At 40.1% G+C, this 54,038-nt stretch carries 50 protein-coding genes, 2 tRNA genes and 1 pseudogene; 39 read left to right on the top strand and 14 right to left on the bottom strand.

Translation table 11 applies throughout. The annotated features are described in order from the left end of the window. Window positions 1–153: 153 nt before the first annotated feature. From ABEV15_RS09960 to dnaA, 7 genes are all read right to left on the bottom strand, one after another. Window positions 154–1,239, bottom strand: a complete 1,086-nt coding sequence (locus tag ABEV15_RS09960; RefSeq protein ID WP_498853100.1) for an HD-GYP domain-containing protein — start codon at window positions 1,237–1,239, stop codon at window positions 154–156. A gap of 46 nt (window positions 1,240–1,285) precedes the next feature. Further along, window positions 1,286–3,736: a DNA gyrase subunit A gene (gyrA, locus tag ABEV15_RS09955; RefSeq protein ID WP_429632771.1), complete on the bottom strand. Its 2,451-nt coding sequence runs from the start codon at window positions 3,734–3,736 to the stop codon at window positions 1,286–1,288. A 72-nt stretch (window positions 3,737–3,808) separates the two neighbouring features. Continuing rightward, window positions 3,809–5,725, bottom strand: a complete 1,917-nt coding sequence (gene gyrB, locus ABEV15_RS09950) for a DNA topoisomerase (ATP-hydrolyzing) subunit B (protein WP_498853101.1) — start codon at window positions 5,723–5,725, stop codon at window positions 3,809–3,811. Window positions 5,726–5,785: 60 nt separating this feature from the next. Further along, window positions 5,786–6,901 (bottom strand): DNA replication/repair protein RecF, encoded by a 1,116-nt coding sequence (gene recF / locus ABEV15_RS09945; RefSeq protein ID WP_498853099.1) that lies wholly within the window; start codon window positions 6,899–6,901, stop codon window positions 5,786–5,788. 15 nt (window positions 6,902–6,916) lie between these two features. Continuing rightward, window positions 6,917–7,129 (bottom strand): S4 domain-containing protein YaaA, encoded by a 213-nt coding sequence (gene yaaA / locus ABEV15_RS09940; protein WP_429632767.1) that lies wholly within the window; start codon window positions 7,127–7,129, stop codon window positions 6,917–6,919. A 97-nt stretch (window positions 7,130–7,226) separates the two neighbouring features. Further along, window positions 7,227–8,363 carry a DNA polymerase III subunit beta gene (gene dnaN, locus ABEV15_RS09935; RefSeq protein ID WP_429632765.1) on the bottom strand — a complete coding sequence of 379 codons (1,137 nt, stop codon included), beginning with the start codon at window positions 8,361–8,363 and terminating at the stop codon, window positions 7,227–7,229. A gap of 157 nt (window positions 8,364–8,520) precedes the next feature. Then, window positions 8,521–9,864, bottom strand: coding sequence for a chromosomal replication initiator protein DnaA (dnaA, locus tag ABEV15_RS09930; protein ID WP_429632763.1), 1,344 nt, complete (start codon window positions 9,862–9,864; stop codon window positions 8,521–8,523). A 467-nt stretch (window positions 9,865–10,331) separates the two neighbouring features. Here dnaA and rpmH point away from each other — a divergent pair, with 467 nt between their 5' ends. The 11 genes from rpmH to ABEV15_RS09875 all read left to right on the top strand — a co-directional run bounded on the left by rpmH (window position 10,332) and on the right by ABEV15_RS09875 (window position 19,833). Continuing rightward, complete coding sequence (gene rpmH / locus ABEV15_RS09925) at window positions 10,332–10,466, top strand: 50S ribosomal protein L34 (RefSeq protein WP_003397591.1); 135 nt, start codon at window positions 10,332–10,334, stop codon at window positions 10,464–10,466. A 65-nt stretch (window positions 10,467–10,531) separates the two neighbouring features. Then, window positions 10,532–10,870, top strand: a complete 339-nt coding sequence (gene rnpA / locus ABEV15_RS09920) for a ribonuclease P protein component (RefSeq protein ID WP_498853098.1) — start codon at window positions 10,532–10,534, stop codon at window positions 10,868–10,870. Between the two features lie 64 nt (window positions 10,871–10,934). Next, window positions 10,935–11,702 (top strand): YidC family membrane integrase SpoIIIJ, encoded by a 768-nt coding sequence (gene spoIIIJ / locus ABEV15_RS09915; protein ID WP_498853097.1) that lies wholly within the window; start codon window positions 10,935–10,937, stop codon window positions 11,700–11,702. Then, window positions 11,699–12,316, top strand: a complete 618-nt coding sequence (jag, locus tag ABEV15_RS09910; protein ID WP_498853096.1) for an RNA-binding cell elongation regulator Jag/EloR — start codon at window positions 11,699–11,701, stop codon at window positions 12,314–12,316. Before spoIIIJ ends, jag begins: the two co-directional genes overlap by 4 nt. A 168-nt stretch (window positions 12,317–12,484) precedes the next feature. Beyond that, window positions 12,485–13,870: a tRNA uridine-5-carboxymethylaminomethyl(34) synthesis GTPase MnmE gene (gene mnmE / locus ABEV15_RS09905; protein WP_429632756.1), complete on the top strand. Its 1,386-nt coding sequence runs from the start codon at window positions 12,485–12,487 to the stop codon at window positions 13,868–13,870. A gap of 11 nt (window positions 13,871–13,881) precedes the next feature. Beyond that, window positions 13,882–15,771, top strand: a complete 1,890-nt coding sequence (mnmG, locus tag ABEV15_RS09900) for a tRNA uridine-5-carboxymethylaminomethyl(34) synthesis enzyme MnmG (RefSeq protein WP_021094413.1) — start codon at window positions 13,882–13,884, stop codon at window positions 15,769–15,771. A gap of 13 nt (window positions 15,772–15,784) precedes the next feature. Then, window positions 15,785–16,498: a 16S rRNA (guanine(527)-N(7))-methyltransferase RsmG gene (gene rsmG, locus ABEV15_RS09895; protein ID WP_498853095.1), complete on the top strand. Its 714-nt coding sequence runs from the start codon at window positions 15,785–15,787 to the stop codon at window positions 16,496–16,498. A 35-nt stretch (window positions 16,499–16,533) separates the two neighbouring features. After that, entirely contained in the window at window positions 16,534–17,385 is an 852-nt protein-coding gene (noc, locus tag ABEV15_RS09890) for a nucleoid occlusion protein (protein WP_429632750.1), read from the top strand. A gap of 101 nt (window positions 17,386–17,486) precedes the next feature. Further along, window positions 17,487–18,248, top strand: coding sequence for a ParA family protein (locus tag ABEV15_RS09885; RefSeq protein ID WP_429632748.1), 762 nt, complete (start codon window positions 17,487–17,489; stop codon window positions 18,246–18,248). Continuing rightward, window positions 18,241–19,104 carry a ParB/RepB/Spo0J family partition protein gene (locus tag ABEV15_RS09880; protein WP_498853094.1) on the top strand — a complete coding sequence of 288 codons (864 nt, stop codon included), beginning with the start codon at window positions 18,241–18,243 and terminating at the stop codon, window positions 19,102–19,104. The genes ABEV15_RS09885 and ABEV15_RS09880 overlap by 8 nt, the downstream gene beginning before the upstream one ends. A gap of 24 nt (window positions 19,105–19,128) precedes the next feature. Next, complete coding sequence (locus tag ABEV15_RS09875) at window positions 19,129–19,833, top strand: DUF554 domain-containing protein (RefSeq protein ID WP_429632745.1); 705 nt, start codon at window positions 19,129–19,131, stop codon at window positions 19,831–19,833. Here the strand turns inward: ABEV15_RS09875 and yyaC are convergent. Next, window positions 19,825–20,415, bottom strand: coding sequence for a spore protease YyaC (gene yyaC, locus ABEV15_RS09870; RefSeq protein ID WP_429634980.1), 591 nt, complete (start codon window positions 20,413–20,415; stop codon window positions 19,825–19,827). The genes ABEV15_RS09875 and yyaC overlap by 9 nt on opposite strands. A 98-nt stretch (window positions 20,416–20,513) precedes the next feature. On the opposite strand from yyaC, the gene ABEV15_RS09865 reads away from it, so the two are divergent. The 25 genes from ABEV15_RS09865 (at window position 20,514) to cstA (ending at window position 43,621) form a co-directional block, all read left to right on the top strand. After that, window positions 20,514–20,837 carry a hypothetical protein gene (locus tag ABEV15_RS09865; protein WP_429632741.1) on the top strand — a complete coding sequence of 108 codons (324 nt, stop codon included), beginning with the start codon at window positions 20,514–20,516 and terminating at the stop codon, window positions 20,835–20,837. A gap of 223 nt (window positions 20,838–21,060) precedes the next feature. Further along, window positions 21,061–21,936, top strand: a complete 876-nt coding sequence (locus tag ABEV15_RS09860) for a mechanosensitive ion channel family protein (RefSeq protein WP_498853093.1) — start codon at window positions 21,061–21,063, stop codon at window positions 21,934–21,936. 41 nt (window positions 21,937–21,977) lie between these two features. After that, the gene (locus tag ABEV15_RS09855) at window positions 21,978–22,154 is read left to right on the top strand and encodes a DUF951 domain-containing protein (protein WP_198525516.1); all 177 of its coding nucleotides are present in this window, start codon (window positions 21,978–21,980) and stop codon (window positions 22,152–22,154) included. Window positions 22,155–22,174: 20 nt separating this feature from the next. Next, window positions 22,175–23,275: a redox-regulated ATPase YchF gene (gene ychF, locus ABEV15_RS09850; protein WP_429632737.1), complete on the top strand. Its 1,101-nt coding sequence runs from the start codon at window positions 22,175–22,177 to the stop codon at window positions 23,273–23,275. A 109-nt stretch (window positions 23,276–23,384) separates the two neighbouring features. Further along, window positions 23,385–23,672 (top strand): 30S ribosomal protein S6, encoded by a 288-nt coding sequence (rpsF, locus tag ABEV15_RS09845; protein ID WP_004893235.1) that lies wholly within the window; start codon window positions 23,385–23,387, stop codon window positions 23,670–23,672. A gap of 26 nt (window positions 23,673–23,698) precedes the next feature. Beyond that, complete coding sequence (gene ssb, locus ABEV15_RS09840; protein WP_429632735.1) at window positions 23,699–24,190, top strand: single-stranded DNA-binding protein; 492 nt, start codon at window positions 23,699–23,701, stop codon at window positions 24,188–24,190. A 32-nt stretch (window positions 24,191–24,222) separates the two neighbouring features. Then, the gene (gene rpsR, locus ABEV15_RS09835; RefSeq protein ID WP_003397568.1) at window positions 24,223–24,459 is read left to right on the top strand and encodes a 30S ribosomal protein S18; all 237 of its coding nucleotides are present in this window, start codon (window positions 24,223–24,225) and stop codon (window positions 24,457–24,459) included. Window positions 24,460–24,520: 61 nt separating this feature from the next. Next, window positions 24,521–25,453: a YybS family protein gene (locus tag ABEV15_RS09830; protein ID WP_498853092.1), complete on the top strand. Its 933-nt coding sequence runs from the start codon at window positions 24,521–24,523 to the stop codon at window positions 25,451–25,453. Window positions 25,454–25,474: 21 nt separating this feature from the next. Continuing rightward, the gene (locus ABEV15_RS09825; protein ID WP_429632731.1) at window positions 25,475–27,448 is read left to right on the top strand and encodes a DHH family phosphoesterase; all 1,974 of its coding nucleotides are present in this window, start codon (window positions 25,475–25,477) and stop codon (window positions 27,446–27,448) included. Further along, the gene (rplI, locus tag ABEV15_RS09820; RefSeq protein ID WP_429632729.1) at window positions 27,445–27,894 is read left to right on the top strand and encodes a 50S ribosomal protein L9; all 450 of its coding nucleotides are present in this window, start codon (window positions 27,445–27,447) and stop codon (window positions 27,892–27,894) included. The genes ABEV15_RS09825 and rplI overlap by 4 nt, the downstream gene beginning before the upstream one ends. A gap of 76 nt (window positions 27,895–27,970) precedes the next feature. After that, window positions 27,971–29,335: a replicative DNA helicase gene (gene dnaB, locus ABEV15_RS09815; protein WP_429632727.1), complete on the top strand. Its 1,365-nt coding sequence runs from the start codon at window positions 27,971–27,973 to the stop codon at window positions 29,333–29,335. A gap of 115 nt (window positions 29,336–29,450) precedes the next feature. After that, window positions 29,451–30,737 carry an adenylosuccinate synthase gene (locus ABEV15_RS09810; protein ID WP_429632725.1) on the top strand — a complete coding sequence of 429 codons (1,287 nt, stop codon included), beginning with the start codon at window positions 29,451–29,453 and terminating at the stop codon, window positions 30,735–30,737. Window positions 30,738–30,833: 96 nt separating this feature from the next. Next, window positions 30,834–30,909 (top strand) — tRNA-Asp (locus tag ABEV15_RS09805). Window positions 30,910–31,195: 286 nt separating this feature from the next. Beyond that, a tRNA-Phe gene (locus ABEV15_RS09800) sits at window positions 31,196–31,268 on the top strand. A 100-nt stretch (window positions 31,269–31,368) separates the two neighbouring features. Further along, window positions 31,369–32,073 carry a response regulator YycF gene (gene yycF / locus ABEV15_RS09795; RefSeq protein ID WP_429632723.1) on the top strand — a complete coding sequence of 235 codons (705 nt, stop codon included), beginning with the start codon at window positions 31,369–31,371 and terminating at the stop codon, window positions 32,071–32,073. Between the two features lie 4 nt (window positions 32,074–32,077). After that, window positions 32,078–33,892 (top strand): cell wall metabolism sensor histidine kinase WalK, encoded by a 1,815-nt coding sequence (gene walK, locus ABEV15_RS09790; RefSeq protein WP_498853091.1) that lies wholly within the window; start codon window positions 32,078–32,080, stop codon window positions 33,890–33,892. 5 nt (window positions 33,893–33,897) lie between these two features. Beyond that, window positions 33,898–35,226, top strand: coding sequence for a YycH family regulatory protein (locus ABEV15_RS09785; protein ID WP_498853090.1), 1,329 nt, complete (start codon window positions 33,898–33,900; stop codon window positions 35,224–35,226). Beyond that, a complete protein-coding gene (locus ABEV15_RS09780; protein ID WP_429632717.1) occupies window positions 35,213–35,998 on the top strand; it encodes a two-component system regulatory protein YycI in 786 nt (261 codons plus the stop codon). Before ABEV15_RS09785 ends, ABEV15_RS09780 begins: the two co-directional genes overlap by 14 nt. A gap of 5 nt (window positions 35,999–36,003) precedes the next feature. After that, window positions 36,004–36,792, top strand: a complete 789-nt coding sequence (locus ABEV15_RS09775) for an exodeoxyribonuclease YycJ (protein ID WP_429632715.1) — start codon at window positions 36,004–36,006, stop codon at window positions 36,790–36,792. Between the two features lie 117 nt (window positions 36,793–36,909). Next, the gene (locus ABEV15_RS09770; RefSeq protein WP_498853089.1) at window positions 36,910–38,118 is read left to right on the top strand and encodes a S1C family serine protease; all 1,209 of its coding nucleotides are present in this window, start codon (window positions 36,910–36,912) and stop codon (window positions 38,116–38,118) included. A gap of 54 nt (window positions 38,119–38,172) precedes the next feature. Then, window positions 38,173–38,328, top strand: a complete 156-nt coding sequence (locus ABEV15_RS09765) for a CxxH/CxxC protein (RefSeq protein WP_004893206.1) — start codon at window positions 38,173–38,175, stop codon at window positions 38,326–38,328. 83 nt (window positions 38,329–38,411) lie between these two features. Continuing rightward, the gene (gene rlmH, locus ABEV15_RS09760) at window positions 38,412–38,891 is read left to right on the top strand and encodes a 23S rRNA (pseudouridine(1915)-N(3))-methyltransferase RlmH (RefSeq protein WP_192949113.1); all 480 of its coding nucleotides are present in this window, start codon (window positions 38,412–38,414) and stop codon (window positions 38,889–38,891) included. 259 nt (window positions 38,892–39,150) lie between these two features. Further along, entirely contained in the window at window positions 39,151–40,896 is a 1,746-nt protein-coding gene (locus ABEV15_RS09755) for a LytS/YhcK type 5TM receptor domain-containing protein (RefSeq protein WP_498853088.1), read from the top strand. 17 nt (window positions 40,897–40,913) lie between these two features. After that, the gene (locus ABEV15_RS09750) at window positions 40,914–41,657 is read left to right on the top strand and encodes a LytR/AlgR family response regulator transcription factor (protein ID WP_498853087.1); all 744 of its coding nucleotides are present in this window, start codon (window positions 40,914–40,916) and stop codon (window positions 41,655–41,657) included. A 146-nt stretch (window positions 41,658–41,803) separates the two neighbouring features. After that, complete coding sequence (cstA, locus tag ABEV15_RS09745; RefSeq protein ID WP_498853086.1) at window positions 41,804–43,621, top strand: carbon starvation protein CstA; 1,818 nt, start codon at window positions 41,804–41,806, stop codon at window positions 43,619–43,621. A gap of 171 nt (window positions 43,622–43,792) precedes the next feature. Here the strand turns inward: cstA and ABEV15_RS09740 are convergent, their stop codons facing one another. The 6 genes and pseudogenes from ABEV15_RS09740 to ABEV15_RS09715 all read right to left on the bottom strand — a co-directional run bounded on the left by ABEV15_RS09740 (window position 43,793) and on the right by ABEV15_RS09715 (window position 49,316). Next, a complete protein-coding gene (locus tag ABEV15_RS09740; RefSeq protein WP_498853085.1) occupies window positions 43,793–44,866 on the bottom strand; it encodes an ABC transporter substrate-binding protein in 1,074 nt (357 codons plus the stop codon). After that, on the bottom strand, window positions 44,863–45,642 hold the full coding sequence (locus ABEV15_RS09735; protein ID WP_498853084.1) for an ABC transporter permease: 780 nt from the start codon (window positions 45,640–45,642) through the stop codon (window positions 44,863–44,865). Before ABEV15_RS09735 ends, ABEV15_RS09740 begins: the two co-directional genes overlap by 4 nt. Beyond that, entirely contained in the window at window positions 45,639–46,436 is a 798-nt protein-coding gene (locus tag ABEV15_RS09730; RefSeq protein ID WP_429632706.1) for an ABC transporter permease, read from the bottom strand. The genes ABEV15_RS09735 and ABEV15_RS09730 overlap by 4 nt, the downstream gene beginning before the upstream one ends. 1 nt (window position 46,437) lies before the next feature. After that, entirely contained in the window at window positions 46,438–47,493 is a 1,056-nt protein-coding gene (locus ABEV15_RS09725) for an ABC transporter ATP-binding protein (RefSeq protein ID WP_498853083.1), read from the bottom strand. Window positions 47,494–47,573: 80 nt separating this feature from the next. After that, a pseudogene (locus ABEV15_RS09720) lies at window positions 47,574–47,783 on the bottom strand (Ger(x)C family spore germination C-terminal domain-containing protein); the annotation flags it as partial. Between the two features lie 18 nt (window positions 47,784–47,801). Further along, window positions 47,802–49,316 (bottom strand): FAD-dependent oxidoreductase, encoded by a 1,515-nt coding sequence (locus ABEV15_RS09715; RefSeq protein ID WP_498853082.1) that lies wholly within the window; start codon window positions 49,314–49,316, stop codon window positions 47,802–47,804. Window positions 49,317–49,456: 140 nt separating this feature from the next. Between ABEV15_RS09715 and ABEV15_RS09710 the strand changes: the two genes are divergently transcribed. The 3 genes from ABEV15_RS09710 (at window position 49,457) to adhE (ending at window position 53,842) form a co-directional block, all read left to right on the top strand. Then, the gene (locus ABEV15_RS09710) at window positions 49,457–50,749 is read left to right on the top strand and encodes a DUF8451 domain-containing protein (protein ID WP_498853081.1); all 1,293 of its coding nucleotides are present in this window, start codon (window positions 49,457–49,459) and stop codon (window positions 50,747–50,749) included. An 81-nt stretch (window positions 50,750–50,830) separates the two neighbouring features. Continuing rightward, entirely contained in the window at window positions 50,831–51,058 is a 228-nt protein-coding gene (locus tag ABEV15_RS09705; protein WP_429634988.1) for a hypothetical protein, read from the top strand. 180 nt (window positions 51,059–51,238) lie between these two features. Further along, window positions 51,239–53,842, top strand: coding sequence for a bifunctional acetaldehyde-CoA/alcohol dehydrogenase (gene adhE / locus ABEV15_RS09700; protein ID WP_498853080.1), 2,604 nt, complete (start codon window positions 51,239–51,241; stop codon window positions 53,840–53,842). The last annotated feature ends 196 nt before the right edge of the window (window positions 53,843–54,038 follow it).

Below are 54,038 nucleotides of genomic sequence, written 5' to 3'. Positions count from 1 at the left end.
AGAAAAGTTATCCTTAGCTTCACGCTGCTGTTTTGTTCAGTTTTCAAGGAACATCAAGCACAAGATATATCATACAAGAGCACTTTCTTATTGTCAACACTTTTTTCTGTTATTTTTATAAAAAAAACAAAATGACAATGATGATCGCCACTGTCATTTTATAATTTCTTCAATAAATAAATCTTTTTCGTCTTTCAGTGAAACAATTTCGTCCGTTTCGATCATCTTAATCATCGGACAGGACGGTGAATCTTGTTCAAAAAGGATGATTTCACCAACCTGTTCGTTTGATAACTTCACTCTTGCCCCAATAGAAAGAGTCATTAAAAGAGAAGCCAGCGCTTGAACAACAGAAAGATCGAATTTTCCGAAACAATCTTTATGAATTTGTTCAAACACTTTAAAAGGAGATTGCTTATTACGATAAGGTCGCTCAGAAATCATCGCATGATACACATCAGCAACAGCGACAATTTTACTATAAGGGTGAATTTTATCTTCTTGCACACTAAGCAAATATCCGCTTCCATCATTTCGCTCATGATGTTGCAAAACAGCGAGCTTGACCCCTTCTTGTAGCGCGGTAATTTTTTGAACCATTTTATACCCGTAAACGGTATGTTGACGCATGTCTTTATATTCCATTGGAGTCAGGGCAGTACTTTTATGAAGTATTTTTGGATCAACTTTCGCCATACCACAATCACTTAACAAACCAGCAATTGCTACTTGGCAATAGTCCCCTTTTGCGTATTGCAATTTTTTCGCTAATACACCTGAAAGAAGACCAACTGTTACTGCATGATGGAATAAATACTCTGATTTTGTAGAGTAGTGGTGTAAAAAGAGCAATTCTTTTTCTGATTCTAGCACTTTTTCAAATAAAGGCATAAACATGTTGCGAACTTTGCCAATATCAATAGGCAAACCTGACTGCCAACTTTGGAACATTTTTTTATACTGCTGAACAGCTTCTAAATATAACGTCAATATATCTTTATGATCTCTTGCTTTCGGCTTTGGCACATCTTCTTGAATAATTTCACTCGGGCGAAATGCACTGCCATCAACAAGAACTGACTGTACGCGCACTTGAGTAACAAGAAACTTTTGCAATACAGTTAATAGTTTCGCATTTAATACCGTATTTTTTGGCACAATGACATGATTTGATTTCCCGATAATATCTTCGGCTAAAATACATCCTTCTTGCAATTGAGCTGTTTTTACTACCAACACGTCTTTCTCCCCTCCTTTGTAGAACGTAGAGGGGAAAATGCCCCCTCTACTCTTCTTGCAATTGTTCTTTTTCTTCTTTCGGCACCTTCGCTACTGTTGCAACATATTCTTGCTCGTTTTCTTCATCAAGACGAATCAGCTTGACGCCTTGTGTGTTTCGTCCCATGACAGAAATATCGCTAACTGCCATACGAATCATCACGCCGCTCGCAGTCATTAACATGACATCTTCCTCGCCAGTGACCGTTTTCACCGCTACAACATCGCCGTTCTTTTCTGTGATATTACACGTTTTAATGCCTTTTCCTCCACGGCTTTGAATGCGATACTCTGAGGCTGGCGTTCGCTTTCCATACCCGTTTCTCGTCACAATTAAAATTTCCTCGTCTCCGTTTAAACTTTCCATGCCAACAACTTCGTCACCGGGACATAACGTAATCGCTTTTACGCCTGCAGCTGTTCGTCCCATTGAGCGAACATCTGTCTCTGGAAAACGAATTAACATTCCATTTTTTGTGCCTACAATAATATGTTTATGACCATCTGTAAGTTTTACAGATATTAATTCATCCCCTTCATGCAAATGAATAGCAATTAAACCGTGATTACGAATGTTAGCGAACGACGATAACGGTGATCGTTTAGCAATTCCTTGCTTTGTTGTAAAAAATAAAAATGCATCTTCATGGAATTGCTCAATTGCAATAACTGTATTAATAACTTCGTCTTTTTCAATGTTTAATAAATTAACAATTGGAATACCTTTTGCCGTCCGACTAAACTCCGGAATTTCGTATCCTTTTGCTTTATATACTTTCCCTTTGTTTGTAAAAAACAGAACAATATCATGTGTCGATGTAATAACTAAATGCTCGACAAAATCGTCCTCGTTCGTATTCATTCCTTGAATGCCACGGCCGCCGCGCCGCTGGCTTCGATATGTTGAAACAGGAAGACGTTTAATGTAACCTCTGTGCGTCAATGTAACAACGATATGCTCACGAGTAATTAAATCTTCATCATCTATCGCTTCTAAACCACCATTTACAATTTCTGTACGACGATGATCGTTGAACTTTTCTTTAATTTCAAGTAATTCATCGCGGATGATTTGTAAAACTTTCTGTTCATCAGCTAAAATGGCTTGCAAACGTGCGATAATCTCCAATAATTCCGCATATTCTTGCTCAATTTTTTCGCGCTCTAATCCGGTTAAACGTTGTAGACGCATATCTAAAATGGCTTGCGCTTGTTTTTCGCTCAACTGAAACTTTGTCATTAATCCTTCTTTTGCTACGTCTACCGTTGCAGATTGACGAATGAGTTCAATCACTTCGTCTAAGTGATCAAGTGCAATGCGTAAACCTTCTAAAATATGGGCGCGTGCTTCTGCCTTGTTCAACTCAAATTGCGTACGACGACGAATAACAACCTTTTGATGTTCTAAATAATGCTGTAAACATTGTTTCAAATTCAATACTTTTGGTTGGCCGTCAACAAGAGCAAGCATATTAATGCCAAAGCTCGTTTGTAAAGCCGTTTGTTTGTATAAATTGTTTAACACAACATGGGCGCTTACATCTCTTCTCACTTCAATAACGATACGCATGCCGCTACGATCGGATTCATCACGCAAGTCTGTAATGCCATCGATTTTCTTTTCACGTACAAGCTCAGCAATTTTTTCAATTAACTTTGCCTTATTCACTTGATAAGGTAATTCGCGGACGATAATCATTTCTTTTCCATTTTCTTTTTGTTCAATTTCCGCTTTGGCACGTAACGTAATCGAACCTCGACCTGTTTCATACGCTTTTCGGATGCCGCTTCTTCCAATAATTTGAGCACCTGTTGGAAAGTCTGGACCTGGTAAATACTCCATCAGTTCAGCAACTGTCATGTCCGGATCTTTCATGAGCTCTAATAAAGCATCAATGACTTCTCCAAGTTGATGCGGCGGAATGTTTGTTGCCATACCAACCGCAATACCTGACGATCCGTTTACAAGTAAATTTGGAAAACGGGCAGGCAAGACGATGGGTTCACGTTCTGAACCGTCGTAGTTATCTTGGTAATCAATTGTATCTTTGTTAATATCGCGCAACAGCTCCATCGAAATTTTCGACATTCTCGCTTCTGTATAACGCATAGCTGCTGCGGCATCTCCGTCAATCGATCCAAAGTTTCCGTGACCATCAACAAGCATATAGCGATAGTTAAAATCTTGCGCCATTCGTACCATTGTGTCATAAACAGCTGCATCACCGTGTGGATGGTATTTCCCGATGACTTCACCAACGATACGCGCCGACTTTTTGTAAGGCTTGTCCGCCGTCATCCCTAAATCGTGCATTGCGTATAAAATGCGGCGATGTACCGGCTTCAGTCCGTCACGCACATCAGGAAGCGCACGTGATACAATGACACTCATTGCATAGTCGAGAAACGATGCGCGCATTTCTTGACTAATACTTACTTCTTTTACCCGTTCAGACATACAACAACGAACCTCCCTTACTTCACAAATTAATCAAACGAGGGGAGGGTGACCAAACACTCTCCAACATGTTTAAATATCCAGATTTTTTACGTATTTCGCGTTTTCCTCGATAAACTGTCTACGCGGTTCCACTTTATCTCCCATTAAAATTTCGAACGTTTCATCCGCTTCCATCGCATCTTGCAAACTCACTTTTAACAACGTTCTCGTTTCTGGGTTCATCGTTGTTTCCCAAAGTTGTTCCGGATTCATTTCTCCAAGACCTTTGTAACGTTGAATAATCGGTTTTGGTTGTTCTGGTAAACGCGCTAGTATTTCTTCAAGTTGTCGATCACTATATGCATACTCAATTCGTTTCCCTTGCTGAATTTTATATAAAGGTGGCTGAGCGATGTAAACATAACCTTGTTCGATCACCTCGCGCATATAGCGATAAAAAAACGTCAACAACAATGTACGAATATGCGCCCCATCGACATCAGCGTCTGTCATAATAATGATTTTATGGTAACGAGCTTTTGTAATATCGAAATCTTCACCAATTCCCGTACCGAGAGCCGTAATAATCGCACGAACTTCATTGTTTGATAAAATTTTATCTAATCTCGATTTTTCAACGTTTATAATCTTTCCACGCAACGGTAAAATCGCTTGGAAATGACGGTCACGCCCTTGTTTTGCAGAACCACCAGCTGAATCTCCCTCAACGACATACAGCTCGCATATTGACGGGTCTTTCGAAGAACAATCTGCTAATTTCCCAGGCAAACTTGATACTTCAAGAGCATTTTTTCTTCTCGTTAATTCCCTCGCTCGCTTAGCTGCGAGACGCGCGCGCGAAGCTAAAATTCCTTTTTCAACAATTTTCTTAGCAACAGATGGGTTTTCAAGTAAAAACTTCTCGAATTGCTCAGCAAAAATAGATTCTGTCGCTGTTCGGGCATCGCTATTTCCGAGTTTTGTCTTCGTCTGCCCCTCGAATTGCGGCGCCGGATGTTTCACAGAAATGATTGCAGTTAATCCTTCACGCACATCTTCGCCCGTTAAATTGGCATCTTGTTCTTTAAACACATTGTTTTTCCGTCCATAATCATTAATAATTCGCGTTAAAGCCGTTTTAAAGCCTAACTCATGCGTGCCGCCTTCGTGCGTATGAATGTTGTTAGCAAAGGAATAAATATTGCTTGTATAGCCATCGTTATATTGTAGAGCGATTTCGACTTGGATGCCGTCTTTTTCTCCTTCAATGTAAATCGGCTCTTCATGAAGCGTTTCTTTTGTCCGATTTAAATGCTTAACGTATGAAGAGATTCCACCTTCGTAATAATATTCGTTGCGTCGCTTTTCTTCACGTCGATCTTCAAGCGTAATACGAATACCTTTGTTTAAAAAAGCAAGCTCTCGCAATCGATGTGCGAGCGTGTCATAATCGTATTCAGTCGTTTCTGTAAAAATTTCTGGGTCTGGTTTGAAGTGAACTGTTGTACCTGTCCGATCTGTCTCGCCTATAACTTGCAAATCTGCACAAGGCACGCCACGCTTATATTTTTGATAGTGAATTTGTCCGTCGCGATGTACGTATACTTCTAATTCTTCTGACAACGCATTAACAACAGATGCACCAACTCCATGCAAACCGCCAGACACTTTATATCCACCGCCACCGAATTTTCCACCGGCGTGCAAAACCGTCATAATTACTTCAACAGCTGGCCTTCCCATTTTTTCATGAATACCAACAGGAATTCCACGGCCGTTATCAATCACTGTAATGCTGTTATCTTCTTCAATAATGACGTTAATTTCTGTACAAAATCCCGCTAATGCTTCGTCAATACTGTTATCAACAATTTCCCAAACGAGATGATGTAATCCTTTTGAACCGGTTGATCCAATATACATTCCCGGTCTTTTACGTACCGCTTCTAACCCTTCAAGAACTTGAATTTGACTTTCATCATAAACGACTTGTTCTTTTTGTTCCATCGTCACTATTGATCACCTACGCTTTCCTTTTCGAACAATGCGTTCGAGGTTTATAAAGAACTATCGTCTCCTCATTTGCCCTGAGACAACTTCATACACATCCGCATCGTGAATGACGCGATGTTCAATTCCATCTATGCTCGTTGTTGTCACAAATGTTTGCACTTTACCTTGTATCGCATCTAACAAATGCGTTTGGCGAAAATCATCAAGTTCTGACAGCACATCATCAAGCAACAAGATCGGGTACTCACCAATTGCTGAAAAAATTAAATCAATTTCAGCTAGTTTTAATGAAAGGGCTGTCGTTCGTTGTTGACCTTGTGAACCGAACGTTTGCACATCTTTCCCATTAATCGTAAACGATAAATCATCCCGATGCGGACCAATGAGCGTTGTACCTCGTTCTATTTCTTTTTGTTTTATTTTCGCAAACTTGTCGTTATACACTTCTACTATTCTCGACAATTGTTGTTTGTCTAATACATCAATAGAAGGACAATAATGAATGGCTAATTGTTCGTTTCCACGGCTAATTTCCGCATGGATCGGTGCCGCCCATGTTTGTAATAATTCGATAAATTCGTATCTTTTTAGAGTGATTTTAGCAGCGAGTTCCACAAGTTGTTCGGTAAGCACATCAAGAAACGTTTCATCCGTCTGTTTTTTCGATTGAAGTAACTTTAAATATTGATTTCTTTGTTGCAACACTTTTTGATACTGTGCGAGCTCGTGCATATAAACGGGCGATACTTGGCCGATTTCCATGTCGATAAAACGCCTACGTATTTGTGGGCTCCCTTTTACAAGGTTTAAATCTTCTGGGGCGAACATAACAACGTTCATGTGTCCAACATAACTGCTCAATTTCGGTTGTTCGATATAGTTTAGTTTGGCTTTTTTTCCTTTTCTCGATATGATTAACTGCAAAAAAATTGGACCGTTTTTCTTTCCTACTTTACCTTCTATTTTAGCATAATCTTCGTCCCAACGAATGAAATCTTTATCATTCGTTGTCCGATGTGATTTCGCCATGGATAAGACGTAAATTGACTCCATAATGTTTGTCTTCCCTTGGGCGTTTTCTCCTAAAATGACGTTTACTTTATTTTGAAATTGCCAATATCCTTGCTCGTAATTACGATAATTTTTTAAAGTTAATTCTTCTAAAAACAAAGGTGCCCCCCACCTTTACGAACGAATCATAAATGTGCCAATTGTTTGGATATCAACAACATCGCCTACTTTTAACTTACGGCCGCGGCGTTGTTCCCGTTCACCATTAACGAATACATCGTTCGTTTGTAAAAACCATTTCGCCATTCCGCCTGTGGAAATAACGTTTGCTAGCTTTAAAAATTGACCTAGTGTAATGGTTTCTGTTGAAATTTTTACTTCTTTCATCCATTATCCGCTCACTTTCTATAAAAAGTGTCCATTCTTTCATTGTACTAAAAAAGAGGAATGAAGAAAAGGAAAGCTGCTAGTTTCTCTAGCAGCTTTAATATGTGCGTACGGGCAAAATTAATTGAAGCATGGAATTATCATGCAGCGGGCGAATTAAAAACGGGCGCATCGCACCAGTAAAACTAATTTTAATTTCAGCCCCTTCTAACGCTTTCAATGCGTCCATCATATATTTTGCGCTGAATGAAATTTTTAATTCTTCGCCTTCTACTTGTTCACATTGTACTTCTTCCACAACTTTTCCGATTTCAGGTGAATTTGAAGAAATTTCGACGAATTTGTCAGACAACGTCGCTAAGCGAACAACATTGTTTCTTCCCTCGCGTGCTAGCAACGATGCTCGGTCAATGGCTTGTAAAAATTCTTTCGTTTTAACAATCATATCCGTTTGACTTTCTGTTGGAATAAGCCGCGATGTGTCTGGGTAGTTCCCGTCTAGTAGCCGCGAGAAAAACAATAAATGTTTTGTTTTGAATAGTACTTGATTTTCAGTCACAACAATTTGAACGAGTTCGTTCGACTCTTCGAGAATTTTGTTTAGTTCATTTAAGCTCTTTCCTGGGATGACGATGTTGTAATCCGCCTCTGATCCCGTTTCTATTTTTGCTTTTCGCATAGCTAGTCGATGACTATCTGTTGCAATACACGTTAACTCATTGTTTTCAATGCGCCAGTTTACACCTGTTAAGATCGGGCGTGTTTCTGAGGTGGACACAGCAAATACCGTTTGGCGAATGACATGTTTTAATAAATCCGCCGATATTTTAAACATATTTTCCTCTTGAATTTGTGGTAGACGCGGATATTCTTCCGGATCTAATCCGTTTAAATGGAACTCTGATTTCCCTGAACGAATCGTTGTAACGAACTGCTCTTTGACTTCAATCTCTACTGTTTCTTTTGGTAACTTGCGGACAATTTCACTGAAAAACCGTGCTTGTAGAACCACGCTTCCTTGTTTAACAATCTCAACAATGACCCGATCTTCTTCTTCAGCTGGAATAAAAGATTCGATGGAAATGTCTGAATCGCTTCCTGTCAACGTTACACCTTGTTCAGAAGCAACGATTTTAATTCCAGTCAAAATAGGAATTGTTGTGCGAGATGATACAGCCTTCATTACATCTTGTACACTTCTTACTAAACGATCGCGATCAATAATAACTTTCACAAAGAAAACCTCCCTAAATTATTTATTATATTTTTTTAAAAAACTATTAATCATAGTACTAGGCGCTGTGATTATGTGGATAAGCGAATAAAACAAAGGAAGCACAGACTATCCACATGTGGACAGACTGTGCACAAACATAAAGCAGTTATTCACATTATTTCAGTTTCTCCATAATTTCTTTCAATTGTTTTTGTAATTGGACGTCTGTTTGGATCAAAGCCGAAATTTTTTCGTGTGCATGAATGACTGTCGTATGGTCACGTCCTCCGAATTCTTCGCCAATTTTCGGAAGTGAGCAGTCTGTCAGCTCACGCGAAAGATACATTGCAATTTGTCGTGGAAAAGCGACCGACTTCGTCCGTTTTTTTGCTTTAAAATCTTCAAGTTTCACATTAAAATGCTCTCCGACAACGCGTTGAATGTCTTGAATCGTAATTACCTTTGGTTTTGAGCTTGGAATGATATCTTTTAATGCTTCTGCCGCTAAATCGGCGTTAATTTCTTTATTGATCAAAGAAGAGTAAGCAACGACGCGAATGAGCGCTCCTTCCAATTCTCGAATGTTCGAGTCAATTTGATTGGCAATGTACAACATCACTTCGTTTGGTATGTCGAATCCTTCGGCTTTTGCTTTTTTACGCAAAATTGCAATTCTCGTTTCTAAGTCGGGAGGAGTGATGTCTGTAATTAAGCCCCATTCAAAACGAGAACGAAGGCGATCTTCTAACGTTGGAATTTCTTTTGGTGGTCGGTCACTCGAGATGACAATTTGCTTACTTTCTTCATGTAGCGTATTAAACGTATGGAAAAACTCTTCTTGCGTTTGTTCTTTTCCAGCTAGAAATTGAATATCATCTATTAACAGCACGTCCACGTTGCGATATTTGTTGCGAAAATCATCTGGACGGTTATCGCGAATGGCATTAATAAATTCATTTGTAAACTTTTCTGAAGATAAATACACCACTTTAGCTGATGGATTATGCTCAAGAACGTAATGACCGATTGCATGCATGAGGTGCGTCTTGCCTAGGCCAACTCCACCGTAAATGAAAAGAGGATTGTATGCTTTGGCTGGTGCTTCTGCTACCGCTAAAGATGCAGCATGAGCAAAGCGATTACCAGATCCAATGACGAATGTATCGAACGTATATTTTGGATTCAGCATGCTCTGTGGAAATTCTGTTTGTTCATCATCGTGTTTTCGCGGTTTGCTTGATGGCTTTAAATCAAATTCCTCCGGCGTTTGATGATTAGGGATCGTGCATTTAATTTTTAGCTCTTCTCCGGTAATGTCATAGAGTGTTTGTTCGATAAGCCGAGTGTAACGCGATTCGAGCCAGTCTTTTGTAAATTCGTTTGGGACGGTAATAATAAGGACGTCGCCTTTTAGTGAATGTGCGGTTGTCGACTTTAACCACGTTTCAAAACTAGGCTTGCTAATTTTTTTCTCAATTTCGGCTAACGCCTTATTCCATAAGTCCGAAATGTTTTCCACGCCGCTCTCCCTCCTTCTCCGCGCGGGTGTTTAACTTTTGTATAACTTTGTCTATAAAAAAATTTTTTTCGACGGTTTTCACCGATTGTGGACAAATATTTACACATCATGTGGACGAAACTGTCCACACATTATCCACATTTTGTGGATAATGAAAAAAATTCATTCAATTATCCAGAGTAAAAACAACAATATAATAGCAGATAAATACATATGTTGCAATGGTTTTAAAGTATTATCCACAAATCGAAAAAGGTGTGAAAAAATTTTATCCACAAGGTTATAAGATGTGAAAAACTTGTCGATAAATGTTGTGAATACAAAAAAACGACAAAAAAAATATCCACAGTAATAATCACAAGATCGCCAAAAAAAGATACTCCCGGAGTAGTTGACATTTCTCTTAATTTCTCACTATAATTAGAAAGACTGTCTTTTAACAGTTATTCCTCAGGGAGGTGTCATATATGAAAAGAACGTATCAACCAAACAAACGGAAGCGTAGCAAAGTACACGGTTTCCGTGCGCGTATGAGCACAAAGAACGGAAGAAAAGTTCTTGCTCGCCGTCGTCGTAAAGGAAGAAAAGTATTATCTGCATAGGCCACTGAACGATCAGTGGTCTTTTTTCTAACGGGAGTTACGATATCGAGGTGTGATCGGAGCACATGAAAAAAAAATATCGCATAAAAAAAAATGATGAATTTCAAGAAGTGTTTAAACAAGGGACATCCGTAGCAAATCGACAGTTTGTTATATACGTTCTAGACAAACCAGAGCAAGCGTATTTTCGGATTGGATTATCCGTTAGCAAAAAAATTGGGAAAGCGGTCGTTCGAAACCGGGTGAAACGTTATGTTCGTCAAGTGTTTCATGAAGAACGGGATCGGATTCAAACAGGAAAAGATTATGTCATCATTGCGCGAGTACCGGTAGCTACAATGGAGTATGAAGAAGTGAAAAAAAGTTTATTGCACGTTTTGAGGCGAGCAAACGTTTTTCATTAAACGTTTTACCAATCCTGTGTTAAAATATTTCAAAGAATGTATGAGAGTAAGGGGGAAAAAGTAAGTGAAAAAAGGGCAAGTCGCGTGGTTGTTTTTACTTCTTGCGGTTATGTTAGCAGGATGTTCAGAAATTAACCAACCAATTACTGCAGAAAGTAAAGGTTTTTGGAACGAGTATATCGTTTATCCACTATCTTGGTTAATTACATATACGTCCGAATTGCTCGGTTCAAATTACGGATTGGGCATTATCGTTGTCACGCTTCTTATTCGTTTCGCTATTTTGCCGCTTATGATTCAACAAACGAGAAATTCAAAAGCGATGCAAGCGTTACAACCAGAATTGCAAAAACTTCGTGAAAAATATAGCTCAAAGGACGCACAAACGCAACAAAAACTTCAACAAGAAACGATGTTGCTTTTCCAAAAGCATGGTGTCAATCCGTTGGCTGGTTGTTTGCCGTTGTTCATTCAAATGCCGATTTTAATTGGGTTTTACCATGCTATTATGCGCACAGAAGAAATTGCGCGTCATAACTTTTTATGGTTTGACTTAGGGGAAAAAGATCCATTTTTTATTTTGCCGCTTGTGGCGGGAGTGACGACATTTATTCAACAAAAAATGATGATGGCTGGCACTGAGCAGCAAAATCCACAAATGGCGATGATGCTTTGGTTAATGCCAATTATGGTCGTTATCTTTGCAATCAACTTCCCAGCAGCACTTTCGCTTTATTGGGTAGTTGGAAACGTGTTTATGATTGCACAAACGTATTTCATTAAAGGGCCAGACTTAAAAGCAACGAAAGAAGCTGGGGGAACAGGAAAGTGAAGCGAATCACGATGGAAGGCCAAACGGTAGAAGAGGCAGTGGAAAAAGCGTTAGCGCGATTACATGTGCCGAAAGAAGCGGTCGATATTGTTGTCGTGCAACAAGAAAAAAGGCCGTTTCTTGGCTTGTTCGGCGGAAAAGAAGCAATCGTTGAAGTGACGGTAAGTCAGCCGTTTCATTGTGTCGAATCGTTTTTAAAACATGTCATCGAGCAAATGAACGTCCGTGTTCATCTCGCGTGTCAAGTGGAAGGAGACCGTTTAGTTGTTTTGCTTTCAGGTCCAGATGTAGCACGGATTATAGGGAAGCACGGTCAAACGTTAAATGCCTTGCAATTGTTGGCACAAGGAGTTTTAAATCGTTTTACAGATCGTCCGCTTCATGTTGTGATTGACGCTGAAGGATATCGCAAACGAAGGGAAGAAACGCTCGTTCGTTTAGCGGGAAATATAGCGAAAAAAGTGATGCAAACAGGACAAGATATTTCGTTAGAACCGATGAGTGCTTGGGAGCGAAAAGTCATTCATGCAGCGTTAAGCGATAATGAAAAGGTACAGACGTTTTCTATCGGAGCAGAGCCGCATCGACATGTCGTTATTTCACTAAAAAGGTAAACATTCTCTAGGGGAAGTCGTTCCTAGGGAATTTTTTTTGTAAATTCAAACATGTGTGTATGTTGTTATTCACATGTGGATAAGTTAAAATTTATTTGATTAACATTGTGAGTAAAAAATGCATGATATAGATGTGGATAATTTCGTTTGTGAAAGAAGGTGAACAGCGTGGAGTTCGATACAATTGCAGCGATCTCAACCCCAATGGGCGAAGGTGCGATTGCGATCGTCCGTTTAAGTGGGGATGAAGCGATAAAGATTGTCGATCAACTATTTGTTGGTGTCGGGGGGAAACGGCTAAAAGACGTACCATCTCACACCATTCATTATGGGCATATAGTGCATCCGGATACGAAAGAAACGATTGAAGAGGTTATGGTAACGGTGATGAGAGCACCAAAAACGTTTACGCGTGAGGATGTTGTTGAAATCAATTGTCATGGAGGGCTTGTTTCTGTTAACCGCGTTCTTCAGCTTGTGTTAGCATTCGGTGCTCGTCTAGCCGAGCCTGGAGAATTTACAAAGAGAGCTTTTTTAAACGGCCGTATTGATTTATCGCAAGCGGAAGCGGTGATGGATCTCATTCGGGCGAAGACAGATCGGGCGATGGCTGTCGCGTTAAACCAAATGGAAGGGCGTTTGTCAAAGCTTATTCGTCGGCTACGTCAAACAATTTTAGAAACGTTGGCACATGTCGAAGTAAATATCGACTATCCAGAATATGATGATGTCGAAGAAATGACGCATCGGTTGCTGCTTGAGAAGGCGACAGAAGTGAAAAATGAAATTGAACGGCTACTACAAACCGCACAACAAGGAAAAGTGTTACGGGATGGATTAGCGACCGTTATTGTTGGGCGTCCAAATGTCGGGAAATCGTCGCTATTAAACAGCTTGGCCCATGAAAATCGAGCCATTGTCACCGATATTCCGGGTACAACACGTGACGTCATTGAGGAGTATGTCAATGTTCGCGGTGTACCGCTCCGTTTGTTAGATACAGCGGGCATTCGTGAAACAGAAGACATCGTTGAGCGAATTGGAGTCGAGCGGTCACGGAAAGTGTTAAAAGAGGCGGACTTAATTTTGCTCGTACTCAACTACAATGAACCGTTAACGCTAGAAGATGAACAGCTGTTTGAAGCGGTAAAAGGGATGGATGTCATCGTCATCGTCAATAAAACCGACTTGCCTAAGCGAATTGATATGGAGCGAGTGAAACAATTGGCAAAAGGAGCACCAATTATTACGACATCGCTTTTAGAAGAAAGAGGAGTCGACCAGCTAGAAGAGGCGATTGCCTCGTTGTTTTTCAGCGGAGACGTGGAAGCGCGCGATTTAACGTATGTATCAAACTCGCGTCATATTGCTTTGTTGACGCAAGCGAAAAAAGCGATAGAAGAAGCGATTCATGGCATTGAAGCGGGCATGCCAATTGACATCGTGCAAATTGATTTAACAAGAGCGTGGGAATTGTTAGGTGAAATTATTGGGGATACTGTGCACGAAAGTTTAATTGATCAGTTGTTTGCACAATTTTGTTTAGGAAAATAAGGAGGGTGTTTATGCATTACGAGGCAGGATCTTATGATGTCATCGTTGTCGGTGCTGGTCATGCAGGATGCGAAGCAGCGCTTGCTGCAGCGCGCATGGGGGCAAGTACGTTAGTCATTACGCTCAATCTTGATATGATCGCTTTTATGCCATGTAACCCATCAATTGGTGGACCCGCAAAAGGAATTGTCGTTCGCGAAATTGATGCATTAGGCGGAGAAATGGGAAAAAATATCGACAAAACGCATATTCAAATGCGGATGTTGAATACAGGAAAAGGACCGGCTGTGCGCGCGCTACGTGCACAAGCAGATAAATTTTTATATCAACAAGAAATGAAAAAAACGCTAGAAAACCAAGAAAATTTAACATTATTACAAGGAAAAGTAGAAAAATTGATCGTTGAAGACGGTGTATGTAAAGGGGTCATTACGCATACGGGTGCCCACTATTATGCGAAAGCGGTTGTAATTACGACAGGGACATTTTTACGCGGTGAAATTATTATTGGTGACATTAAATATTCGAGTGGTCCGAACAATCAACAGCCGTCGATTAAGCTTTCAGAACATTTAGAGGAGCTTGGTTTTGAACTTGTTCGATTTAAAACAGGAACGCCTCCTCGTGTGAATAGCCATACGATTGATTACAGCAAAACGGAAATTCAGCCAGGCGATGACGTACCGCGAGCGTTTTCATACGAGACGAAACAATATATTACCGATCAGCTTCCTTGTTGGCTCACTTATACGACAGAGGAAACGCACCGAATCATTGATGAAAATTTACATTTGTCACCGATGTATTCAGGAATGATTAAAGGGACAGGTCCACGTTACTGCCCGTCGATCGAAGATAAAATCGTTCGTTTCCATGACAAGCCGCGACATCAAATTTTCCTTGAACCAGAGGGAAGACATACGCAAGAAGTATATGTCCAAGGCTTATCTACAAGCTTGCCGGAGCATATTCAACGACAAATGTTAGCGACAATACCAGGGTTAGAAAAAGCGCAACTCATGCGAGCTGGTTACGCGATTGAATATGATGCGATCGTCCCAACGCAACTATGGCCAACGTTAGAAACAAAAATCGTTCAACGGTTATATACCGCAGGACAAATTAACGGGACATCGGGATATGAAGAGGCGGCTGGACAAGGGTTAATTGCCGGCATTAATGCTGCATGTAAAGCGCTTGGAAAAGAGGAGCTAATTTTAAGCCGTTCGGAAGCGTATATCGGTGTTTTAATTGACGACCTCGTCACAAAAGGCACGAACGAGCCGTATCGTTTATTAACATCGCGTGCGGAATATCGTCTTTTATTGCGTCACGACAATGCGGATTTGAGATTAACAGAAATTGGTTATAAACTCGGTTTAATTTCACAAGAGCGATATGAGAAGTTTGTAGCGAAAAAAGAGGCGATCGAAGCAGAAAAGAAACGCTTAAAATCGTACATCATTAAACCGACGCCGCAAGTGCAAGAAATGATCCGAAATGTTGGTGGAAGCGAATTAAAAGACGGCATTCGAGCAGCTGATTTGTTAAAGCGTCCAGAAATGACATATGAACATATTCAAATGATTGCTCCAGCAGAACAGCCGATTGATCCTGAAGTAGCGGAGCAAGTAGAAATTCAAATTAAGTACGAAGGATATATTGAAAAATCGCTGCAACAAGTTGAAAAATTAAAGAAAATGGAGAATAAAAAAATTCCAGAAGACATTGATTACGATGCGATTACAGGACTGGCGACAGAGGCGCGACAAAAGCTGAAGCAAGTTCGACCGCTTTCAATTGCACAAGCATCGCGCATTTCGGGAGTCAATCCAGCCGATATTTCAATTTTATTAGTGTATTTGGAGCAGGGAAAAATCGCACGCGTGTCAAATGAATAAAGAGGGATGAACGATGGATGTAAATGTATTTCAACAAATGTTAGAGGAGAAAGGGATTTTTCTTTCTCCTCAACAATTCGCTCAATTTGAAACATATTATAAGCTGCTTGTCGAATGGAATGAAAAAATGAACTTAACAGCCATTACAGGCAAAGAAGGTGTATATTTAAAACATTTTTTTGACTCGATTACACCTGCTTTTTATTACGACTTCTCACAGCCGTTATCCATTTGTGATGTCGGGGCAGGAGCGGGGTTTCCGAGCATACCGTTAAAAATTTGTTTTCCTCACTTGCACGTATCAATTGTTGATTCACTACAAAAACGAATTACGTTCCTGAATCACTTAGCGGCACAACTTGAACTTGAGGGAGTTGCTTTTTATCATGATCGTGCTGAAACGTTTGGACAAAAAAGCGGTCGTGAGTCGTTTGATGTTGTCATGGCTCGTGCCGTTGCGCGATTGTCTGTGCTAAGCGAGCTTTGTTTGCCGCTTGTAAAAGTAGGAGGGACGTTTATTGCGATGAAAGGAGCATCAGCACAAGAAGAGCTTGAACAAGGAAACAAAGCGATTCGGGTGCTAGGTGGCGAAGTAGTAAAAGTAGAACAATTTTTATTACCGATTGAGGAAAGTGAGCGAGCAATCGTTTTTGTTGAAAAGGGACGAAAAACACCGAGGAAATATCCACGTAAACCAGGGGTACCAAACAAACTTCCGATTGAATGAAAGTTTTGAGTTCTCAAAGGTGGTGTCAGGGGGAAATGAAGCATCCTTTTTCGCGCTTTTTTAGCTTTGGTGAGAAAGAGCAAGAAGAAATCACCGTACCAAATGAAGAAATAAAACGAATACCTATTGCACAAATTGTTCCAAACCGTTTTCAGCCACGAACCATTTTTGTGGAAGATAAAATTGACGAGCTCGCTCAAACGATTCGGACGCACGGCATGATTCAGCCGATTGTCGTTCGAGAATGTGAAGATGGGAAGTTCGAAATTATTGCTGGGGAACGAAGATGGCGAGCAGTACAAAAACTTGGTTGGAGCGATATACCTGCCATTATTAAAAATTTAAGCGATACGGAAACGGCTTCTGTTGCTTTAATTGAAAACTTGCAGCGAGAAGAGTTGACGCCGATTGAAGAAGCGATTGCTTACGCTCGCTTGCTAGAATTGCATAATTTAACGCAAGAAGCACTGGCGCAACGGCTCGGAAAAGGACAATCGACGATCGCTAACAAACTTCGCTTATTAAAACTCCCTCAAGAAGTACAAGAAGCGTTATTGCAACGTCAAATTACCGAAAGGCATGCTCGTGCGTTAATTGTGCTGAAAGATTACAATAAACAGTTAAAATTGCTTGAAGAAATTATTCAAAAGCAACTAAATGTGAAACAAACAGAAGACCGAGTCGCTAAAATGCTAGAAGAAAATGAAAATGAGAAACACCCGAAGCCAAAACGAAAATCGTTAAGTAAAGATATGCGCATCGCTGTGAATACGATTCGTCAGTCGTTAACGATGGTCGCTGATAGCGGTGTTGCGATTGATTCTGAAGAAGAAGAATTTGAAGACTATTACCAAATTACAATCCGCATCCCGAAAAGACAAAAATAACCACCTCATCAAAAATGACGATGAGGTTTCTTTTTGTATATGAAAATATTGAAAAATTCATGATACAATAAAAGTATTATAAGCAAAGGATGGGGAGCATTGTGGGGAAAATTATTGCGATTGCCAATCAAAAAGGCGGTGTTGGCAAAACGACGACAGCGGTAAATTTATCTGCTTGTCTAGCTCATATGGGGAAGAAAACGTTGCTTGTCGATATCGATCCGCAAGGAAATGCGACAAGCGGTATTGGTGTGGAAAAACATGAAATTGAACAATGTGCTTATGATCTGCTAGTTGACGAAGTAGACGTACGTCAAGTTATTCGTCCAACAAATATCGATCGTTTACATATTATTCCTGCCACCATTCAACTAGCTGGTGCCGAAATCGAACTCGTTCCGATCGTTTCGCGGGAAGTGCGCTTACAAAAAGCGTTAAGCTCGATTAAAGATGCATATGATTTTATTATTATCGACTGCCCACCTTCACTCGGATTGTTAACGATTAATGCTTTAACTTCAGCAGATACGGTATTAATTCCTGTTCAATGTGAATATTACGCATTGGAAGGACTTAGTCAATTATTAAATACGATCCGTCTCGTGCAAAAGCACTTAAATTCGAATTTACGCATTGAAGGTGTGTTGTTGACGATGTTTGATGCTCGCACAAATCTAGGCATCCAAGTCATTCAAGAAGTGAAGAAGTATTTTCGCGAAAAAGTGTATGAAACGATCATTCCGCGCAACGTTCGGCTAAGTGAAGCACCAAGCCACGGAAAGCCGATTATTTTGTATGATGCGAAATCGCGGGGGGCGGAAGTATACGCAGATTTTGCGAAAGAGGTGATCGCAAATGGCTAAAGGGCTTGGAAAAGGCATTCATGCTCTTTTTACTAATTTAGAAGCAGAAAAAGGGGAAACGGTTCAAGAAATTGATATTCAACAACTTCGGCCAAATCCGTATCAACCGCGCAAAACATTTCATGAACAAGCGTTAGAAGAATTGAAACAATCGATTATAGAACACGGAATTGTTCAACCGCTCATCGTTCGCCAGACGATCAAAGGTTATGAAATTGTTGTAGGTGAGCGGCGCTTTCGGGCAGCGCAATTGGCAGGAATGAAAACTGTTCCAGCGGTTGTGCGTGAGCTTTCTGACGAAAAAATGATGGAGATTGCGCTGCTTGAAAACTTACAGCGTGAAGATTTAAATCCAATTGAAGAAGCAACAGCATATCAATTGTTGCTCACACGATGCAAATTAACGCAAGAAGAGCTAGCTAAGCGTTTAGGAAAGAGCCGCCCGCATATTGCTAACCATCTTCGCCTTCTTTCGCTTCCAAATGACGTTCAGCAAATGATTGAAGAAGGTACACTATCGATGGGACACGGTCGCGCGTTATTAGCATTAAAAAACAAACAAAAGCTTTCAGCGGTCATTCAACGCGTTATTCGTGAATCGCTTAATGTTCGACAACTAGAGGCACTTATTCAACAACTAAATGAAAATGTTCCACGTGAAACATTGAAAAAGAAAGAAGAGAAAAATATATTTTTAACGCAAAGCGAAGCGCTGTTACGCGAACGGTTAGGAACGTCAGTATCCATTAAAAAACATCGAAAAAAAGGGAAAATTGAAATCGAATTTTTCTCTGAGGAAGATTTGACACGTATTTTGCAATTGTTAAACGCATACGATGAGCATATTGAGGAATAAAGAATGAATAGGATGTGACACATTTTGGCTTTACTTGGCACGCTCGTTAACGGCATATGTATTATTATTGGCGCGCTGTTAGGGGCAGTTTTCCGCAACATCCCTGAGCGCGTAAAATCAACGGTGATGAACGGGATTGGGCTTTCCGTTGTCGTTCTTGGTGTGAAAATGGGGTTAGAAAGCAATCAGTTTTTAATTGTAGTTATTAGTTTAGTTTTTGGTGGAGCGTTAGGGGAAATATGGGATATTGAAGAAAAGCTCGAAAGATTAGGAAAATGGATGGAAAGACGAATCGGATACGGGGAAGAAGGGATGATTTCCAAAGGATTCGTTAATGCAACGCTTTTATTTGTTGTCGGTTCGATGGCCATTGTCGGTGCGCTACATAGCGGGTTAAGGGGTGATCATCTCGTACTATATACAAAATCCATTTTAGATGGCTTTGCGAGCATCATCTTAACCGCTACGTTTGGCATCGGCGTTCTTTTTTCGGCTATTCCTGTCGTCGCCTATCAAGGATCCATTGCCCTGATGGCTACGCAAATTGACCGTTTCATTCCGCCAAGCGTTCTCGAGGCATTTATTGCTGAATCGACCGCGACAGGCGGAATTTTAGTTATTGCGATTGGATTAAATATGTTACAACTTACATCTGTTCGCGTAGCAAATTTATTGCCAAGCATTTTAGTGAATGCGCTGATCGTCGCTTTGATGCATATGTTATTCTGATAGCTTATATTTCAACTCATTTCGCTGCAACGATGCAAACCGTTGTTGTTTTTTCAATTGCATTCCGGCTTCATAAATGCCTGTTGCAATCGTTTCGGCCATATTCATCACTAAATGAAGACGAGTATTTTGGAGCACGAAAAATTCCATAAATCCGCTCACATTGACAATACCGGTAATATGGGCATCACCGACAGAAGGGAGATTTTTATTGACAGCGGCTCCCGGTTTTAATGGGCCTTTTTCAACTGTAACCATCCCGATGTTTTTGACGCGTCCAAGACAAGCATCAACAGCGATAATAAATGCATGTTTATGTTGTTGTTGAATGTCTTTCAGTTTGTCTTCTAAATTAACGGCATGAATCGGATCTTTTAACGTTCCATACACATAAAAAGGCAACGTTCCTTTTTGTTCAAGCATCATGCCGACAAGTGGGCCGAGCGAATCGCCCGTCGAACGATCGGTGCCGATGCAAACGATGACAATTGGCATATGTGTAGAAGTTGGCAGTAAATATAACAGCGATGATGCGAGTTGAGCCGCTGCATTCGGTTGGTCGTAAAAAAATTTATTTTGCATACGTTCGTTCCCTCCTCCGATTAAATGACGTGGTAACAGTATACGGAAAAATGTGAATATATATACATTGAACATAGGAGAAAATTCCAGCGCTACAAATGCAAGCAAAATATTGTTACAAGAAGCGGTTAAACAATACATCGAAAATCAAAAGAACGTATAAAGGAAGTGGTGTCGCTGGCGAAAACAAAAACCAAAAGTTATGTGCTGACGTTGAAACTCAAAAAAGAACTATGGCAGGCGCACAATTAGAGAAACGTTTTGAAATTGGCAGAAAAATATTCATGAATGTGAAAGACAATCGAAAAGAAATAGATAGACACAAATGTTTAGAGAGATGGGATCAATTTATTCGACTGCATGATGAAGAAATCAAACGACTTCATCTTCATCCATGTGTCGTAAGTAGTATGGGAATTTAAATGATAAAAAGCGTCTTGAATCGGGCGCACAGGGCGATAAGTACCAGTGAGGTGTTTGCCCATGAAAGTCTTGTGGAACAAGGGTGAGTTCTACACACAGGTGTACGAGAAACCCTTTTGTACGCAAGAACCCCGTGGCTTTAGCCATCGGGAGGTTCAGAATAACTTATGTGCAAACAAAGAAGCTTGTATAGGTTATTTTGCTACAGCGGAGGTGGCTTGAATGGAGCAAATGAAAAAAATATATGACCGTATTGTTGAACAAATATTAGAAGGTGACTGGCTCGTCACAGTTGGTGTTAGCTTGTTTAAAATCATAGCGATTATTTTATTGGCTTCGATTTTATTAAAGGTTGTCAAATTAACAATTACGAAGTTTTTTGCTGTTCGGCAAAAAGCACCGATTCGCTTATCTGAACGAAGGGAAGCGACGTTGATGCGCTTATTAAACAATATTGCTACGTATAGCATTTACTTTATTACGCTTATGATGATTTTAGACGCATTAGGCGTCAATATTCGTGCTATTTTAGCAGGTGCTGGAATCGTTGGGCTTGCTGTTGGATTTGGGGCACAAAACCTCGTTCGCGATATTATTACTGGATTTTTTATCATTCTCGAAGATCAGTTTGCAGTCGGGGATTATGTACGCATCGGTACATTTGAAGGACATGTTGAAGAAATTGGATTGCGCACAACGAAACTGAAAAGCTTTACTGGTGAAGTGCATATTTTGCCGAACGGAACAATTACACAAGTGACAAACTTTTCTTTAAGTAATAGCGTTGCCGTTGTCGATGTAAGTATTGCTTATGAAGGGGATCTGGAAAAGGCAGAAGCTGTCATTCGTGAAGTGTTAGAAGAAATGCCGAGTAAATATGAAGATATTGTAAGTCCTCCGGAATTGTTAGGTGTACAAAATTTAGGACCATCTGAAGTGGTCATGCGCATTACATGTGAGACGAAGCCAATGTGCCATTGGCATATTGCTCGCGCCTTGCGAAAAGAAATTAAGCTTCGTTTGGACGAGCGTGGAATCGAAATTCCATTCCCTCGTTTAGTTCTTTATAATCGTGAACAACAAGCAGAACGTGCTTAAACAAAGGAAGGGAGTGTGCTATATTGAATAAGGAGTATGGCATGCATGATATCGTCGAAATGAAAAAGGCACATCCTTGTGGTACAAATCGTTGGAAAATCATCCGAATGGGCATGGATATTCGTATCAAATGCGAAGGGTGCGGCCATAGCGTCTTGTTGCCGCGGAAAGAATTCGAGAAAAAAATGAAAAAAGTGCTTGTCAAACATGAGGAATAGACAAAGAGAGGAGTATAATGATGGGTTTAACAGCAGGAATTGTTGGTCTTCCGAACGTCGGAAAATCAACGTTGTTTAATGCGATTACAAAAGCAGGCGCTGAGTCTGCGAACTATCCGTTTTGTACAATCGAACCAAACGTTGGGATTGTCGAAGTGCCAGATGAGCGACTAAAAACGTTGACGAAACTATTTAATCCAAAACGTACTGTTCCGACGGTGTTTGAATTTACAGATATTGCTGGTATTGTAAAAGGTGCAAGCAAAGGTGAAGGGCTAGGAAATAAGTTTTTATCTCACATTCGCCAGGTTGATGCCATTTGCCAAGTTGTTCGTTGTTTTGCTGATGAAAATATTACCCACGTGGCTGGAAAAGTAGATCCGATTGCCGACATTGAAACGATTAATTTAGAGCTTATTTTTGCTGATTTAGAAACAGTAGATAAGCGAATTGACCGTGTTGGCAAAATGGCTAAGCAAAAAGACAAAGAAGCGGTATTTGAATATGACATTTTAAGTAGACTGAAGGAAACATTTGAAGCTGGAAAACCGGCCAGAACGCTTTCGTTTACAGAAGAGGAAATGAAAGTTGTAAAGCAATTACATTTATTAACGATCAAACCGATGTTATATGTCGCCAACGTTGGCGAAGAAGATTTAGCTGATCCAAACAGCAACGAGTACGTCCAACAAGTAAAAGCATTTGCGAAAGAAGACAATGCGGAAGTCATCGTCGTATGCGCAAAAGTCGAAGCCGAGATGGCAGAGTTAGACGATGAAGAAAAAGAACTGTTTTTGCAAGAACTCGGAATTGAACAATCCGGTTTAGACCAACTCATTCGTGCATCATACAGCTTGCTCGGACTAGCGACATACTTTACAGCAGGTGAACAAGAGGTGCGCGCATGGACGTTCCGTAAAGGAATGAAGGCACCGCAATGTGCTGGCATTATTCACTCTGATTTTGAACGAGGATTTATTCGTGCAGAAACCGTATCGTATGAAGACTTAGTTGCAGCAGGATCGATGGCTGCTGCCCGTGAAGCAGGAAAAGTACGATTAGAAGGAAAAGATTACGAAGTGCAAGATGGCGATATTATTCATTTCCGTTTTAATGTCTAATCTTGCATATGAAAGATGTTCGTGATATAATCATCAAATGTGAGTAATGATATATTGCTCCTTGCTCTGTAAAGAGCCGTGTAGACCAAAAGGAGGTGACTGTGTCGTGATGAGAAAGTACGAAATTATGTACATTATCCGTCCAAACATGGAAGAAGAAGCGAGAAAAGCAGTTGTTGAACGTTTTAACAACGTTTTAACTGAAAATGGCGCGGAAATTACGAACGTAAAAGAATGGGGTAAGCGTCGTCTCGCTTATGAAATTCAAAAATTCCGTGACGGTTACTACATGATTTTAAACGTTGTTGCGAAGCCAGCGGCAGTTCAGGAATTTGACCGTTTAGCACGCATCAGCGAAGATATCATTCGTCATATCGTCGTGAAGGAAGAAGAATAATTTCCTCATGAATAGGAGTGGTTCTGATGATTAATCGCGTAATTCTCGTCGGAAGACTGACGAAAGATCCAGAATTACGCTATACTCCAAATGGAGTTGCTGTTGCCACGTTTACGCTAGCGGTGAACCGAACATATACAAACCAACAAGGTGAACGTGAAGCAGATTTTATTAACTGTATCGTTTGGCGCCGACAAGCTGAAAATGTGGCCAACTACTTGAAAAAAGGTAGTTTAGCTGGAGTAGAAGGTCGAATTCAAACGAGATCGTACGAAAACCAAGAAGGAAAACGAGTATATGTGACAGAGGTTGTCGCCGATAGCGTGCAGTTTTTAGAGCCGCGAGGTGGCGGTGAGCAACGTGGCATGGCATCAGGCAGCTATGGCGAGCCGTTTCCATTTGGATCAAATCAGAACCCGAACCAAGGACGTAGCAGCGGATTTAGTCGAATTGATGATGATCCATTTGCGAACGATGGACAACCAATTGACATCTCGGACGATGATTTGCCGTTTTAATATAACATTAATTGGAGAAAGGAGGATATATAATGGCAGGACGTAAAGGTGGACGCACAAAACGTCGTAAAGTTTGCTACTTTACTGCAAACGGAATTACACACATCGACTACAAAGATGTAGACACATTAAAGAAATTCATTTCTGAGCGCGGTAAAATTTTACCTCGTCGCGTAACAGGTACGAGTGCAAAATATCAACGTAAGTTAACGATTGCGATTAAGCGTGCTCGTCAAATGGCTTTACTACCATACGTTGCGGGCGAATAAAAAGAAAAAGCAGTAAGGGGGACGAAGCCTTACTGCTTTTTGTTTTCAAGGAGGGAAAAAAGTGAAAAACACACGCGTATTAACAGAAGGAGCGGTGCAACTTGCCATTTTTACAGTGCTCCTTTTACTTAGTTTATATATGCCGGTTTTTGGAATGGTCACTACGTTTTTTTTGGCGATCCCCTTTCTTTTATTTACGATGCGCCATACATATAAAAATGGCTTGCTTTTACTTGCTGCATCATTTGTCCCATCCATTTGGTTCGGTTCGTTTTTGTCTATTCCGATGACGTTTATGTTTGCAAGCAGCGGAGTTGCGATGGGGCATGTTTGGCGCAAAAAGGGTGAAAAATATGCTGTTTTACTTGTTGGCACACTTTCTTTTTTACTTAGTATGATTATAATTTATGCGAGCTCTGTTTTGTTTTTCGATATTCACATCGGCAAACAAATTGAAGACATGATGCAACAATCATTTCAAAGTGCAAAAGCGGTGTTAGAGCAACTAGGACAGCCGGTAAATGAGCAGTTTGAAAAAACGATGAAACAAACGATGGACGTTGTCATCGATTTATTGCCGACTGCATTCGTCTTTGCAGCTGCATGCTTTGCTTGGATTACTCAACAAGCTGCCTTACCTATTTTAAAACGCTTAAACATGCCGATCGGTAATTGGCAGCCGTTTCGCGAGCTCGTTTTACCGAAAAGTTTGTTATGGTACTATTTAGCGGTTATGCTTTTGTTATTTGTCCCAATCGAGCACGGTTCATTTCCTTATGTTGCGTTGCTTAATTTGTTTCAAATTTTACAGCTACTTATGACCATTCAAGGATTTTCGTTCGTTTTTTATTGGATGCACCATAAAAAAATGGGGCGTAAAGGCGCTATTGCCATTGTCGTTCTATCGCTATTTTTCCCTTTTTTACTTCACCTCGTGCGAATATTAGGTATAATTGATTTAGGATTTGATTTGCGAAAGAGGTTAAAAGATTGATGACGCAAGGAGCTGACGTTCATGTCCAGTTTGTATGAAAAGCAGAAGCATCGCTATCCCCTGTACGTTTTGATCAGCATTACGTTTGTATTGCTTATCGTCGTTACGTACTTTGAATGGATGATCGGGATAGTTGCTGCTGCGCTCCTTGGCCCTACATTATTTCACGTATTTCGATCATATAAAGTCGCTCAAGAAGAAATTGAAGATTATATTTCTACTCTTTCATACCGCATTAAAAAAGTTGGGGAGGAAGCGTTAATGGGCATGCCGATTGGCATTATGCTCATTAACGATGAGTTAGAAATTGAGTGGACAAACACATTTTTATCTTCTTGCTTTGGGGTTGATACGTTAGTTGGTCAATCGCTATATGAAGTCGCTGAGCAACTTGTTCCGCTAATGAAAAAAGAAGCGACTGAAGAAGTCATTACATTACACGGTCGAACGTTTAAAGTGGTTATTCGCCGAGAGGAACGTTTACTTTACTTTTTTGATATAACAGAACAAGCAGAGTTAGCGAAAAAATATGAGCAAGAAAAAATCGTGCTAGGCGTCATTTTTCTTGATAACTATGATGATGTGACGCAAGGAATGGATGATCAAAAGAAAAGCCAACTAAACAGTCAAGTGACATCCATTTTAAACAATTGGGCAAGCGAATACGGCTTATTTTTAAAGCGTACGTCGTCAGATCGATTTGTTGCTGTATTGAACGAGCATATTCTACAAAAGCTTGAGAAAAATAAATTTTCTATTTTAGATGAGGTGCGCGAACAAACAGCTAAAAATCATGTGCCGCTAACGTTAAGCATCGGAATTGGAACAAATTCTTCGTCTTTACCGGAACTAGGTGCATTGGCACAGTCGAGCTTAGATTTGGCGCTTGGGCGCGGTGGTGACCAAGTAGCGATTAAACAACCGAATGGCAAAGTGAAATTTTATGGCGGGAAAACGAATCCGATGGAAAAGCGGACAAGGGTTCGAGCTCGCGTCATATCGCATGCGTTAAAAGCGCTCATTTTAGAAAGTGAACAAGTATTTATTATGGGGCATAAATATCCCGATATGGATGCAATTGGTTCGGCCATCGGTATTTTAAAAGTGGCTCAAATGAATGAGAAAGAAGCGTTTATTGTTATTGATACGAGCCGAATTGATTCCGGTGTACAACGATTGCTTGAAGAAGTGAAAAAGCAAACGGAGCTCTGGTCGCGGTTCATTTCCCCCGAGCAAGCGTTAGAGTTGGCGACAGAAGATACGTTGCTCGTTGTTGTCGATACGCATAAACCTTCGCTCGTGATTGAAGAGCGTCTATTGTTGCGTTTAGATCGGGTTGTTGTCATTGACCATCATCGTCGTGGAGAAGAATTTATTGAAGATCCGATCCTCGTTTATATGGAGCCGTATGCCTCATCAACGTCAGAGTTGGTGACGGAATTGTTGGAATACCAGCCGAAGCGTTCGAAATTGTCTATGCTTGAAGCGACGGCTTTATTAGCTGGCATTGTCGTCGATACGAAAAGTTTTACGTTGCGAACAGGATCGAGAACGTTCGATGCCGCCTCATACTTGCGGGCGCAAGGGGCGGATACAACGCTTGTCCAAAAGTTGTTAAAAGAAAATATTGAGCATTACGTGAAGCGTGCTAAAATAATTGAGAACGCTATCATTGATGAACACGGTTTCGCAATTGCCAAAGGAAATGCTAACGAAACGTATGACCCTGTTTTAATTGCTCAAGCTGCAGATACGTTATTATCTTTACATGGTGTCATCGCATCGTTTGTCATTTCGAAGCGGAACGATCAAACGATTGGAATCAGCGCCCGTTCGTTAGGAGATGTCAATGTTCAGTTAATTATGGAAAAACTTGATGGTGGTGGTCATCTCACGAATGCGGCCACTCAGCTTGCCAATATTACAATCGATGAAGCAGAAAAGCGATTGAAGGAAGCCATTCGAGAATATATTGAAGGAGGTAAGGAAACATGAAAGTGATCTTCTTAAAAGACGTGAAAGGAAAAGGGAAAAAAGGAGAAGTAAAAAACGTTGCGGACGGTTATGCACAAAACTTCTTATTTAAACAAGGGCTTGCGATTGAAGCAACGCCAGCGAATTTAAAAGCGTTAGAAGCGCAAAAAAACAAGCAAAAGAAAGAAGCCGAAGAGGAATTGGCTCGCGCAAAACAATTGAAAGAAAAAATTGATACATTAACAGTTGAACTATTTGCGAAAGCTGGTGAAGGAGGGCGTCTATTCGGTTCCGTCACAAGCAAGCAAATTGCTGAAGCACTTCAACAACAACATGACATTAAAATTGATAAACGAAAAATTGAACTTGATGATGCGATTCGGGTGCTTGGATATACAAATGTACCAATTAAGCTTCATCCAGAAGTGACTGCAACGTTAAAAGTACATGTACAAGAGCAAAAGTAATGAAATGTGATTTTATGCCGGATGTTTTCCGTGCATATAATCACATTTTTCTTATGAGAAAGGACGGTGAGCGTACATGAACGACGTATTTGCTGATCGACTCCCCCCACAAAATATTGAAGCTGAACAAGCTGTGCTCGGAGCGATTTTATTGGAGCCATCCGCGCTCACAACCGTTTCAGAAATATTAATTCCAGAAGATTTTTATCGAGCTGCCCATCAGAAAATATTCCGGACGATGTTGCACTTATCTGATCGTGGCGAACCTGTTGATTTAGTGACGGTTACATCAGAACTAGCAGATGCAAACGCGCTCGAAGAAATAGGGGGCGTTTCATATTTAACGGAGCTGGCAAACGCGGTTCCGACAGCAGCAAACGTGCAATATTATGCAAAAATTGTAGAAGAAAAATCCATTTTGCGTCGTTTAATTCGCACCGCTACATCTATTGCTCAAGACGGTTATACGCGTGAAGATGAAGTCGAAGATGTGTTAAATGAAGCTGAACGTAAAATTTTAGAAGTATCGCAACGAAAAAATACGAGCGGATTTCAAAATATAAAAGATGTGCTTGTTCAAGCATACGACAACATCGAAATGCTCCATAATCGTAAAGGCGAAATTACTGGCATTCCAACCGGTTTTATTGAGCTTGATCGGATGACGGCAGGATTTCAACGGAGCGATTTTATCATTGTCGCTGCCCGTCCGTCTGTCGGAAAAACAGCGTTTGCGTTAAATATCGCTCAAAATGTAGCGACAAGAACAGGTGAAAACGTGGCCATTTTCAGCTTAGAAATGGGAGCACAACAGCTTGTGATGCGTATGCTTTGTGCAGAAGGAAACATTAATGCGCAAAACTTGCGGACCGGCAAACTTACACCAGAAGATTGGGGAAAGTTGACGATGGCGATGGGAAGTCTTTCGAATGCTGGTATTTTTATTGACGATACTCCGAACATTCGTGTAAGTGAAATTCGCGCCAAATGTCGTCGCCTAAAACAAGAACAAGGGCTTGGAATGGTATTGATCGATTATTTACAACTCATTCAAGGAAGCGGGCGAAATCGCGAAAATCGTCAACAAGAAGTATCGGAAATTTCGCGCTCGCTAAAAGCGCTAGCTCGTGAATTAGATGTTCCTGTCATTGCTTTGTCTCAGCTTTCTCGAAGTGTAGAGCAACGTCAAGATAAACGGCCGATGATGTCGGATTTGCGTGAGTCCGGAAGTATTGAGCAAGACGCAGATATTGTCGCCTTTTTATATCGCGATGATTACTACGATAAAGAATCGGAAAACAAAAATATTATTGAGATTATTATTGCAAAGCAACGAAACGGTCCTGTTGGCACAGTACAGCTTGCCTTTGTTAAAGAGTATAACAAGTTTGTCAACTTAGAGCGCCGCTTCGATGATGCAAACGTTCCACCTGGAGCTTAATTTATACGAATAAAAAACATAAATGAATATATAAACGTTCGGTTTTTTATTGATTTTTCGTAGTTGATTTGGTACACTTACTTTGTTTGGAATTGATGAAGCGGAGGTGCTCGCTATGTCTTCGGTTGTTGTTGTTGGAACACAATGGGGCGATGAGGGAAAAGGAAAAATTACAGACTTTTTATCACAACATGCAGAAGTGATTGCACGATATCAAGGTGGAAATAACGCTGGGCATACGATTGTATTTAACGGCGAAAAGTATAAATTACATCTAATTCCTTCTGGCATTTTTTATAAAGATAAAATTTGCGTCATTGGCAACGGAATGGTGGTTGATCCGAAAGCGCTTGTGCAAGAATTAGCGTATTTACACGAGCGTGGAGTAAGTACGGAAAATTTACGCATTAGCAATCGCGCACATGTGATTTTGCCTTATCATTTAAAGCTTGATGAAGTAGAAGAAGAACGAAAAGGGGCTAACAAAATCGGAACGACGAAAAAAGGAATTGGCCCTGCTTATATGGATAAAGCGGCACGTGTCGGCATTCGAATCGCAGATTTGCTCGACCGCGAAGTGTTTGAAGAAAAATTAGCGCGCAATTTAGCAGAGAAAAATGTGCTTTTTGAAAAAGTGTACGGTGTTGAAGGATTTAAATTAGAACACATTCTTGATGAATATTATGAATATGGACAGCAAATTGCAAAGTACGTTTGCGATACATCTGTTGTATTAAATGATGCGCTTGATGAAGGGCGACGCGTTTTATTTGAAGGCGCGCAAGGCGTTATGTTAGATATTGATCAAGGAACGTATCCGTTTGTTACGTCATCAAATCCTGTTGCTGGTGGGGTTACGATTGGTGCAGGTGTTGGTCCGACAAAAATTAAACATGTTGTTGGTGTAGCTAAAGCATATACAACACGTGTTGGCGATGGGCCGTTTCCAACAGAGTTAAACAATGAAATTGGAGATCGCATTCGCGAAGTAGGTCGCGAGTACGGGACGACGACGGGACGCCCACGCCGCGTCGGTTGGTTTGATAGCGTCGTTGTTCGTCACGCGCGCCGCGTTAGTGGCATTACAGATTTATCATTAAACTCGATCGACGTATTAACAGGGATTGAAACATTAAAAATTTGTGTCGCTTACCGATACAAAGGACAAATCATTGAGGAGTTTCCTGCCAGCTTAAAAGTGCTAGCGGAATGCGAACCTGTATACGAAGAAATGCCAGGTTGGACAGAAGATATTACTGGTGTAAAAAGTTTAGACGAGCTTCCTGCTAACGCGCGCCATTACGTTGAGCGCATTTCACAATTAACAGGCATTCCGCTCTCGATTTTCTCTGTCGGACCAGACCGTTCCCAAACGAACGTTGTCCGTAGTGTGTATGCATAACAAAAAACGTCGATGATTCGTTCATCGACGTTTTTTTTAAAAACTATTGCTTTACTACTATTTTTATAATACAATAAAACATGTCTTTTGAAATGCGGTTCCGTGGTGTAGGGGTTAACATGCCTGCCTGTCACGCAGGAGATCGCGGGTTCGAATCCCGTCGGAACCGCCATTTTTATTGAAATAGCAATGCGATAAAAATTGGGAAGTTAGTTATACATATGGCTCGGTAGCTACAAGTCAAGGCGTCAGTGTCGAGCTACGAGTTGTCCCGACGCATCACCCTTCTTTGAATAAACAAGTAGAGGAAGGGACACAGTCGGTAGAGCACGTTCGAATTGGCTTCTGTGCCAAGGCCTCAGCGTACCGCTCGACTAGCATCTTGAGTAAGCAAACGGAGAGCGGGACGAAGGACGTTGTTTCAAGTGGAATAGTATGGTGGAGAAAATTGTTTATATGGCTCGGTAGCTCAGTCGGTAGAGCAAAGGACTGAAAATCCTTGTGTCGGCGGTTCGATTCCGTCCCGAGCCACTTGCAAGCATAGATACGTATATGTGTCTATGCTTTTTTATTTTATAATAGTGACATGATACACTATATGTAAATATGCGTTTTGGGGGAGTGAGCATAAATGGAGAAAAAAATTTTAGTTGTTGATGATGAAAAACCGATTGCTGACATTTTGCAATTTAATTTAAGAAAAGAAGGATATGATGTATATTGTGCATACGACGGTGTTGAAGCATTACAAAAAGTAGAGGACATTCAACCAGATTTAATTTTATTAGATATTATGCTTCCACAAAAAGATGGGATGGAAGTATGTCGGGAAATTCGTAAAAAATACGATATGCCAATTATTATGTTGACAGCGAAAGATTCTGAAATTGATAAAGTGCTTGGGCTAGAGCTTGGCGCTGATGATTATGTAACGAAACCGTTTAGCACACGTGAATTGTTAGCGCGCGTCAAAGCGAATTTACGTCGCCACCAACAAACACAAGAACAAGATGTGAAAGAAATGAGCGAAATAAAAATCGGCTCGCTTACGATTCATCCAGACGCTTATACAGTATCGAAACGAGGTGAGCAAATTGAGTTAACTCATCGTGAGTTCGAACTTCTTCACTATTTAGCGAAACATATTGGGCAAGTGATGACGCGTGAACATTTATTGCAAACGGTATGGGGATACGATTACTTTGGCGATGTACGTACCGTTGATGTGACTGTTCGTCGCTTGCGTGAAAAAATTGAAGATAATCCTTCGCACCCGACGTGGATTGTGACAAGACGTGGAGTAGGGTATTATTTACGAAATCCGGAACAGGAGTAACCGCATGAGAAAAGTAAGCATATTTCAATCGATTCATGTGAAATTTGCGTTAATTTACATTTTGCTTATTTTAATTGCGATGCAAATTATCGGGGCTTATTTTGTGCGCCAACTCGAAGCGCAGCTTGTTGAAACCTTTAAAAACTCGTTGAATGAGCGTGTCACTTTGCTTGCTTATAACATCGAGCAAGAAATGAATAAGGAACGCGATAAAAAAAGCCCTACACTTGAAGAAAAAATTCGGACTATTTTACAAGATTTTGTTTCACAAGATATTTCTGAAGTGCGTGTTATTGATAATAAAAGCAAAATATTAGGTACATCGAATCCATACAATCAAAATATTGTAGGGAAACGAACGACCGATTTACTTATTAAACGAACATTGGTAGCAGGCGAGATGACGGAAAAGATGCTTGTTGATCCGAAAACAGGGCATCGCATGTATATTTCTTCTACACCAATTAAAGTCGGGGAGGAAATTAAAGGTGCTATTTATGTCGTTGCCTCAATGGAAAATGTTTTTGCGCAAATGAGACAAATTAATAACATTTTAGCAACAGGAACAGGAATTGCTTTAGTTATTACAGCATTGTTAGGCATTTTGTTAGCACAGACGATTACGCGTCCAATTTCGGATATGCGTAAACAAGCGGTTGCGATGGCAAAAGGTAATTTTTCACGAAAAGTAAAAGTATATGGATATGATGAAATTGGCCAGCTTGCGCTCAGCTTTAACAACTTAACGAAAAAATTGCAAGAAGCGCAAGCTACGACAGAAGGAGAGCGACGTAAATTAGAGTCGGTATTAACACATATGACAGATGGTGTCATTGCGACCGATCGAAAAGGGAGAATTATTTTAATCAATGATGCCGCCCTCAACATTTTAAATGTTTCACGTGAAACAGTGCTTTCTGCACCAATTGTGACGGTATTAGGGCTAGATGAACAATATACGTTCGAAACGTTAATTGAAGAACGTGAAACATTAATTTTAGATTTTAGTACAGACGAGGAAATGTACATTTTACGTGCCTCTTTATCTGTGATTCAAAAAGAAAAGGGATTTGTGAACGGATTAATTGTTGTGTTGCATGACATTACAGAACACGAAAAAATTGATCGTGATCGTCGAGAGTTTGTAGCGAATGTTTCGCATGAATTGCGAACGCCGCTCACAACGATGCGCAGTTATTTAGAGGCGCTTGCGGATGGAGCTTGGCGCGATGAAGAAATTGCTCCGCGATTTATCGAAGTGACACAAAATGAGACAGAGCGAATGATTCGTCTTGTTAACGATTTGTTACAGCTTTCTAAGCTCGACAGCAAAGACTATAAATTGAAAAAAACACGTGTACATTTTATTCCATATTTCCATAAAGTCATTAATCGATTTGAATTAACAAAAAAAGAAAATGTTTCGTTTGTTCGTGACTTTCCAGATGAAAAAATAATTGTTTATATGGATGAAGATAAAATTACTCAAGTGCTTGATAATATTATTTCGAACGCGCTTAAATACTCGCCACAAGGCGGAACAATTACGTTTCGTGTTGAAAAAGTAGAAGATTACATTCAAGTAAGTGTGAAAGATGAAGGTGTCGGTATTCCGAAATCCGATTTATCGAAAATTTTTGAGCGTTTTTATCGTGTCGACAAGGCACGTTCGCGTAAGCTCGGCGGAACAGGATTAGGTCTTGCGATTGCAAAAGAGGTTGTCGTTGCACATGGTGGACGTATTTGGGCGGAAAGTCAAGAGCGAAAAGGGACAACCATCTACTTCACTTTGCCGATTGAACAACAGAAAAAAGGATGAAAACGATGAAATACGAAACGATCAAGTCAATTGTATTGACGATTCTTGTATGTACGAGCGTTTTTTTAACGTGGGGTTTATGGACTTATCAACCGAAATATGATTTCATCGAAAACGCAAAATACATTCAAAATGTTCCTGTCAGTAATGTCGCCGTTGATTATGGCACAGTCATTCAGCCTCGTTATATTTTCATTCATAAAAATGAACAACATTATGGGATAACACATCATTCGGACATTTATAAATTTATGAAAGAGATGAAAAATTGGACATTCGATCATTTCGAAAACATATCAAGCACGATAAAGAAAGAACAATTTCTTTCCTTTATCCGTGGAAAAGGAAAAATTGAAATTATTTATCCCGATGACATACCGATTGAAATGTATCGAACGATGTTTCAGTTTGAAGATCAAGATGTTGAAAAAGTTCAGTTTGATCGTATCATTATTCCGATGAATGAAAATGAAGAAGAGATCAACGTCTACTTCGTTTCCGCAGATGAACGAAGCATATATCAAGCGGTTGCTCAAGATGCGTCGATTGAAAATTTAAAACAAACATATTATGCCCAAGCAGAGCGTTATACACCATTTTTATCGTATGACATTAGCAAAACAAAATCGCTATTTTTACCTGCTCGTCCGATCGTATTAAACCGATTGCAGTATTATATGGATGAATTAAGTACAGATCGATTTAAAGATGCATTATTTACAGATCCAAGTTTTGTGAAAAAAGATGTGCTCACTTTTGGTGAGGAATATACAGATGGTTCACGTTTAATGGATGTCGACTTTTCTAAAAAATTACTACTGTATGTCAATCCAGCGGCTCGTGGTGAGACACAAACTTCAGATCCAACGATTTTACAAAAGAGTATCGATTTTGTGAACGATCACGGCGGTTGGACGGATACGTATTATTTTGACCGCTTAGATGAAGACGATAAAAAGGTGACGTTTCGTTTGTTTGCCAATGGTTATCCTGTGTTTAATCGTTACGGAATGGCGGAAATTGTACAAATATGGGGAGAAAATGAAATTATCAATTATCAACGTCCGCTATTTACATTAGCTATTCCTGACCGCGTTAGCTTGCCAATTACGCTTTCGTCTGGGTATGAAGTCATTGATCAGTTGAAAAAACAAAAAAACATTGATCATGAATTAATTGATGACATCGCTATCGGTTACGAGCTCATTCGCGATTTGGAGCGAGAAAATATCGTCATGTTAGAGCCAGCTTGGTACTGTTTATATAACGGAACGTGGCGAAAAATTGTGATGACGACAGATGAACGAAGAGGGGATATCATTGGATTGGAGTAAAACAAAGACCATTTTTATTATTACGTTCCTCATTCTCGATATATTTTTAGGTTATCAATTTATTCAGAAAAAAAATAGTAGTCAGCTCGATGTCATTTTAGAAGCGACAATTGAAGAGCAGCTTGCAGCGGACGGCATTACATATGTCGATTTACCAAAAGAAATAACAAAAGCGACATATGTGAGCGGAAAAAGCAAAACATTTACGGAAGAAGAAATTAAGAAATTGCCGAACCAGCAAGTTGAATCCGCAAACGAAACCGTTTTGCAAGCTCATTTTATTCAGCCCGTTCCGCTACAAGATCCAAAAGACGGTTATCGGCTAACGGAATTTTTAAAGCAAAATATGATTGCTGGGGATCAATATACGTTTTGGAAGTATGATGAAGATTTACAAGCGCTCGTCTATTTTCAACAATACGATGGGAAAACGATTTACAAAAACGTAAGCAGCATGTTGCTTATTTATGTCAATGACCAAAAGGAGATGGTCGGCTATGAGCAAACGTTGCTCGTTGATTTAGAAAAGGATGAGAAAAAACAAGAAATTTTGCCAGCGATTAAAGCGCTAGAGACGTTGTATAAGCGAAATTACTTAAAGCCGGGCGATCGAGTAACAAAAATCGATCTTGGCTATTATGCACTTGTCCAATTTACTGCTTCGCAAGTATTAACACCGACGTGGCATGTTGTTGTGAATGGAGAAACGGATTATTATGTCAATGCATTTGAAGGACAAGTGATTAGTGATGAAAATAAAGTGTTGGAGTGAATGAGATGAGGTTTAGCGTTCTAGCAAGTGGTAGCACAGGAAATGCCTTTTATGTAGAAACGGAACGTGAACGATTGCTTGTTGATGCAGGGTTAAGCGGCAAACAATTAGAACAACTATTTGCTCATATTGATCGAAACATTCAAGATGTAACCGGCATTTTAGTGACACATGAACATAGCGACCATATTAAAGGATTAGGTGTCATTGCCCGTAAATATCGCCTTCCGATTTACGCAAATGAAAAGACGTGGAAAGCGATGGACGGGCTCATCGGGGACATCCCCTCTGAACAAAAATTTATTTTTCCGACCGGTACCGTTCGCACGTTCGGAGATATGGATGTCGAGTCATTTGGCGTGTCTCATGATGCAGCTGAGCCGATGTTTTATGTGTTTCATTATGGCGGAAAGAAACTAGTTTTGATTACGGATACAGGATATGTGAGCGATCGAATGAAAGGTGTCATTCGCCATGCCGATGTATTTGTGTTTGAAAGCAATCACGACGTGGATATGTTACGGATAGGGAAATATCCGTGGCATATTAAACGTCGCATTTTAAGCGATGTAGGGCACGTTTCAAATGAAGATGCTGGCTTTGCCTTAGCGGATGTTATTGGTGATCAAACAAAGCGCATTTATTTAGCTCACTTAAGCCAAGATAACAATATGAAAGAATTAGCGCGCATGACAGTTGCTCAGACGCTTGAAAGAAGAGGGGTGATCGTGGGAGAATCATTTCAACTTTATGATACGGATCCGGCTCGTCCAACAGAGCTCATTTCTGTATAAATTTCATCGTTTTTTCAACAATATATTGTATGTATATCATTAGACTAGATAGTTAGGAAAAAAGAGCATTATAATGAAAAATGAAGCAGCATGTTATAAAGAAAGGACGGGTGAAAGATGGGTTATTATGATGATCATTATGAACATATTCGTCAAAAACAAAAAGGCAATCGTGGAGGCGCTTTTTTAGCAGGGATAGTCGGGGCCATTTTAGGCGGTATGCTTGTCGTTGTCGCTATCCCTTCACTAGTGAAATGGGATGTCTTGCCTTATGAGCTCGAACAAACGGAAGAAAAACAAGTGAATGTAACAGAGCAACCAAAAGTAGATAAAAGTGTAGCTGTCGATGTTGTGACTCAAGTAACAAAAGCGGTGAATAGAGTATCGGATGCTGTTGTTGGCATTGTCAATATTCAAGAGGCGAGCTTTTGGTCGGAAGGTGGAGAAGCAGGAACTGGTTCGGGGGTCATTTATAAAAAAGAAGGAAATAAGGCATATATCGTAACGAACCATCACGTTATTGAAGGTGCAAGTCGTGTGGAAGTAAGTTTAAGCGACGGAGCAAAAGTACAAGCGCGCCTGCTTGGAAGTGATGTGTGGACGGATTTAGCCGTATTAGAAATTGACGCAAAACACGTAACAAATGTAGCTGAATTCGGCAACTCTGATGTCGTAAAAGTAGGAGAGCCAGTTATTGCAGTTGGTAATCCGCTCGGTTTGCAATTTGCGGGATCAGTTACACAAGGAATCATTTCAGGCGTAAACCGTACGATTCCAATTGATATTGATCAAGACGGTATTCCAGACTGGCATGCAGAGGTATTGCAAACAGACGCTGCCATTAACCCAGGAAACAGCGGTGGAGCACTTGTAAATATCGAAGGTCAAGTCATTGGAATTAACTCCATGAAAATTGCTCAAGAAGCTGTTGAAGGAATCGGATTATCGATTCCGATCAACTATGCAAAGCCAATTATTGCGGATTTAGAGAAGTTTGGGCAAGTTCGCCGTCCATATATGGGAGTTGAATTGCGCTCGTTAAGTGATATTCCAGCATATCATTGGCAACAGACGCTTCATTTGCCTCCTAACGTCACGGAAGGAGTAGCTATTTTACAAGTCGTACCGGGATCACCAGCTGCCCAAGCTGGTTTGCGTGAATTTGATGTCATTGTGGCATTAGATGACGAAAAAATTGCCGATGTGATCGAGTTAAGAAAACATTTATATAATCGCAAACAAATTGGCGATACGATGAAAGTAACATTTTACCGTGATGGCAAAAAGAAAACAGTCACATTGAAATTAGCAAAACAGTCGTTATAATGAAACGACAGGGAATTCCCTGTCGTTTCATTCATGAACAAGGAGTGATGCATTGTGTGGAAATGTTGTGAACAACATGTTGAACTCGCTATTGATATGTATGTGGATGAAAAACAACAAGCACCTGAAATATCAACAATTTCTGTGGATAAAAAAGAAGAAATATGCGATTTTTGTGAACAACGCGCTGTATATATAGTAGGGAACTAATGTTTCTACACAATATGTGGATTCGTGTTGTGGATATGTGGATAAAACTTGTGGATATTATGTTTGTAAAGTGGGGATCACTTGTGAATATATACATTATTGCCGTGGGTAAGTTAAAAGAGAAATATTTAAAACAAGGCATCGAAGAGTATATGAAGCGCTTATCAACATATGCGAAAATGGACATCGTTGAAGTAGCGGATGAAAAAGCGCCAGAACAGTTAAGCGAACAACAAATGGAGCTCGTCAAAAAGAAAGAAGGCGAGCGTATTTTAGCAAAAGTTACGGATGACATGCATGTGATCGCCTTAGCGATTGAAGGAAAAATGATGTCTTCTGAGCAGTTCGCTCAAACGCTTGATCGGTTAGCGACATATGGAAAAAGCAAAATTGCTTTTGTCATCGGTGGGTCGCTCGGCTTAAGCGATGACGTCATGAAACGGGCAAACGAATCCCTTTCGTTTTCAAAAATGACCTTTCCACATCAACTCATGCGTCTTATTTTAACCGAGCAAATTTACCGCGCATTCCGTATCAATCGCGGAGAACCGTATCATAAGTAAAAAAAAGCGGCTGAATTCAGCCGCTTTTTCCCCTTATAGAAACTTTACATGTAGAGGTGCACATGGTAGCCTTTTTAACAGGGATCTAAAGATTCATGTTGGTAGTTTTTTGAACTCTCAAGATTTTATAAAAATCTAATATGAACGTTTTTGTGTGAAGTAAAAATACTTTCATTTGTTTTTTAAATAAAGTGTTCACTCGTATTTAATCATAATAGCTTAATTTTGCTCATCAGTATATGATTGGGAGCGATAAATCATGACCGAATTGATACCTCTAATGGTTGAACGAGTTGGTATATTAGTTATGCTCGCGTTTTTATTATCAAGAATGAAATTCTTTCGTCAAATGGTAGACCATAAACACGAGTTAAAAGATAAGCTCATTTTAATAGGGATATTTGTATTATTCGGTATAGTAAGTAACTATACTGGTGTTGCTATCTCGGGAGGAACGATTACTTCTCACGGATGGCAGCTTCGTTTAGAAGAAGGAAGTGCAATAGCTAACACAAGAATTATGGGAGTTGCTATTGGAGGACTATTGGGTGGTCCAATTGTTGGGATTGGAACGGGAATCGTAGTTGGCTTACATCGGCTAACTTTAGGAGGATATACAGCTGTTGCGTGTGCTATTTCAACAATATTAGCTGGATTTGTAACAGGATTTATTGGAACGAAATTTAATATTCGTCAAGAGTCTTCGAAATGGAAAGCGGTAATCATTGGAGTTCTAATCGAAGTGACTCAGATGGGTATTATTTTAATAGTGGCTAAGCCTTTTGACTCTGCTCTTCATTTGGTGAAAGTCATTGCCCCATCAATGATTTTAATTAACGGTTTAGGCATGTTTTTATTTGTACTACTTATTCAAGGGATTTTATTGGAAGAGGAAAAAACACGAACTCTTCAGACGCATAAAGCTCTATATATAGCTGACCAAACTTTACCGTATTTTAGAAAAGGATTAACTGTTGAATCAAGTAAGAAAGTGGCGGAGTTAATGTTGCGTCACACCGAAGCTGATGCGATTTCCATTACAGATTGTAATCAAGTGTTGGCGCACGTTGGAGTGGGAGAGGACCATCACATACCGCAGTCACCCCTATCGACGACATTGACTAAACGTGTGCTTGAACAACGGGAAATTTTAAAAGCAACCTCTTCGGAAGATATCCAATGTTCTCAAAAAGATTGTCCATTAAAAGGAGCCATTGTATTGCCGCTCAATTCACATGATAAGACGGTCGGGACACTCAAGCTTTATTATACAGATCCAAATCGTTTGGACTTAGTACAACAAGAGCTAGCAGAAGGGCTAAGTAAGTTATTTTCAACTCAGTTGGAGCTAGCAGAAGCTGAATTTCAACGTAAACTATTAAAAGATGCCGAGATTAAAGCTCTACAGGCACAAGTTCATCCACACTTTTTATTTAACGCAATTAATACTGTGTCAGCTTTGATCCGAACGGATGCAGATCAAGCTCGTAAACTTTTATTACATTTAAGTACTTTTTTTCGAAGTAATTTACAAGGAGCACGGCAACACTTGATTCCTTTAGAGAAAGAGCTTGAACACGTAGAGGCGTATTTAGCAATTGAACAAGCGAGATTTCCTGGCAAATATACTATTCATATAGAAATTGATGCAGAGCTTTATAACGTCTTGATCCCCCCTTTCACATTACAACCATTAGTTGAAAATGCAATGAAACATGCTTTCTCAAAAGGATTTAAAGGGAAATGTATTGTGAAAGTGAAAGCGTTTTTAGAAGGCGATAAAGTTATCATCGTGACAGAAGATAATGGTAAAGGAATTCCAGAAGAATTAATTAAAAAGCTCGGTCATAAAACAGTTGCTTCAGTAGAGGGGACTGGAACAGCGTTGTGGAACATAAAAACAAGGATTGAAGAGATTTATGGAGGAGAAGGAGTCTTCAAAATAAAAAGTAAATTGGGTGTTGGTACAAAGGTGTTCATTATTATTCCACTCACACGGTCATAAAAGAGAGGGAGATTGGAATGTTAAAAGTTTTTATTGTTGATGATGAGCCTTTAGCAAGAGACGAGATGGCTTATTTGTTGAAAAGAACAAAAGAAGTCGAAATTGTTGGAGAAGCGGATTGTATTTATGAAGCGTTGACACAAATCGAATCGATCAAAGTTGACGTTATGTTTATTGATATACAGTTAGCTGATGATAGTGGACTCGTTTTGGCGAAAAAAATTAACGAGATGGATGATCCCCCACAAATTGTTTTTGCGACTGCGTATGATGAATATGCACTCGAAGCTTTTGAATTAAATGCCATAGATTATATTTTAAAACCTTTTGAGGAGCAACGTGTACATCACACCATAAAAAAAATACTAAATCAACGTAGGCATGTAGCGAGTGAAACAAAAGGAGCTACTCAACGAGCAAGTTCATTAGTAAAATTAAACAAAGTAGCCTTAAATGTGAACGAAAAAATTGTTATGGTTACAATTACAGACATTTTGTATATTCGTACGCAATTAGGTAGCACTATTATTGTGACAAAGAAAGGTTCGTATGAAGTAAATGAGCCATTAATTGGATTTGAGCGAAAGCTGAAAAACACTTCGATCGTAAGAGTTCATAGAGCATATTTAGTCAACTTGGATAGAATTGTAGAAATTGAACCTTGGTTTCACTCTACATACAACTTGATCATGGAAGATGGAGAAAAAATTCCAGTCAGTCGTACGTATGTGAAAGATTTAAAAGAATTCATTGGGATTTAAAAGTGGATTATTTGAATTTAAACAGCTTTATTTTGTTACCCATCCTCTAATTACGACATCTTAAATTGAAAACAAGAATGAAAACGCTATCTATGCTAATATATAAATACATTTAAAATGAATATTATGAAAGGGGATGGGATGAAATGAATGCGGTTACAATTGTGATTGGAACGATGTGCTTCCTAATGATCGCATACCGTTTGTATGGGACATTCATGGCGGTCAAAGTCATGAAACTGAAACAATTGGATGAGAAGAGGGAAACACCAGCGCATGAATTAAATGATGGAAAGGATTATGTTCCAACGAATAAATGGGTAACGTTTGGTCATCACTTTGCAGCCATTGCAGCTGCTGGACCGCTAGTAGGTCCTATTTTAGCGGCACAGTTTGGGTATCTTCCAAGTTTAATCTGGCTTTTAATTGGAGCAGTTATCGGAGGAGCTGTGCATGATGCGGTAGTCCTTTTTGCATCTATGCGTAAAAAAGGAAAGTCACTTTCAGAAGTGGCAAAAGAAGAGTTAGGACCGGTTGCTGGGTTTTGTACGGGTTTAGCTATGTTATTTATTATTACGATTACTATGGCAGGATTATCCATGGTGGTGCTTCATGCCCTAGAACGTAATCCATGGGGAACTTTTGCGGTGGGTATTACGATTCCAATTGCTATGGGAGTCGGTCTATTTTATAAAAAGACAGGAAATTTAAAACTTGCTAGTACTGTTGGCTTTATTCTTTTAATGATCTGTGTTTTTCTAGGCCCTTCTATACAGGAAACAGCATTAGGGCAATGGTTAACATTTGATTCAAAAACGTTGGCAATTATATTACCTATATATGCTTTTTTTGCAGCATCCTTACCAGTTTGGTTGTTACTAGCACCGCGTGACTATTTAAGTAGCTTTATGAAAATCGGTGTATTCATTGCATTAATTATTGGAGTTTTCATTATTAACCCAACGGTTCAAATGCCGGCATTGACTCAATTTATAGATGGTGGAGGTCCAATTATTGCAGGTCCTGTTTGGCCATTTATTTCTATTACAATTGCTTGCGGTGCGATTTCAGGCTTCCATGCATTTGTCGGTTCAGGGACTACGCCTAAAATGCTTGATCGTTGGCAAGATATTAAAATTGTTGGGTTCGGAGGCATGCTTGTTGAATGTTTAGTTGCAATCATGGCTTTAATTGCGGCAGTTTCGCTACAGCCTGGTGACTATTTTGCAATTAACTCATCGCCTCAAGTGTATCAAAAGTTAGGAATGTCAACTGTACATTTAGAAGAACTTAGTGAGCAAATCGGTTTAGATCTAGAAGGAAGAACAGGTGGAGCAGTCTCTTTAGCTGTTGGAATGACTTATATTTTCACCAGCATTTCTTGGTTTAGTGATTTAGCTTCATACTTTTTCCAGTTTGTGGTTATGTTCGAAGCTGTCTTTATTTTAACAGCAATTGATGCTGGGACTCGTGTTGCCCGCTATTTAATTCAAGACTTTTTCGGTGAATTTTATAAACCGTTGAAAAGGGTAGATTGGTTGCCGGGTAACATTTTTGCAAGTGCCTTAGCATGCCTTGCTTGGGGTTACTTATTATTTTCAGGGGATATTGGTTCAGTTTGGGCTTTATTTGGCGTCTCAAATCAATTAATGGCTTCCATTGGACTAATTGTTGGGGCGACTGTTATTTTGAAAGTAGCTACTAAACGTCGTTATATGCTTACATGCTTAGTTCCGCTCGCCTATCTTTTTGTCACAGTAAATGTGGCAGGATATTGGATGATTACGAATGTTTATTTCAATCCACAAGCAGCTGGATATAATGTTGTGAACGGTGTGTTATCTATCATCATGTTATGTCTAGGGTTTATCATTTTCATTACAGCGTTTAGAAAATGGATTAAAATTTGGAACGACCCAAGCCTGCGAGTGGACGATGTTTTATCAACACGTGTGGCGAGTTAAATGATAGTGAACTGTATTTTCAACTAGCAGAATCAAAAAATAGTTACGAATGTTTGTATGATCATCATAACTAAAGGGTTTTGCAGTTATAAGTAAAAAAGCGGCTGAATTCAGCCGCTTCAGCTTGTCGACAAAGTCGACAAGCTGAAGGGATGGCTTTTTCGCCATCCCTTATTTGCGATGCATTTTAAACTGTAAAAACAATTCATTGTAATACGCAAGCATGCTTTTACCGAGGTTTTCATATACTTCAAGCTTATCAGCAAGCTGTTCACTTGGATAAAAACGTTCGTCTTCAACAATCTCTTTCGGCAAGTATTCAAGCGCTTTTTTATTTGGTGTCGAGTAGCCGACGTATTCGGCATTTTGGGCAGCGTTTTTCGGATCAAGCATAAAATTGATAAATTGATGTGCTCCTTCAATGTTTTTCGCTGTCTTTGGAATGACCATATTATCAAACCATAGATTTGTTCCTTCTTTTGGGATGACATAATCAAGCCGTTCGTTTTCCCACATGATTTCTGCCGCATCCCCTGACCAAACGATACCGATCGCTGCTTCTTCATTTGCAAGAAGCATTTTAATTTCGTCACCAACGATCGCTTTTACGTTTGGCGTTAGCTTATCGAGTTTTTGTTTTGCTTGTTGTAAATGAGCCTTGTTCGTATCATTCAGGGAATAATGCAAACTATTTAGCGCCATGCCCATAATTTCGCGTGCGCCATCGACAAGCAAAATTTGATTTTTAAACGATGGATCCCATAAATCGTTCCAACTTGTAATTTCTTTTCCACCAAGTAGTGCGCGGTTATAGACGATGCCGACTGTTCCCCAAAAGTAAGGAATGGAATATTCATTGCCCGGATCGAATGACAAGTTCAAAAAACGCTCATCAATATAGCGTAAGTTTGGGATTTTCGAATGATCGATCGGCAACAATAACCCTTCCTCTTTCATTTTGCTGATGGCGTATTCTGACGGCACAGCGACATCAAATGTCGCACCGCCTTGGGAAATTTTCGTCATCATCGCTTCATTTGAATCAAACGTTTGATAAATGACTTTGAGACCTGTTTCTTTTTCAAATTTTTTAATAAGCGCAGGATCAATATAATCGCCCCAGTTATAAATCGTTAACGTGTTGTTTCCTCCATACCCTTCGGATGATTCGATCGTTTTTGTCACATAAAGCAAACTAAAAGCAATGAGCCAAACAAGCAAAAAAAGCGACAGTACTTTTTTCATTTTTTTCCCCCCTTTACGCTAGCACGTTGTGTCATTATGTAATACACAACGACGAGGAAAAGCGTAAATAAGAAAAGAAGGGTAGATAAAGCGTTAACGGATAAAGAAATCCCTTGGCGTGCACGTGAATAAATTTCGACAGATAATGTTGAGAAACCATTTCCTGTTACGAAAAACGTGACCGCAAAGTCATCAAGCGAGTACGTGAGCGCCATGAAAAAGCCGGCAAAAATGCCTGGTGTAATGTATGGGAGGACGACTTTCGTTAAGACGTTCCATTCGTTTGCCCCTAAATCGCGTGCTGCGTCAATTAATGTTGGGCTCATTTCTTGTAGCTTCGGTAATACCATTAACACGACAATCGGGATGCTGAAAGCAATGTGCGACAAAAGAACGGACGTAAATCCGAGTTGAATGCCCGCAATCGTAAACAAGATTAGAAACGATGCCCCAATAATAACGTCAGGGCTGACAATTAAGATGTTATTTAACGTAAGCAACGTTTGCTTCCAACGATGCTTCGCATAATAAATGGCGATCGCTCCTAAAACGCCAATGATTGTCGCAAGCGATGACGATAATAAGGCGATAATAATCGTATGCAAAACGATAATAAGCAAGCGTGTATCAGCAAACACTTCCTTATACCAGTCAAGCGTAAACGATTCGAAATGATGCATCGTTCCGCCGCTGTTGAACGAGTAGTAAATTAAATAAAAAATGGGCATGTATAACACGAAAAACACAAACGCTAAATAGAGGCGAGAAATTTTCATTGTCTCACCCCCCATTTTTTATTTCCTGTTAAAGCCATGGTGCCGGCCATGGCAATCATTAAAAAGACAGCGATTGTCGCACCCATTCCCCAGTTTTGCGTCACGAGAAAATGCTGCTCGACAGCGGTGCCGAGCGTAATGACGCGGTTTCCAGCGATTAATCGCGTCAACATAAAGAGCGAAAGCGACGGAATAAATACCGCCTGGCACCCTGCTTTGACGCCATCGAGCGTGAGCGGAAAAATGACGCGACGAAATGTCGTCCATTCGCTTGCCCCTAAGTCGCGCGCTGCATCGATCAAAGAAGGGTTCAATTTTTCAAGCGAGTTAAAAATCGGCAAAATCATAAACGGAATAAAAATATAAACAGATACGAAAACAAAACTGAAATCTGTAAACAATAATTGTTTTGTCCCGATGCCAATCGCTTCAAATAGTGCATTGACCGCCCCATACGTGCCAAACAAACCGAGAAAGGCGTATGCCTTCAACAATAAATTGACCCATGTCGGTAAAATAATAAGCAATAACCATAGCTGCTTATGCTTCGTTTTCGTTAACAAATAGGCAGTCGGATAAGCAATAAGAAGTGAGCATGCTGTAATTAAAAATGCATACCAAAACGAATTTAATGTCATTCGTAAATAAACTGGCGTAAAAAAAGTTTGATAATTGACGAGCGAGAAATGTCCTTCGATATCGAAGAACGAATAGTACACAATAAGAATAATCGGCGCAATGACGAACAAACCGATCCATAACCAATAGGGGATGGCATAAGCGTATCGGCGCATGTTATTCCCCCCCACTTCTTTTCATAACATGAATAGCTTCTGGCTCAAAATGGAGGCCGATTTCTTCCCCGATATCCGCCTTTTTTGTCGAGTGAACGAGCCACTCGTTACCATATGCATCATAACAACAAAGCTCATAATGTACACCGCGAAATAAAACAGAATCAACACGCACGCGCAATTTGCCACGTTCAACAGTTGTTAATTCTAAATCTTCAGGGCGAATGACAATATCGACTCGTTCATTTTTCGCAAACCCGCGATCGACGCACGTAAATTGTTGATTCGCAAACTCTACAACGAAGTCATCAATCATCGTCCCGACAATAATGTTTGACTCCCCGATAAAATCAGCGACAAAGCGATTGACGGGCTCATCGTAAATGTCTTTTGGCGTGCCGCGTTGTTCAATTTTTCCTTTGTTTAACACGAAAATTTCATCAGACATCGCAAGCGCTTCTTCTTGATCGTGAGTGACGAAAATAAACGTAATGCCAAGCCGTCGTTGTAATTCGCGCAACTCATATTGCATTTCTGTTCGTAGCTTTAAGTCGAGAGCGGAAAGCGGTTCATCTAATAAAAGGACATCGGGCTCGTTGACGATCGCGCGGGCGATAGCGACACGTTGTCGTTGTCCTCCTGACATTTCATGAATAGCACGTTGCTCATATCCTGCTAAGTTTACGAAGCGAAGCGCTTCTTTTACTTTTCGTTCAATGTCTATCTTTGGCATTTTTTTTATATGCAATCCAAAAGCGACGTTTTCAAAAACATTTAAGTGGGGGAAAAGCGCATAGTCTTGAAAAACAGTATTCACTTGCCGCTTATTTGCTGGAATGCCATTTATCCGCTTGCCATGAAAATAAATGTTGCCTTTCGTCGGTTCAATAAAACCAGCGATTAAGCGAAGAATAGTCGTTTTTCCACATCCAGAAGGTCCAAGGAGGGTATAAAACTTTCCGCGCTCGATTTCAAAACTGACGTCATCAAGCACAGGAGGATCATCATCGTATTGTTTTGTGACATGTTCAAAGCGAATGATGACGCGATCTTCCATCTTTTTTATCTCACCTCATTTTTCGTATGTTTAAGTTTATTATGAATGATCGGCCTATATTGAGCAACTTTTTTTCGCTATTAGAGAACGCCATAATTAACGATTTCAACGGTCAGACGAATGTTGACGTCCGCCTTCGCAAATGCTTTTGCCCAGCTTTTTTGTTTTTTAAACTGCTTGTATTCATAAGCGCGCGCATATAAGCCAAATCCGATCGGATCGACTTCATATTTCTGCAGTTTTTTGACGATCGATTCAAGCTGTTTTTGTATTTCTTTTGCGAGCAATTTTTCAACTTTCTCCTTTCATTATACATCCCCTTCAATCCGCTGGAGCGGTTCGATGGCAGGTCCTTCTAAAACTTTTCCGGTAAAACAAAAGCGAGAGCCATGACATGGGCAATCCCAAGAGTGTTCACTGTTGTTCCATTCAAGCTCGCACCCCATATGTGTACAAGTCGTGTCGACGACATAAAGCGTACCTTGTTCGTCGCGGTATGCACCTGCCCGTTTTCCGTCTACATTGACTACAGCTCCTTCTCCTGGCGATATGTCGCGAGGGGTACGAAGGGCGTATTCAAGCTTTCCGGTTAAGAAATGTTTCGCGACATCGATTCCTTCTGTCACGAAGTTTTGAAGTGATGGATGGGCGATAAATCGTGACGGCGTAAATAGATGGGCATAGCTGTTCTCTTTTTGCAACGTTAAATCGGTTAAAAGGTGGGCTGCGACAGTGCCTGTCGTCATTCCCCACTTTCGATATCCTGTCGCGACAAGCACGTTTGGATAACTAGCACGGACAGGGCCGATGTAAGGAAGATGATCTAACGTTACTAAGTCTTGTGCCGACCAACGATATAATACATTTGATAATCCAAACGTGTGGTTACAAAATGACTGTAATGCTTCGTAATGTTGCATCATGTTTGTTCCTTGCCCGACTTTATGCGACTCGCCTCCAATCAAGAGAAGCGGTCTGTTGTTCAGCACGGCAAATCGAAGCGAGCGCTTTGGCTCATTTGCGCTTAAATACATGCCTTGCAATCGTTCATGCGACTCGACTGCAATAACGTATGACCGTTCGGCATGTAAACGTGCAAAATAAAAAGAAGGATCAAAAAATGGAAAGTGAGTACAAATGACAACGGTGTCACAAGTGATCGTTGCTCCATTTTTCGTTTGTACAACCGGTCTTGTCGATGTCTCAATATGTTGTGCAACGGTTTGTTCATAAAAAGATGCCCCATGTTTGACAGCGAGTTCCACTAATGTTTTTAAATAATGGAGCGGATGGAATTGCGTTTGGTTGCGCATCATGATTGCACCTTGAACGGAAAAAGGAAGCGACAGTTGGTCGACATATGCTCCGTCAATGCCGATCGTTTCATACGCTTTCCATTCCGCCTCAAGCTTATATAATTGCGTTTCTTCAGTCGTATATACGTATGCATTTTCTAGCGATAAATCGCAATGGATATCGTTTTCTTTTACTGTTTGCAAAATAAACTGTATTGCCTCGCTATTTGCTTCGTAATATTGACGAGCGCTATCCTCACCGAAGTGAGCAATCAGCTCATGATAAATAAGATCATGTTGGGCAGTTATTTTTGCTGTCGTATGCCCAGTTGTGCCATGACATAGCCGATTTGCTTCGATGACGGCGACACGCACGCCTTGTTTAGCGAGCAAATAAGCGGTTGTAATACCTGTTATTCCTCCACCAATAATCGCTACATCCGTTTTAATCGGCTTTGTCAAAGGCGGAAAGGATGGTATTGTTGTTGCTTGTAGCCAATACGATTGGGACAACCTTGGTAAAGACATGACTTCATTCCTCCATACCCATATTTTTCTTAATTTACCCCAAACGGAAAAGTTTATGATGAACATTTATAAAGATGATAAAATGGAAATAGACGAATATAGAAATGTTTTTACAACATAACGTAAGAGGGAGAGTTAAAGTGAATAAAGATGCAAGTGTTCGTTTACAAGATAATATCGTCTTAGAACATTACGGGCTGAATGAATTGCATTTAGAATCTGTTCGCCATTATCGTGAGCAATTTGCGACAGTCAAGCCAAACCACCCATGGAACGGTTTAGAAACGAAAGATTTTTTATATAAGATTGGAGCATGGGGAAAAATACGAAACACAAGCAAAGAGGGTCTCACACTCGCAGGGCTTCTTATGTTTAGCGAAGAGCGAATGATTACAGAAGTTTTACCACAATACTTTCTTGAATATCGTGAACATGACGATAATCATATGCATTGGACAAATCGTTTTACTTCACAAGATGGAACGTGGTCGGGAAATATTTATGATTTTTATTTTAAAGTAATGAACGAGCTAAAAGATGGATCAGAAGCTGAAAAAGAAGCTATGCATGAGGCGCTCGTTAATGCGATTGTTCATGCCGATTACAACGGTGATGGGGGCATTATTGTCGAACGGCAACGCTCATACGTGCAATTTTCTAATCCTGGGCTTTTCGGTATTCCTTTAGAACAAGCATTTAGCGGCGGTGTCAGCCATTTGCGTAATCCGAATGTGTTTAAAATGTTTATTTACATTCATTTTTGTAAACGAGCTGGAGTCGGTTTGAAAACGATCGAAACGATTTGTTTGCAACAGCCTGTCATTGATCAATACGATTTCCAGGAACGGACGGTTATTACATTACCAATCGTGTCCTTTCCAGAAAGACATAAACAAGACGATGATCTAGAGATGATATGTGATTGGTCAGACAATTTAGAGCTAGCCGACTCCATAAATAATGACGCAAACTCCTATAATAGCGGCCAAAACTCCATAAATAGTGAGTTAGAGTCCGTAAATAAAGAGTTGGAGTCCGTAAATAAAGAATCGAACTTCGTAAATAGTGGACCTAACTCCGTAATTAGCGGAAATAACTCCTATAATAGCGACCAAAACTCTATAAACAATCTAATCAACTCCATAAATAATGAAGAAGAAACGAATATCGATCAAGAGCTCTGGAGTATTGCTGAGATTGCGCGTAAGAAAAAAAGGCTTGCACCGGCAAAGATGGAAGAAGTCATTTTGCAACTATGTGCCCATCGGCCATTAATGTTAAAAGAATTAGCTTATTTATTAGATCGAACGCCAGACGGGCTGCGCAACAATTATTTAGGAAAGTTATTGGCTGAAGGGAAAATGCACTTAAAGTATCCAAATCAACTAAACCACCCAAAACAAGCGTATATAACAAATAAGCAATATTCATGATTTGTTCAATATTTCACAATCTCTAATAAAGAAAATAATGTTACAATAATGGTAACAAAAGAAAAGTTGAGGTGACGGATGATGCTTGTATGCGAATGGAGAAACTTTTCAACAGATGCAGAAACATATACATTGGAGCTATTTGAAGAAATGATTGGCGATGAATTTGAAGCAATGATGTTTGAAGATGATCAAGATATTCCTTCTTATATATGGACGGTTAACTACGTCGTGATCGTTAAGCGAAATACGCGCATGTACAACGATATTTCGTTTGCAAAGATTCCACGCAATCCAGTGTGTGAGTAACCGCCTTCTCTATAAGAAGCGGTTCTCTTATACAACATATTTGCTCAATATTTCACAAAGTTGACACACACAAACAAGCTTACCCTCGTTATAATGTGAATGTGAAAACAATCACATTTTTATTTTCAATTAACTTGTGAAAAACTTCACAAGGACAATACAGGAGGGAGAGGGTCTTATATGGCTGTTGATGAAAAAGTATTAGACCAAAAGAAAGAAGTTACAAAAATGATCGATACGCTCGTCGCGAATGCGCAAAAAGCGTTAAAAGCGTTTCGTGATTACGATCAAGAAGCGATTGATCATATCGTCAAGCAAATGGCGTTAGCTGGACTTGACAAACATATGTATTTAGCGAAGTTAGCGATTGAAGAAACAAAACGTGGCGTGTATGAAGATAAAATCATTAAAAACATTTTTGCGACAGAATATATTTACCATAACATTAAATACGATAAAACAGTTGGCGTCATTCGCGAAAATGAACAAGAAGGTATTATTGAAATTGCTGAGCCTGTTGGAGTCATCGCTGGAGTTACACCAGTAACAAACCCAACATCAACAACGATGTTTAAAGCGCTTATTTCAATCAAGACGCGCAATCCAATCATTTTTGCGTTCCACCCATCTGCGCAAAAATGTAGCAGTGAAGCAGCACGTATTTTGCGCGATGCAGCCATTGCTGCGGGTGCGCCAGAACATTGTATTCAATGGATTGAAACTCCTTCTGTCGAAGCAACGCAACAATTGATGCATCACCCTGGTGTTTCGCTTATTCTTGCGACAGGTGGAGCAGGCATGGTGAAAGCGGCATATAGCTCAGGAAAACCAGCATTAGGGGTTGGACCTGGTAACGTGCCTTGTTATATTGAAAAAACAGCAAATATTAAACGCGCGGTGAACGACCTTATTCTTTCAAAAACGTTTGATAACGGAATGATTTGTGCATCGGAGCAAGCGGTCATTATTGATAAAGAGATTTATGATGCGGTGAAAAACGAAATGATCGCAAATAAGTGCTATTTCTTAAACGAAGAAGAAAAGAAAAAAGTTGAAAAGCTTGTTATCAATGAAAATACGTGTGCAGTCAATCCGAATATTGTCGGTAAACCAGCGTATGAAATTGCAAAAATGGCAGGCGTTGATGTACCTGTTGATACGAAAATTCTTGTAGCCGAATTAAAAAGCGTCGGTCCACAAGAACCACTTTCTCGTGAAAAACTAAGTCCAGTGTTGGCGTGCTATAAAGTAAACAGCACAGAAGAAGGATTAAAGCGGGCAGAAGAAATGCTTGAATTTGGTGGACTTGGCCACTCCGCTGTCATTCATTCAGAAAATCAAGAAGTCATTCTTGAATTCGGTAAGCGAATGAAAGCAGGACGAATTATTTCGAACGCACCATCTTCACAAGGGGCGATCGGTGATATTTACAACGCATACATTCCGTCATTGACGCTCGGTTGTGGTACATTCGGTGGCAACTCTGTTTCAACAAACGTCGGTGCGACACATTTAATTAATATTAAAAAATTAGCGAGAAGGAATGTAAACATGCAGTGGTTTAAAGTTCCACCAAAAATTTATTTTGAAAAACATGCGACACAATATTTAGCGAAAATGCCAAACATCTCACGTGCCTTTATCGTTACAGACCCAGGTATGGTGAAGCTCGGCTATGTCGATAAAGTGTTATACTATTTGCGTAAACGTCCAGATTATGTGCATTGCGAAATTTTCTCAGAAGTGGAACCAGATCCATCGATTGAAACAGTGATGAAAGGTGCCGACATGATGCATGCGTTCCAGCCAGACGTCATCATCGCCCTCGGCGGTGGTTCGGCGATGGACGCAGCGAAAGCGATGTGGTTGTTCTATGAACATCCGAATACAGACTTTAACGGCTTAAAACAAAAGTTTTTAGATATTCGTAAACGCGTCTTTAAATATCCAAAACTCGGTCAAAAAGCGCAATTTGTCGCGATTCCAACAACATCTGGTACAGGTTCAGAAGTGACATCATTTGCGGTCATTACAGATAAGAAAAATAATGTGAAATATCCGCTTGCTGATTATGAATTAACACCGGATGTCGCCATCGTTGACCCACAATTTGTGATGACGGTGCCAAAACATATTACAGCGGATACAGGTATGGACGTATTGACGCATGCGATTGAAGCGTACGTATCGAACATGGCGAACGACTACACAGACGGATTAGCACTAAAGGCCATTCAACTTGTGTTCGAATACTTGCCACGCGCATATAAAAATGGAAACGATGAAGTCGCGCGCGAAAAAATGCATAACGCGTCAACAATTGCGGGTATGGCATTTGCGAACGCATTTTTAGGCATTAACCATAGTTTAGCGCATAAACTTGGCGCAGAATTCCATATTCCGCACGGACGTGCGAACACGATTTTAATGCCGCATGTCATTCGTTACAACGCGCAAAAACCGAAGAAGTTTACAGCGTTTCCGAAGTATGAACATTTCGTAGCTGATGAGCGTTATGCTCAAATTGCTCGCCTGCTCGGCTTGCCAGCGAAAACGACAGAAGAAGGAGTAGAAAGCCTTGTTCAAGCGATCATTAAGCTCGCAAAAGAACTCGACATGCCATTAAGCATCGCGGCAACAGGCGTCAGCAAAGAAGAGTTTGAAAGCAGAGTCGAACAACTTGCTGAATTAGCTTTCGAAGATCAATGTACAACAGCCAACCCAAAATTACCATTAGTCAGCGACCTCGCTGACATTTATCGTCAAGCGTATAAGGGAGTTTAGTAACTAAAAAGTTTTTCCATTATGAATAACAAGGGGTGTTCCGTTGCTTTTGGAACGCTCCTTTTTCATTATAACTTTTTATAATGAATGTTGCGGAAAATACGGATATACACTTTTTTTCTTTTTTATAATTTAATAGCGAACCGATCGGTGACGTACAAAATTACGGGAAAAAGGAGCATTCCTGTTAGAAAGG

Source organism: Bhargavaea massiliensis (assembly GCF_050480245.1).
Lineage (GTDB): Bacteria > Bacillota > Bacilli > Bacillales > Anoxybacillaceae > Anoxybacillus.
Note: the sequence above shows the minus strand (reverse complement) of the source record. Positions and strands in the feature narration are given on the sequence as shown.

Coding starts and splice junctions, on each gene's coding strand:
- adhE (WP_498853080.1), top strand. CDS start 51,239: ATGGCTGTTGATGAAAAAGTATTAGACCAAAAGAAAGAAGTTACAAAA.
- ychF (WP_429632737.1), top strand. CDS start 22,175: ATGGGTTTAACAGCAGGAATTGTTGGTCTTCCGAACGTCGGAAAATCA.
- yycF (WP_429632723.1), top strand. CDS start 31,369: ATGGAGAAAAAAATTTTAGTTGTTGATGATGAAAAACCGATTGCTGAC.
- ABEV15_RS09770 (WP_498853089.1), top strand. CDS start 36,910: ATGGGTTATTATGATGATCATTATGAACATATTCGTCAAAAACAAAAA.
- mnmG (WP_021094413.1), top strand. CDS start 13,882: ATGCATTACGAGGCAGGATCTTATGATGTCATCGTTGTCGGTGCTGGT.
- ssb (WP_429632735.1), top strand. CDS start 23,699: ATGATTAATCGCGTAATTCTCGTCGGAAGACTGACGAAAGATCCAGAA.
- noc (WP_429632750.1), top strand. CDS start 16,534: ATGAAGCATCCTTTTTCGCGCTTTTTTAGCTTTGGTGAGAAAGAGCAA.
- rpsR (WP_003397568.1), top strand. CDS start 24,223: ATGGCAGGACGTAAAGGTGGACGCACAAAACGTCGTAAAGTTTGCTAC.
- rsmG (WP_498853095.1), top strand. CDS start 15,785: ATGGATGTAAATGTATTTCAACAAATGTTAGAGGAGAAAGGGATTTTT.
- dnaB (WP_429632727.1), top strand. CDS start 27,971: ATGAACGACGTATTTGCTGATCGACTCCCCCCACAAAATATTGAAGCT.
- ABEV15_RS09735 (WP_498853084.1), bottom strand. CDS start 45,642: ATGAAAATTTCTCGCCTCTATTTAGCGTTTGTGTTTTTCGTGTTATAC.
- cstA (WP_498853086.1), top strand. CDS start 41,804: ATGAATGCGGTTACAATTGTGATTGGAACGATGTGCTTCCTAATGATC.
- ABEV15_RS09785 (WP_498853090.1), top strand. CDS start 33,898: ATGAAATACGAAACGATCAAGTCAATTGTATTGACGATTCTTGTATGT.
- ABEV15_RS09855 (WP_198525516.1), top strand. CDS start 21,978: ATGCATGATATCGTCGAAATGAAAAAGGCACATCCTTGTGGTACAAAT.
- ABEV15_RS09725 (WP_498853083.1), bottom strand. CDS start 47,493: ATGGAAGATCGCGTCATCATTCGCTTTGAACATGTCACAAAACAATAC.
- ABEV15_RS09880 (WP_498853094.1), top strand. CDS start 18,241: ATGGCTAAAGGGCTTGGAAAAGGCATTCATGCTCTTTTTACTAATTTA.
- rnpA (WP_498853098.1), top strand. CDS start 10,532: ATGAAAAAAAAATATCGCATAAAAAAAAATGATGAATTTCAAGAAGTG.
- rplI (WP_429632729.1), top strand. CDS start 27,445: ATGAAAGTGATCTTCTTAAAAGACGTGAAAGGAAAAGGGAAAAAAGGA.
- ABEV15_RS09715 (WP_498853082.1), bottom strand. CDS start 49,316: ATGTCTTTACCAAGGTTGTCCCAATCGTATTGGCTACAAGCAACAACA.
- ABEV15_RS09825 (WP_429632731.1), top strand. CDS start 25,475: ATGTCCAGTTTGTATGAAAAGCAGAAGCATCGCTATCCCCTGTACGTT.
- ABEV15_RS09810 (WP_429632725.1), top strand. CDS start 29,451: ATGTCTTCGGTTGTTGTTGTTGGAACACAATGGGGCGATGAGGGAAAA.
- ABEV15_RS09865 (WP_429632741.1), top strand. CDS start 20,514: ATGCAAGCAAAATATTGTTACAAGAAGCGGTTAAACAATACATCGAAA.
- yyaC (WP_429634980.1), bottom strand. CDS start 20,415: ATGCAAAATAAATTTTTTTACGACCAACCGAATGCAGCGGCTCAACTC.
- rpmH (WP_003397591.1), top strand. CDS start 10,332: ATGAAAAGAACGTATCAACCAAACAAACGGAAGCGTAGCAAAGTACAC.
- rpsF (WP_004893235.1), top strand. CDS start 23,385: ATGAGAAAGTACGAAATTATGTACATTATCCGTCCAAACATGGAAGAA.
- walK (WP_498853091.1), top strand. CDS start 32,078: ATGAGAAAAGTAAGCATATTTCAATCGATTCATGTGAAATTTGCGTTA.
- yaaA (WP_429632767.1), bottom strand. CDS start 7,129: ATGAAAGAAGTAAAAATTTCAACAGAAACCATTACACTAGGTCAATTT.
- gyrA (WP_429632771.1), bottom strand. CDS start 3,736: ATGTCTGAACGGGTAAAAGAAGTAAGTATTAGTCAAGAAATGCGCGCA.
- ABEV15_RS09740 (WP_498853085.1), bottom strand. CDS start 44,866: ATGAAAAAAGTACTGTCGCTTTTTTTGCTTGTTTGGCTCATTGCTTTT.
- gyrB (WP_498853101.1), bottom strand. CDS start 5,725: ATGGAACAAAAAGAACAAGTCGTTTATGATGAAAGTCAAATTCAAGTT.
- ABEV15_RS09730 (WP_429632706.1), bottom strand. CDS start 46,436: ATGCGCCGATACGCTTATGCCATCCCCTATTGGTTATGGATCGGTTTG.
- ABEV15_RS09755 (WP_498853088.1), top strand. CDS start 39,151: ATGACCGAATTGATACCTCTAATGGTTGAACGAGTTGGTATATTAGTT.
- ABEV15_RS09705 (WP_429634988.1), top strand. CDS start 50,831: ATGCTTGTATGCGAATGGAGAAACTTTTCAACAGATGCAGAAACATAT.
- ABEV15_RS09775 (WP_429632715.1), top strand. CDS start 36,004: ATGAGGTTTAGCGTTCTAGCAAGTGGTAGCACAGGAAATGCCTTTTAT.
- ABEV15_RS09860 (WP_498853093.1), top strand. CDS start 21,061: ATGGAGCAAATGAAAAAAATATATGACCGTATTGTTGAACAAATATTA.
- ABEV15_RS09750 (WP_498853087.1), top strand. CDS start 40,914: ATGTTAAAAGTTTTTATTGTTGATGATGAGCCTTTAGCAAGAGACGAG.